This is a genomic window from Comamonas testosteroni (genome assembly GCF_030505195.1).
In the GTDB taxonomy this organism is placed as follows: domain Bacteria; phylum Pseudomonadota; class Gammaproteobacteria; order Burkholderiales; family Burkholderiaceae_C; genus Comamonas; species Comamonas testosteroni_G.
In genome coordinates this window covers 3,786,295-3,839,102 of the sequence record NZ_CP129672.1, presented here as the reverse complement: position 1 = coordinate 3,839,102, position 52,808 = coordinate 3,786,295, and the positions used below count along the sequence as shown (strand labels likewise).

Here is a 52,808-nt window from a genome sequence, read left to right as displayed (position 1 = left end):
AAGGACTCGCCTCCGATGTGCTGCCAGGTCACATAGGGCTGCTCGGTGCCATAGGGAGCGGTACCGACATGCACGCGCGGGCATTCGGCGCGCAGCAATGCCATCAGGTCGGTTTCAAGCGCCATAGTAGGCCCCTCGTTCAAAGATTCGCCGGCGCAACTCATCCTCGGCAGCCCGGATCGCATCCGGCAGCGCACTGCCTGCACTCCGCACAAAGGCTTTGCCTGGCACTTGTTTCGGCGTGGGCAGAGTCACGTAATAGGCGTCCTTTTCAGCCTGGCTTGCACGCCGGCCCGGAGGGTTTTTTCCGTCCATCCCAGGCCTCACCATGGGTCGCACTCGGCCCTGGTTGTCCTGGTAGTAGCGATAGCGCTGCAGGTAGCCGAACTCCACCAGATGCCCGTGAGGCGCCTTGATGTGGTTCCAACTGACGTGATATTGGGCACGCTGGCCAGCGGCAGAGTGCTCGGGGCTGAATGCTTGGTAGATGGACCGCTCAAGGTTGCCCGTCTCCCGGCCTAAGGCCTGCACGTTAAGTCGCACCCGGTCATACAGCACCTGCGTGGCAGCCTGAGCCGCTGGGCGCAGAGCCTCGGCCGCAGCCTCCTCGAGTTCTCCCAGAAACGCATTCAGCCCTGACAGGTCAGCATCGATCCCGAATGATTGATTGCCCTTCAGCACCCGCCGGCGGCCATTGGAGCCCTTGCGAGAGAGGGTGCGCGTGGCCATGCCTACTCCTGATAGCGCACGACAGCAGCGCCAGCACGGCGGGCCTCGCGCACCTTGGCTGCATCCACCTCCAGCCAGGTGGCATTGGCTTCGACCACAGCAGCGGGCAGGCCTTCGATGATGACGCCGCCGGCATGTGCAACGGGACCAAAGCGACCGGGTCCCACAGTCAGCGCCGCCATGCTCTTGGGCTCGGTAACCTTCTTGGGCGTTGTGATGGTTGTCATGTCTTCTGCACTCCTTGTATGCGCCGGCACACCAGATCTATGTACTCACGGGACTCGCCGGGCAGCACGTCGTCAATTTCGTACACATGGCCATCGAACAGCACCCGCATGCCGGCGTTCACATCGGTGCGCCGGCGAATGCGGATAGATGCGCGGGAAATAGACACATCGGCATCGGCCTTGATGGTGCTCATGCCGGAGCGGTGGCGCACATTGGCGGCCAGGCGCTGCGCGGTGATGTTTTCCCAAACATTGACGGGAGAGCCCCAGCCGTCCTCAGCCTGGATGCGCCGTTGGATAGTGATGTAGTCGCGCAGAGATCCGGCACGGAACGTATTCATAGACCTGGGCTCCGACGATGGGGGCGCAACAGATCGCGCGACCCGTTGGGCATGGAGAAAGACTGCGCGCCCGCCACCACATCCTCGCGGTTGGCAAAGAGGTGGCCGCAGATCAGAAGCATGGCGGCCTTGATGGCAAATGAAGCCACCATGGGATCCTCGCCAGCAGCGCCGGCAGCGATTGCCGCATCAAGCTCATCCTGGTCGGCGTACACCTTGCGGCCAAGATAGTCCTGCGCGGCATCAATGGCCGCACCCAGATAGAGCTCGACCATGACCGCGTCTGCATCCGGATCAGCACGGCAGTGCTTGATGGCCTGCTCGGTGGTCAAGATGGGCATGATCAGGCCTTTTTGGCCGGCTCCTTCTTGGCATCAGCCGCGCCCAGCTCCAGCGCCGCTGCCTCGAGCTCGGGCGGGATTTCATCGCCTGGCGCGAACTCCGTGGGGTAAATGTCGCCGTCCTTGACGCCCTTGAATGGCTTGGTTGCTTTCATCATCTTCTCCTGAATGGAGAAGGGGCCTAAGCCCCTTCTTGGTTAAGCCGCCACCTTCAGAGCGCGCAAGCACTCGGGGTTCTGCACGCCGCCGCCCACGCGCTTGGTCGTGTAGAACAGCACATAGGGCTTTTTGGTAAAGGGGTCGCGCAGCACGCGCACGCCCATACGGTCGATGATCAGATAGCCGCGCTTGAAGTCGCCGAACAGGATGGGCAGCGAGTTTGCTGCCACATCTGGCATGTTTTCGTCTTCAGCCAGGCCGTAGCCGTGGAAGGTGGCGGGCTGACCGGCCTGCGCAGAGGGTTGCCACAGGTAATTGCCCTGACCGTCCTTGAGCTTGCGCAGCTTGGCGATGGTCAGGTTGTTGGTCAGGAAGCGCGCGTTCTGGCGGTACTTCTTGGGCAGGTCATAGATCAGATCCAGCACCGCATCGGAGCCAATGTCAGCAGCAGCACCGCTGTTGGTCACAGGAATGGCTCCGAAGGGGTGTTTGGCGGCATTGGCTCCGCCAGTGACATAGGTGAGGATGCCCGCAGGCTTCTTCACGCCATCGCCGCTAATGAAGGCCTCGCCCTCCTGTTCGGCAAACTCAGCCTGCACTTCGCTGGCCAGCCACGCCTCGATGTTGATTTCGCCATCGTCCAGCATTTGCTGCGTGGCAGCGGGGTTGGCATAAATTTCTCCATGCCCGAAGCCCAAGGACTTCAAGGTAGGTGTGTCGGTTTCTGGGCGCTGATCAGTTTCACCCACCCAGCCAGAGCCTGTGCCGCCCATGTTGAACAGCTTGGTCCAGCCCGCCTTGCTGGTGGTCTGAATCTGGGCCAGCTCGCGCATGGGCGATTCGTCGCGCAACTTGTCGGTGATGGTGCGATCCCATTCCACAGGGGTTAGGAAACCACCATCTTCAGCCGTCCCCTTGTTCAGGGCAGCCTGCACATCACCCTTGCGCATGTGCGCGTTGAACGACTCGGTGTATTCCTTGTCGCGCAGAGCTGCACCAGGGCCGCCCATCTGGCCGGCGGCGATCTTGGTATGCGCGTCTTCGACCTCCTTTTGCAGGCCGCTCAGAGCGGAGTTGATCTTTTCCAGCTTGGCTTCCTGGTCGGCGCCGGAGCGGCCCGCCTTGATTTCATCGAGCTGTTTGGCGTGCTCGGCCTTGAACTGCGCAAAGGCAGTCTGGAGACCTTCCACCAGCGCCTTGACCTCGGCGCCGCTAGGCGCTTCGGCGTACACGCCCATGATGCCGCGACGCACACGATTTTGCTTTGCCATGATTTGGCCCTTTCAGAAACGAGAAAACCGCCCTGAGGCGGTCTGTAGGTTGGGTGAGTTGCTGCTTACGCGCGAAGCGTTTCCAACAGCGATTGCAGCGAGGCTGCGACTTCAGGGCCAGCGCTCGGCGTGGCGGTTTCGGCAGCGCCCGGCATGCCAGAAAACAGGGCTTTGAATGTGTCCCGGCGAGAGTGACGGGAGATGCCCGCCTTTGCCATGGAGGCTTCAATCAGCGCCAGCGGCTTGCTTTTGGTGCTGGCCTGGGTGGATTTGGTGATCTCGGACGATGGGAGCAATCCGGTGGCAAATCCGTCATCGACCGCCTGCTGGGCGCCAATCCAGGTCTCCTTGTCCATCATGGTGGCCGCCTCGGCCGTGCTCATGCCCGTCTGGTGAGCGTACAGCGCCGCCATGGCGGCATCGAAAGGCTCCAGCAACTTGGCCGAGTCCATCATGTCGTGACGGTTGCCCACGGCCACGGCCCAAGCGTTGTGGATCATGAAGAACGCGCCATCGCCGATCAGGATCTCATCGCCCGCCATGGCAATGACGGATGCGACAGAAGCCGCCACACCCAGAACCCGCACAGTGACCTTGCCCTGGTGCTCGCGCAGCAGGTTATAGATGGCCATGCCTTCGAAGAAGTCGCCGCCGGGGCTGTTGATGTTGACCACCACGTCCTTGGCTCCGATGGAGCGCAGGGCTGCGCTGATGCGCTTGGAAGTGATGCCCGTGCCCTCCCAGTTCTCCCCGATGGAGTCATAGATGGAGATGCTGACCTCGGCATCGTCGCCAGCCTTCGCGCACACAGCGGGCTCCCAACGATCCACAGCATCAGGCCGCAGGTCAAAACCAGCCTTGGCCAGGCGGTGATCAGCCCGGATTTCAGGCAGCTTTTTGAGGCTCATTGCTTGCTTTCTTCCCCGAGGGATCGCCCAGGGTGTTGAACTTCGGGTCTGGATCTGCCGGATATTCGGCAAGATCGCGGATTTCATTGGCGGTGTGCCACGGCTGGTGGCCGCCGGAGCCGAGCGCCTTGGCGAAATACTCGGACTGGTCCTTGAGCGTGCCGCGAAGCAGCGCGCGCTCGTTGGTCTTGAAATAGAGCGTCTCGCGCTCACGATCGGTGAGCAGAGAGCGGGCCAGCGCCTGCTCCCAGCACACGAACCGCGGCGACATGGTGAACTGCACGAAGAAGATGGCCAACTGCTCGATGCCCGAGCCCCAGCTGGTGTCATCCATCATCAGCAGGGGGCGCGGAACGCCGTAAAGGCGGGCAACCTCCTCGATCTGGTGATTGCGGTTCTCGATCTGCTGACCGTCCTTGGCCGTGGATGTGAACGGATTGGCCTTGGCCCCCTCTTCCAGCACCATCCACTTGGCCATGTTCTCAGCGCCGCTGTATTCGTCTGCTAGAGACTCCTTCATGCGATCAAAAGCTTTATCCGACAGTGCATTTGCCACTTCGATCGCGCCACCGGCCATCACGCCAGTCTTGAACACGTTGCCCGCGGCTCGCTGAGCCGATGCGGCCAGATCAAACACCTCTTCGGATAACTGCCGCTTGGACAGGCCCAGCACGCCATCGAATGAGATCTCGCGGATGTGCAGGATTTCCTCCTGATCTAGCGTGATCTGGCCGCCGTTTTCCGTGGTGCAGGTGTACTGCATGCGGTAATTGCTGCCCAGCTTGGCCTGCACGCGCCCTTTCTCAAAAGGAATCAGATGAATAGGTCGAGTGCCCGACCTGATGATGCGTGCGTAGGCGTTGCCCTCGGTCTCCAGCAGCAGCTGCATCTGGCTCTTGAACTCCATGGGCGTCTGCCAGGGGTTCGGCTTGACCCGGATCAGCTTGTGCGCCTGGTGCTCCCGCATGACCTTCTTGTCAGAACCTGCCTCATAGAGGCTTATCGGAAGCATGCCCAGGCCATTGCTGATGAGCGAAAGGCTGCGTAGCGCGGCCATGTTGCGGACCATCCGGTTTGCAGAGGTTCTCTGCCCATTGCGAATGAAGTCCAGCAGCGCCGGATCATCCAAGCCCTGAAAGGTAATCCCCTCAGCACTGGCACGCGGGCGCGACTTGGCCTCGGGACTGCGCCCGAGCAGCTTGTCGAGTAATTTCATGTAGTCGTGCCCTATAGGAAGCGCATGCCGCGCGTCTCGTATACAGAGGGCCCCTTGGCCTCTGGGTTGGTTGCCATCAAAGTGACTGCATTCAATGACGCCATGAGCGGGTCGATCTTTGCCGTGCCGCTGGCCTGCTTGGTGATCAGGAAAGCATTGCCTGTTGGCACCACCTTCGCATTGCCCACACACCAAGCCATGAGAGGCTGACCCGCATGGACTAGGCTGCCGTCCTGCAAGCCGCGCTCTGCCACAGCCATGGAGCCAGTGAGACGCCACCCTTGAGAAATGCCGATGATCAGATCGACGGGTATCCCGGCATCCACCAGCGCTTGGAAAACCACCTTATGCGTTCGCTCGGGGTCCAGTCCGATCTTGGCCAGCAACCCGGATTCAAAGATGAGCTTGCAGATGGCCGCCAACTCCTCCAAGTCCTGTCCGGGCCGATCTACGATCACCAAGTCACCGTCCTGCTCGAAATCCCGATACTTGGATTCCTCCGACTGTCGACGTTCGATGCCGATGGGATGAATCCAGGCCTTGTTCCACAGAACGCAGTTATTCGTCCCTCTGATGCGTCCCTCTACGGCCAGGCCCAACAAGTCATCAAGGCCGCCGCCGTCAGCACCAACTACGACCACCTCGCATTCGCGCAGGATGAAATCTAGCGTGACGCGCTTATCTGCCCGGCGCTCCCAATAAACAGCGCCAGCCCATGGATCGCCAGCCATATGCATGCCAACCTGCACATTCAGGTGTTTGGCTCGCACATCGCGGATTGCGTGCTCTCCAGTTTCAGAAGCCTCAAGCAGCTTCTGGGCGATCACATCTGCGTCAACCGAGATGCCCCAGTTCGGGTTCGTGATGTAGGCGTTATCCAGGTTCTCGTAGGCCTTGGACTTGAGCATGTGCTCCGGAAACTCGTAGATCACCGGAAGAAACCGCTGATCCTTCACCTCTCCGTTGCGCACCTTTCGGGCATACGTCAGCTTGTCCTTGAACACGCCAGATGGTGGGTTCTCAGATTGCGTGGTGCAGTAGAAGACAAAGCCCTCGGGCCGCGATGTAATGCCACCGGTGGCTTCAGTCAGCATCGCAGCGGCCTTGGCACTCTTTCCGAACTCATGGAGCTCATCGACAAAAACGCCGGTGGCTTTCTTGCCGGTCACCGTGGCCGAGTCGGCAGCCACAACCTTGAGCGTTGCCCGCGAAAGTCGACAGGTCACCGTCTTGACATGCTGCTGCTCCTGAAATCGGTCTGTGAGCTCCTCGTCCGCCAGGATCATCTCGCGGATAGGCTTGTAGGCGTTCTCGGCAGCCTCCTTGGTTGGCGCCAAAATCAGAAACTCCGCAGCGGGCCGGGTGTTCAGGATCAATGCAGTTAGCATCACACCCGCCGCGATCATCGACTTCCCGTTCTTTTTCGAGACCATGAGGAAGTAATTAGTGATCAGACGACGCCGACGCTCTGGGTCATACGCTCCAAAAAGCGCCTTCACCAAGTCCATCACCCAGGGCAAGCAAGCCTCCTCCATGGTAGGACTACCATCGGCATCCATCATGCGCAGGGCGCCAAACACATCCATGGCATCCGCAGCCACATCCGGGAATAGCGGACTCACCGGCACCAGAGACTGGCGCGCAACAATTCGGCGCTCCCAGTCCGGGCAGCTTGTTGTCCAGGTCTTCACCTTCATTTAACTGCCCTCAGTCCAAAGCGCCCTCCACCTGCAGCCTTTGCAGCCTCCGCCTTCTGCTCCTTCTTGCCCGCCTCACCCTTTTTGGGATGGCAGTACGGCGCCGCCAGCGTGGCGGCCTGCATCCGGCGGCCGCGTTCCTCGGTGTGATCGCGCATCACCTCCAGCAGGTAATCAAGCGGCATGAGCTCGCTCAGATCTGGCGGCGGCTCGGGTTCGGCAGGCGGCTGCTTTCCGAAGGGCCACTTCGGATCGTCCTTGTAGCCGTTGGCATCTACCGCGGGCGGTTCAGTCTTGGCTGCCGGCTTCTTGGGCGGCTTGACCGCCTCGGGCTGTTTCTTTGGGCGGCCAGCCCCGGGCCGCGCGCCACCTCTTGGCATAAGCGGCTCCTTTGAATTCTTTGATTTCTTTGAATTCCACCCCCGGATTTATTCATACAGGGGGAAATTTTCTGCGCGTGCGGAACAGTGCGGTCTAGAGGCCGAGCGCCCCCAGGCTTTAGCCTCCCCCTCCCCCTTCGATGCCATCAGGCCGCGCCAGACGAGCTCAGGCAGCACCAACGCCGAGCCGGGACAGCTCCAACGCCTGCAGCAGCTTCCGCACCTGCTGGATGCTCTGCTGGCATTCGATGATCGCGCCGTCAGAGGTCTTGATGTGACAACGGATGCCATGCCACTGACTCGATGCACCTGCCTCCTCCACCCTAACGATCCCATCCGGGTTCAGCAGGTGAGTCCTCCCGTTTCGGTCTGTGACTTCGATCATGTCTGCTGCTCCTGTGCTTCGACCATCAGCGCCACGGGCGACATGTGGCCACCAGCCACCCACAGCATGACCGGTTGGCCCGCCTTGATCGCCTCAACCTCAGCAGGCGTTGGCAACCAGAATGAGACCACTGCGGGCACACCATCCCAATCGGTACGTGTCACAGGTAGCGCATTGCAAGGCAACGTCTTCTGATCCCAGCCAGCTGGCGCGCCAAGCACAGCATTGTTTGATGGGTGCTGCATGCGGTCCATGGTTCACATCCTTTGCTCTTCGCGCTGCTTGTCGCGGGAATGATGGGTAGCACAAAGGCTTTGCCAGTTGCTGCGCCGCCAGAACAGTGACTGATCACCTCGATGCGGGACGATGTGGTCAACGACCGTGGCCGCTGTCACCTGGTCGTCAGCCTTGCACCTCACACAGAGTGGATGCTCACGCAGGTACTGAGCCCGGGCCTGCTGCCACTTGTAGCCATAGCCGCGCTGTGCGGCTGTCTGGTCACTGGTGCGCCAGCTGCCGGCCTGGATGGTCTGTACACGCCTGGTGTCCAGCATTGGCACACTGCTCTTGAGGGTCTGCAGCTTTGCCATTACGCAGCCTCAGCTGTCTGCCGACCGTAGCAGTGGAACAGGCAGGGCATGCGCTCCATCCCCTGGATGGCATAGACAGAACGGAAACGAATGCGCCGACCCGCTACGCGCCCCTGGGCATCAAGGCGCATCGGGTTGTCATGAACCTTGATCCAGCCGCCTGAGGTGCTGACCTCGGACACGCGCGAGAAGCGCTCGCCGGTGTCCACATCGACCACGACCGCGCCGCGCGCGTTCTTTGCTGTGTAAAGCATGGCTATCACCCTATTCCGATCTGGCCGCCGCCTGGTTGCTCGATGGTCTTACGGGCTTCCAGCGCCAGCACTTCCATACCGTGCATGCAAGCGAGGACTGCCAGATCGCGGCAGGAGCAGTTATCGCCCTCAAAGCCTTCGACCAGAACATGGCCGCCCTCGATCACGATACGGCCCACCTTAGTCAGCCGTGAATGAGTTGCATCAAGGGACATGTGAGCCTTCCAAATGGGTGCTGCCACCGAGTGATCCGCCCCTACTGCAATGTGCGTGATCGTCGGGCGTGCTCGGTGGCAGCGAACCGGGAATAAAAAAGCCGCCGAGGCGAACCAGGGCGGCAGCAACCAGCTTTCGGCTGGCAGGAGACAAACGAAAAAGCCCCAGCGGCTAAGGCTTGGGGCTTTGGTCACGCCGCTGGCTACCGTAAGGCAACCAGGGCACACGACTCAGTGTCGCGGAGAATTGGCGCGATTGTGGCATCCTTTGTCAAGTAGCGCAAGCGGTAGATGCTCCAGAAGTGGCGCAGGCCTTGAATCCGGCTGCCGTCCCATACATCGCGCTTGAGACGCAGGCGGCGGCGCGCGGCCATGGGATGCTCTTGCTGCGGCACGTAGATCGCAAACAGCACACGGCGAAACTGCATCGGCACGGACTGCAGCGCCAGTTGGACATGTCGCGCGCTCCAGTCCGGCATGAGGGGAACAAGAGGCTGGTCATCGCTGCGGGCCTGGGGTGGAGGCCGGTACTTCCCCTCCGCGCTTGCGCAGCGCTGCTTCTTGTACCGATCCTGAGCCCATCGCCCGTACCTCTCCAGCAGATCCTCGGCCTGCTGCAAATCCTGGGGCACATTCAAATTCAAGTCTCTACGCATCAGCCCCTCTCTTTCGTTGATTACTTCAATTGCCTAGCAAGCGCCGCACAGTCACGTTCAGTGCGTCTAGCTCGCTCATCTTTTTGATTGCCCACATCCGACGCTGACCGTGCCAGCCCATCAACGGCCCGCGGTGGCAGCTCTCGCACAAGGCCACGACCGTGTATTGCTGGCGCTGCTCGATGTGGTGCGCCTCGCTGGGCCCGGCCTGATCGCAGACACTGCAGGGCAGTTCCTTGACCGCAGCCAGGTGAGCGCGCTCTTTGCCATTCAGACGATTCAGCATCCCGCGACCTCCCCGAAGTCCTGCACCTCCAGCCCTAAGTCCAGCGCCAGCCCATGCTCAATGCGGGCGCCACGCGATGCGCGCCATCCGGGCAGCATGTAGAGGCAGTCGCAAGCCGCGATCTGGCACAGGGACATGCGCATGTAGCCCTGCCAGCTGCCGCAGGCCGGCGCAGGGTTCTCTGCCGGGTTTTCAACGTGATGCCCCTGGGCGCGCAGCACAGCAGCTGCAGCATGAAAGGCTGGGTAATTGAACTCTGGCAGGCCACTCATGGGGCCGGCGAGATAGATGCGCTTCACTGCCATGAGGGCCCCCAGTCGTCGACCAGCACGGTATCGCCATACTCGTCCATCACGTAGATACGGCGCGATCCCACCTCCATGGGGTTGCCGCAGCGGTTTTCCATGGTGACGCGATGTATGTACCGACCGTCGCACATGCGGTCCAGGTGCGGCTTCAGCAGCCGGGTGATCGTGGATGTGCTGGGCGGCTTGCGCTGGCCAGCGAGCGGCACGACCTTGCCAAAGAATGCGGGGTTCAATGCCTTGGTCATTTTTTGACCACCTTCACTTCCAGGCCCAGCAAAGCCTTCATCAGGTGGCGCTTGATCTTGAATTCAGGGGTCTCCACGCCCTTCACATCCTCGATCACCTCAATGCCCTTCTCCTGGTACACGAAGTCAGCGATGTAGCGGATGGCGGGCCGGGCGCGCGCAGCGCCAGCAAACTTGACCGAAGGGACCATCTCGAACACCACCTGGCGGCGCAGATCGCTGATGTGGCCGCCGCGCTGCAGCATCTGCAGGTGCGACCAACGGTGCAGCTCAGCCAAGCTATCGAACTTGGTGCCATCCGCCGCAACGATCTTCTTATTGCCGTACTTGGAGCCTGACGCATTCGGAACCAGCTTCAGCATGTGCCCTGTCAACTTCATCGGATTGCTCATGCCTGCACCTTTCCACGATGGCTTTCCCAGTCGAAGGGGATGGCCTCCCCGCCGTCTTCACGCAGACGGTCAAAGATGCGATCGCCCAGGTAGGCCTTAACACCCTCAACGTCGAAGTTGGACAGCAACAGGGTTGGCCTGCGCTTCTCATAGCGTTCGTTGAGAACATCGAACAGGATCAGCTTTTCGGCCTCGCTACCGAACTGCACACCCACCTCATCAAGGATCAGCAGGTCAGGAAAAACCAGGGCGGCCACAGCCTGTGCCTCGGTCTTGTCAGCGCCGCGGCTCCATGTGTCCTTAACGCTGCGCACCGCCCGCATCACCGTGGTGAAAAGCACCGGGCGCCCATCACGACGCATCAGGCGCAGCGCGATACCGGCAGCCAAATGCGTTTTTCCTGTTCCCACATTGCCGACAAACAAGGCGCTGCGACCTGTCTTGATCACCTCCGCAAAGCCATCTGCATAGGCTGTAGCAAAAGCAAGTGCGTGCTCCTGCTCAGGCGTGGTGGCCACAAAGTTATTCAAAGTGCGATCCGTGAAGCGCGGAGGAATGCAGGACTCTCCCAGCCGCTGCTCCCAAGCGGACTTGCGCGCCTGGTGTTCCCGAGCCTCCTGCTCCGCCTTCTCCTTGGCTGCAGCGTCTGCGGTGCAGCCTGGGCACTTCGACCAGATGCGGCCGATGAAGTTGATGGACTCAAAGGCGCCGTGGGTCTCGCAGACCTGCTGGCGGGGCTCGGCGCGCGGCGTGCTGGCAAGGGTTGAAATGCTGGTGGTCATCACAGTTTCCCCCCGGTGTATGCGCGGCCAGACAGGCCATCGGCTGCAGGCGGGCGGCGTGCCAATGCAGGACGGCCAGGATTCAGCTGGCGCTGGGAGAACTTGGCAGAGTTGCGCAGCCAGGTACGGAATGCGGCTTGCCAGTCCTTGAAGGTCGAGCCGTTGGCCATGTGATGGTCCTCAAACGCCTCCAGCTCAGCAGTGACAACCAGGCCCAGCTCGCCAGCGAGTCGGTCAGCGGTTTCGTTCGGCGCGAAGCTGTCAGGCAATGAAGTTGCGCGGGCCATTTGGGATTTCGATGCGTCAGCATCAACGATTCCTGATGGTTCATTGATGGTTCTATGACGGTTATTTGCGGGTGCAACCCGTTGCACCGTTTTCTGCTGTGGATTGCGCCCTTTAGTGCTGTCGTTTGCACCCTTTGCGTCGTCAGTTGCACCCTTTTCCAACGGCGCAATTTCTGCACCCTTTATCCAGTCGATGGAAATGCGGTACTCCGAGTGCATGCTGCGCCCGCCATTGCCGGCATTGACCAAGATCAGCCAGCCAGATTCCTGCATGCGGCGCAGTTGGTACTGCACTGAGCGCTCGGACTGACGGGTCTTTTCGGCCAAGGCCTTGATGCTCGGATACACGCGAGTGCCGTCATCGCTGGCATGATCAGCCAGCGCCAGCGCCAAGAGCATTTCGCCGCCGCCGTTGGGGTATCGCTCAAACACAGCGTTCATCACCTTGACGCTCATGCCGGCACCTCGCTGCTCATCTTCTCGCGCACCTGGTGCTGGCACCACAGGCCTGCAATCCACTCCACCCCCTTGGCGGTGAACTTGTAGTGAACGAAGGCGTGCGAAGTCTCGCCGTGCTCTGCTGTGCCAGTCTTGGCCTCAAAGCGGCCGTTGTGCATGTGCTCTGCGCGCGGCGTGAGCGGGCCCTGTGGCGTGGTGCGGTACATCAGCCCACGCTTCAACAGGAAATCAGTGAAGGCATTCAGCTTGGCGCCGAGGAGCTTGCACACTTCGCGCACGCCCATGCTGCCGGTGCCGGGCTGGACGTAGCGCTCCACAAACTCCACCTTGGGGGCAGCCAGCGCCAGCTGTGCAACAGCCTTCTGCTCGCATTCCTTGGCGTCAGCCCAGGCGCGCGCGGCCGCCACAGGATCTGCAAAGTTGGGCAGTGCTGGTGTCTGTTGAGCCTCCAGCTCCTGCCAGCGGGCGATCACGCGGCGGCGCAGCCACACGTTGTAGCCAGTCAGCAGGGTGAAGGTCAGTTCGCGACCGATGTGAAATGCCGTGGTGTAACCGCGCCCATCCTGCTCTTCACGGACATGATCCAACTCTGGATCATCTTGGAGGTGGGAAAGCATGCGGCGGATGTCGCGGTTCACATGGCTCAGATCCTTGTCGAGCAACTCCGCAATCTCGCGGCTGCTCATGGTCAGGCCCGGGAGTGTGGTGATGGAACTCATCAAGAACCCTTCCGCTCTGCGGCTGGCTTGCCGGCATCGTTCACAGCGCGGGCAGCCTGGCGCAGCTTGCGCAGCACCTCCTCGGCCTCTGCAATCTCGCGCTCAATCTGCGCCAGCTCGTTATCGGTGATCACGCCGTCTTGCATGGCCTCGATCACGGCGCTGGTGACATGAGAGGTTTCCAGCACCAGCTTCGAGACCTTGGCAACGGGGCTGGCAACCTCGCTGACGGCCTCTGTCACCAACTCAAAGCGACCGCCGCACTCTTGGGCCACAAGAGAGGCGTAGTCATAGCAGTGCGGGCGGCCCTCTTCGCAGGCAATGCGGGCAATGGTCAGGGCATCTACCGCGCCGAGCTTGTGAGAGGCCGCGCCGGACAGCTCTTTGCGCAGAACCTCACCAGTCTTGCCAATACGAACGGCCACCACCTCGCGGCCGCCAGGATAGTTGTCTACGCCACGGCGCAGGGCATCAAGTGTGCTCATGTCCGGTTCTCCAGGAAAAGGACGTTGCGGGCTGGGCCGCGGGGAAAGACACTGGCTGCATGGAAATAAATGCACGCCAAGAAATGAGGAGAAGCGCCTGTCATCGGGCCTGGGCTGGCTTGGCGTGCGCAAAGGGTGCTGCAGCCAACGCAGCCGCCTCTCTATCCCTGGCGCGACCACGCTTCACAGTGGCGAACAGTCGAGATGCGCGCCACTCGCGCCGCGCTTTCATGCGCTTGACGGATTCAGGGATGGGGCCGCCGAAGCGATACCGATCAGTCATGGGCAGCCTCCTTAGAAGTGGACGACTGCGCCAGCTCGGGCCAGATCTGGAGCCAATCGTTAGGGCGCAAGTCGCGCCGAGTGACGGCTCCTTTTGTTGCGCGCTCGATGGCGACGCACCGCTCTACTGGCACCGGGCGATCACCATTTGCCCACTGTGAAATCAGTACAGGCGATACCCCAATTTCTCGACCAAGCAATGAAGCAGAGCCGCGTCCAGCAGTGGATAGGTGATTCTTTAAAAGCATGCCTTACTTTAGCGAAACGCAAAACAATGGTCAATAGCGTTACGCGCATATACGACTTTAGCGAATTGCTATTGAATAAAAGAAATGACAGACATAGATGAGATCCGGCGCGCCAACCTGCGCCTCATAGAGCAAGAAAGCGGAAGCCCGACCGACGCTGCCAAAAAGATCGGGATGTCCCTTGCTCAGTTCTCAAACCTGCGCGACGGAGCGAAAGATTCGCAGACAGGCAAAGCACGCGGAATGCGCAAAGAAACAGCTAGACGGATCGAGGAGGCTGTAGGGAAGCCGTCTGGATGGCTCGATCAGGTGCACGACCAAGAGGGCAATGATTCTCAGGCCACAACCGTCAACATTGCATCGTCCCCATACGAGGCGCCATCTGATTCTGGCGAAGGGCGCGATCTGATCATCACTCAGTACGACGTAGGCGGCGCGATGGGCAATGGTGGAAAGCTGATCCTTGAGGCAGAACAGCCTGGTGTGATCAAGAGCTGGCGGGTCGACCAAGATTGGCTGCGCCTCAATGTACCGACCTACACCAGCGTCAGCAATCTATGCATCGTCACTGGGTTCGGCCCGTCAATGAAGCCGATCTTCAACCCTGGCGATCCTTTGCTTATGGATCGCGGTGTGAATCATGTGGATCACGAAGGCATCTACTTCTTCCGTCTAGGAGACGAAGGGTTCATCAAGATCATCCAGCGCGTACCCAACTTCGATAAGCCAGGGTTTGTGCTGCGGATCATCTCGAAGAACAAAGAAGATTTCCCACCATACGACATTTCATCGAAGCACCCCGACTTCCATGTGATTGGGAAAATTTTGACCGTGTGGCGTAGCGAGCAGTATTGATAGAAAAAAGGAGTGAGGGATTATGAAATTCATGGGTGTTATGTCGATCATTGGCTCAATCCTGGGCGGCATTGTTCTCCTGTTCGGCTTCATGGGTGCAAAGAGTGCACCCCAGGAAGCAGCTTCGGCAGCTTTAGCCGTCGCTCTGGCAGTGATTCCTTACGTGTTCTTTCGCGCCCTTCAGCTCTCCAAGCAATCAGAGGATACGCAGGCGATGCGTGAAGCTCTTGAGGCGATCAACCGACGAGACGAGGCGAACCGAGGTCGCTGACGCAACGCCAGGCTCAGAAGGGCTAGATTCGATGGTGTTTTGAGGGGCACCATCACAGAACGAACAACATGGGACAACACAAAAGAATGGGAGGATTCATACAATGGCAGACATGACAGCAACCGCAGAGTTTTCCATCAAATACGATGGCCCAGCCTTGGCATCCCATCAGATGGATGTGAGGGAGCTCGCCCCGGCCCTGCTCGCCTTGTCCACGCTTCTTGAAGAAGCAAACCGAGTTGTCTATCCGGAATCTCCGCCAGTGCGTGTCAATGTGCGCGGAAGCTTTCAAAGCGGCTCATTCAAGATAGATCTATCTGTACTGCAAACCGTACGTGAGCAGCTTGTAGCAATCTTCACAGGTCCAGACGCAACCGCGGCAGCCAATCTGTTCGGGATCATCGGCGGCATCGGGTTGGTCGGTGGCGCAGCTGCTGGCGGATTGATTGGTTTAATCAAATTCTTAAAAGGTCGCAAGCCCACCAGCATTCGGTTTGAGAATGATCAAGCCATTTTTGAGATTATTGTGGAAGAAAGGACAGAGGTCTTTGTAACTGACCTTGTCGCCACGCGCCTCTATCAAAGCAAGATTGTTCGGCAGTCGTTGGCCCGGGTGGTTAAGCCGCTTGAGCAAGCGGGAGTAGATGTTTTCATGGCAGGTCACAACGAACACATAGAAGTGACTGTACTCAAGGAAGACGTCCCAGCTTTTTTGGCGGCTGGCAACGACGCAGAGGTCGTGTCTGACACGATCAACGAGGGAAATTTGCTGCAACTAGAGTCGCCTGTGTTCAAGGATGGCAATAAGTGGCGATTTACAGATGGGACGAACACTTTCTACGCTGAGATAGCCGATGAGGATTTTCTGGCAAAGGTAGAGACCGGTGAAGCACGCTTCGGAAAGGGTGACGTACTCATTGTGGACTTGCGAAAGATTCAATCTATCGCCGACTCAGGACTGAAAACTGAGTACATAGTGGCCCGCGTGCGCGAGCACCGCGCGCCTTTGCAAGGCAAGCTGTTTGACGTCCCTCCCCCACCGCTGCAAAACAATCCCAAGCCAAGGATGTAGTCCCGTACCTGATCCTCTAGACAAGCCCGCCATCGGCGGGCTTTTTTTCGTCTGTGTGGTGTGTGGTCATGGATGAAGTCCATGGCATATATTTTCGCGTAACGCTATTGACCATTGTTTTGCGTTTCGCTAAAGTACACCCATCGCAGCAACAAAACGCAGCGATGGGTGCCAAGCGATCGAGCCGCGTGCCACGGGTCTTTAAAAAGCCAAAGAGTAAATGGCCGGCCGCAGTGATCAACAGCGCCTGGCGCGGGTTAAACCCGTCCCCAAGCCGAGCGAGTCGGTACACGGGGCAAGCAGTCCGGGCATGTGGGTTCACTCCTGCATGTTCACGCCGAGAGGGGACTGCACGCGGAAAGAAGTGCAACGCGTGAGACCAGAGCACTGCTGATTCGATGCCAGCGAAAGCATCCCAACCAGGCAGCCGCGCGCTGCGAAGGAGAACACATGCGAGATGAATAGGCCGGACGACCCGGCCCACCACTCAAAACACTCGCCACCCCTGGGCGATACCAGGGCCATCCGGCGTGACCACTCGAGCAGGTACGGCAGTTCAGGAATGGGCCTGGGCTGGCGGCAATTAGGAACGCGGCGCTTGCGTCGTGGCGACAGTGGTCACGCCAGATGGCGCAGCAACTTTTTATTAACCCAAGTGCGCATTTCTGCTGCCTGACCCTCATCGGGCAGCGGAAAGCTGCGTCATCTACCTTTTCAGCCGGGTCTGGGGCTTCTCCTCCGCCGTCCCTCTCTGAACTATTCCCCAGGCGCGACCCGAAAGGTCGCCGGCTCTTTATTCAAGCCCGCAGCAACCGCTCGCGGGCTTTTTCTTTGCCCTCAGGAGATTCCATGCATTCAGCACCAACCGCCACCCCAACCACTAAGCTGCTGCTCGCGGCGCAATGGGCTCTCACCGGCTTCGGCCTCTTCTGCCTGGTCGGCGCGGCCGTGGTGATGGCCCTCACGCCTGAAGCATGGCCCCTCTAAGCAGCAAGCGCTTAATTGAACAGGAGATCCTCATGCTGAAGACGATTGTTGACTCCCTGCTGATCATCGTTGGCGCCCTACTTCTCGCAGCCTGGCTGTCCGAGCCTGATGCCCAAGCCGATGAACCCCAATCCATCACCCAAAGCCTGCGCGATGAGTTCGCCTGTCCTGGCATGCATGCCGAGTGGCTGGACGACAAGACTGTGCAATGCCTGAAAGAGCTGCCGTGACTGAAGCGCCCACCTCCACCCAATCCGCCACCGCACCGGTGGCTTTCTCTTTTCTGGAGTCCTGATGTTCAAGAACATGATCATTTACCGCATTGCCTCAAGCTGGCAAAGCGATCTGCAGGCGCTGGAAGATGCCCTGCAAAAGACAGTCTTTGAGGAGTGCGGCGCCACACAAGAGCGCTCCGTGGGCTGGGTGCCGCCGCGCGGCGAGGCTCATGGCACCCTGGTCGAGTCCGTGGCCGGTCAATGGGTCATGCGCTTCATGACCGAGGCCAAGGTGCTGCCGGCCAGTGTGCTCAATCGCAAGGTCAATGAAAAGGCCGAGCACATCGAAAAGACCGAAGGCCGCAAGCCCGGCAAGAAGGAAAAGCGCGATCTCAAGGACGAGGCCAGGCTGGACCTGCTGCCCATGGCCTTCACCAGGCAGGGCAGCATGTGGGTCTGGATCGATCCTCAGGCCCGCACCTTGGTGCTGGACACTAGCGCCCAGGGCCGCGCCGACGAGGTGGTAACGCTGCTGGTCGAAGGCCTGCCCGGCTTATCTCTGGCCCTTCTGGACACCCAGACCAGCCCACAGGCCGCCATGGCGCATTGGCTGATGACACAGGAGCCGCCCACCGGCTTCACCGCCGACCGCGAGACGGAGCTGAAAGCCTGCGACGAATCAAAGGCTGTGGTGCGCTACGCCCGCCACCCGCTGGATATTGATGAGGTCCGCAAGCACATCGAGCAAGGCAAGCTGCCCACCAAGCTGGCGATGACCTGGGACGATCGTGTGAGCTTTGTGCTGACCGAAGGCCTGCAGATCAAGAACATCGTGCTGCTGGATGCGGTCATGGACGGCAACAGCAAGGACGATGGCGGATTTGATACCGATGTGGCGATTGCCACGGGCGAGCTGTCGCGCCTGATTCCCGACCTGATTGAGGCCCTGGGAGGCGAGGGCCGCACCGGCCTGTGCGACCTGCCCACCTCGCTGGCTTCCAGCGCCAGCCAATGAGCACCTATTCATAGATTTGCATGAACCGGGCCACACGCCCACATCAATGAATCGTCTGCCCGCCACTGCGCGGGCTTTTTTTCGTCAAAAGGAGAACTCCGTGCAGATTCACACACAGAACGTCATCATCCTTCCGCCGGCCGCAACTGCTGATGCCATGGCAAACATGGAGCGACTCATGCAGAGCATTGGCCGAGCCGAAGCCCCAGCAGTCACAGCTCAGCCAGGCTGCAAACCCCAGATTGGCGACTACTGGCCCAACCAAGGTGGCTTCTACGCCGGCGACATGCGCGGTGATGACGGAACGATCTATGGATTGATCGTTGCCGATTGCGGAGATGCCAAAGACTCCGGCTCTGCCAAGTGGGGCCCGGATGGCGAGCGAGACCTGTCCCACTGGGACGGCCTGGACAACACTCTCCGCCTAGTCAACGAATGTCCCGCCGCAAAGCTGGCGACCGCGCACTCAGCTGACGATCACAAGGATTTCTACCTCCCTGCCCGCCGTGAACTGCAGCTGGCAGCCGCCAATGTGCCCCACCTCTTCGGTGATGAAAGCTGGTACTGGAGTAGCACTCACTACGGCCAGAGCACCGCCTGGGCCGTCGATTGTGAGTTCGGCTTCACGAACGGCACCTACCGGCGCCACGAGTTCCGAGTTCGTCCCGTCCGCAGATTCATCTACTGAGCCCTTCAACCATTTCTTCTCAAACCAACCACGGAGCCATCAATGAGCACCACACCCGCAATCAACCAGCCATGGCCCGAACAGGGCGGAATCTTCATCGGCAGCCGCCTCATCGACGGCCTGGAGCACCACGTCGTCATCCCCGGAGGGATTGAGTTTGACCATGCCGATATTCCATTCAGCCGAGTGGAACAGGTCGTGGCCGAAGGCGATGAGCTGAACGGCTTCAGCGACTGGCGCGCACCTGACAAGGAAGATCTGATGCTGGCCTATATCAATAGCCGTAAGTTCTTCGATACCGATGGCTGGTACTGGTCGCGCACTCCGGATGGCGAGCACTGGGCCTGGGCCGTCGATTTTGAGTACGCGAACACGAGCAACTACTACCGGAACTACGAGTTCCGAGTTCGTCCCGTCCGCAGATTCCACCGAGACATACTATGGATACTGGCTATTCGCTCGAGAAGCTGGTGCAGGCTTACTTTGACTGCCGCCAGCACAAACGCACTACGGCCAGCGCACTGCTTTTCGAGCAGGCACTGGAATCCAATCTCATGCAACTGCATGAAGAGCTGCAGGATGGCAGCTACCGGCCCGGTCCATCCATCTGCTTTGCGATCAGCCGGCCACGGCCGCGCGAAGTCTGGGCTGCCCAATTTGGAGACCGCATCGTGCACCATCTGCTCTACAACCAGATTGCCGATCGGTTCCACCGCCGCTTTATCGCGGACTCCTGTGCAGGCATCCCGGGACGCGGAACGCTGTACGCAGCCCAGCGCCTGGAGGCCAAGGTGCGCAGCCAGACGCAGAACTGGTCGGTGCCCGGGCATTACCTGAAGATTGATCTGGCCAATTTCTTTGTCTCGATCGACAAGCGAGTTGTCTGGCCCTTGCTGGTCCAGCGGATCCCGGAGCGCTGGTGGCGCGGCTTGACCAAGATCATTCTCTTCAATGACCCACGCGTTGACTTTGAGCAGCGCGGCTGCGCTGAGACCCTGGCCGCAGTACCGGCGCACAAACGCCTCGCCAATGCGAAGCCCTACTGCGGGCTACCCATCGGCAACCTGAGCAGCCAGTTCTTTGCCAATGTCCTGCTCAATGAGCTGGACCAGCATGTCAAGCACGGTATCAAGGCCAGGCGCTACACCCGCTATGTCGATGACATGGTGCTGCTGCACGAGTCACCCCAGTGGCTCAATGGGGCATTGGCCAGCATCAATGCATTCCTTCCTAGCCTGGGTCTGCAGCTGAATCCACGCAAGACCGTGCTGCAACCGATCAGCCGCGGTATCGATTACGTGGGCCAGACGATCCACCCCTGGCGGCGAACAACGCGGCCACGAACGCTACAGCAAGCGCTGACGCGCATCGAGGTCATGCCAGCCGATGAGGTTTACGCCAGCGGCAACAGCTATCTCGGCCTGGTGCGCCAGTCCAGCGCAAGCCACAACGAACAGGCGCTCATCTGCAGAGCGCTACTTAGACGCGGGCATGCCATTGAGGGATTGCACCTCAGTAAGGCATTTCGCAAACACCACTGATCACAGCCCGCCACTGAGCGGGATTTTTGCTTTCTGGAGCCCTATGCTTACCCCTCAATTCGTGCTGCCCGTCCACACTGAGCTGGTCGTGGATCTGTTTGCTGGCGGCGGTGGAGCCTCCACCGGTATCGAGCAGGCCATCGGTCGCCATGTCGATATCGCCGTCAACCACGACCCCGAAGCCGTCAGCCTGCACACTGCTAACCATCCGCAAACGCGCCACTTCTGCAGCGATGTGTTTGAGGTGGACCCGCTGGCAGTCACTGACGGGCAGCCGGTCGGCCTGCTCTGGGCCAGTCCGGATTGCAAGCACTTCAGCAAGGCCAAGGGCGGCAAGCCTGTCAGCAAGAAGATTCGCGGCCTGGCCTGGGTGGTGATCAAGTGGGCCAAGTTGACCCGCCCTCGCGTCATTTGCCTGGAGAACGTCGAGGAATTCCAGACCTGGGGGCCGCTGGGCGTGGACTCGCGGCCGTGCCCAGAACGCAAGGGCCAGACCTTCCAGCGCTGGGTGAGCCAGCTGCGCAACCTGGGCTACAAGGTCGAATGGAAGGAGCTGCGCGCCTGCGACTTCGGAGCCCCGACCATTCGCAAGCGTCTATTCCTGGTGGCCCGCCGCGATGGCCTGCCCATCAGCTGGCCGCAGCCCACCCACGCCCAGCCCGACGAGAGCGGCAAGGTTGCCAAGGGATTCAAGCCCTGGCGCACTGCGGCCGAGTGCATCGACTGGAGCATTGCCGCGCCGTCCATCTTCGAGCGCGAGCGCCCGCTGGCGGATGCCACCTGCAGGCGCATTGCCAAGGGCATCGACCGCTATGTGGTCAAGACAGCCAAGCCTTTCATCGTGGGAGACAGCGCGCCATTCCTGACCGAGCACGCCAACGCCAGCACACAGCGCACCTTCCGGGCTGACGAACCACTGCGCACCCAAATGGCCCAGATCAAGGGCGGGCACTTTGCCCTCGCCGTGCCGACGCTGGTGCAAACCGGCTATGGAGAGCGCGCCGGCCAGGCGCCGCGCGTGCCCGGCCTGGATAAGCCACTGGGCACCGTGGTGGGCAGCCCAAAGCATGCCTTGGTGCAGGCCTTCCTGGCCAAGCATTACACAGGCGTGGTCGGCACCGAGCTGGATCATCCCACCGGCACCGTCACCACCAGCGATCACCACAGCTTGGTGACTGCTCACCTGACCAAGTTTCGCGCGGGCAGTGTCGGCTCAGCAGCAGACGAGCCTCTGCATACCGTAACCGCCGGCGGAACACCCGCCCGGCCCAGCACCGGCAACACCATGGGCCTGGTCACTGCCAACCTGGTGCACCTGGGCCACGGCGAAGGCAAGGACGGGACAAAGCGATTCAGCCACGGTATCCGCGATGTGGCCGCGCCGCTCAACACCGTCACCGCCCAGGGCGCGACCGCAGGCCTGGTCACCAGCCACATGGTCAAGCTGCGCAATAACCAGTTCGGCCAGTCGCATGAGGAGCCATTCCCGACGCTGACTGCGGGCGGCGGCCATGCCGGGGAAGTCCGAGCCTTCCTCGTGAAGTATTACAGCGAGGGCGGCCAGGACGCGAGCTGCGCAGATCCCATGCACACGATCCCCACGAAGGATCGCATGGGCCTGGTCATGGTCCACGGTGAGCCCTACGCTATCGTGGACATTGGCCTGCGCATGCTCACACCGCGCGAGCTTTACCGAGCACAGGGCTTCCCCGAGAGCTACATCATCGACCGCGGCGCCGCCGGTGAGGCCATCACCAAGACCGCCCAGGTCCGTATGTGCGGCAACAGCGTATGCCCGCCCCTCTCGCGCGCCATCGTGGCCGCGAACTACAGCGAAGCAGGCCAGCTCCGAAAAGTCGCCTGACCACCAACACCCCAGCCCGCAGCCGCGGGCTTTTCTCATTCTGGGAGCCACCTATATGCAAGACAAGATCACCCTGGCCATCGACGCACTGGCATCTGCAGCGTTCGTTGAGGGAGGTGTATCGCCTGAGAACACTCAGGCAGCCCGCGACCTGACCGAGCAGCGCAAACGAGAACTGCTGGCCGCCATCGGCGCGCCTTGCCTGCACCAGATTCAGGAGCCGTCCTCTGCAGAGCAAGCCGCACAAAACCCTGACGATGCCGCTGTCGACGCCATGGCCGCGCTCATGAAGGTAAAGCTGGCCAAGCAGCGCGACAAGGGCTACAGCGGATGGGATACCGACTGCACCCGAGAGCGCCTGTCAGAGCTGCTGCGCGGTCACGTTGACAAGGGCGACCCGGTGGACGTGGCGAACTTCTGCGCATTCCTGTCAGCGCGCGGCGAAGGCATTGCACCCCAGGCAGCGCCCGCAGCCGTGGCAGTACCTGATTTCGAAAATTGGATCAAACGTGAATATCCATGGCTCGGACCCATAGGCGATGGGGTGCACATAGCCCGCGAGGCATGGAGCGCCGCGCTTGCCGCCACCCCGGCAGCAGCTGCGCCAGTGGTGCTGCCTGAGCCTGATGCAGCCATCAGCGAAATTATGGAGCTGGTAGAGAAGGCATCCGTCCAAAGGGCCTCGATGGCAGTCCTGATTTATACGGAACAACCGAAGGAGTTTTCGGACAAAGCCGCCGCTCAAGAGCGGGACACTGTGAAGTTGATCAAAACCAAGCTGCGCGCCCTGCTGGCTGGAGCATCTGCACCGGCTGCGCATAGCCGCGACGCCGTAACTCCCAACGGCGACAAGTGGAAGCTGGTGGACGGCGACATGCGTGAAGCTGGGGATGGATTGATTACCTACCACGCGGCTGCCTACAGCGAAGGTTTGGCCGATGCTTCCCAGGCGCAGGCAGACGCGCGGGAGGCGCAGCTACTTGCGTTCGCGGTTTCTGAGATTCGTCGTGACGAGATGGAGCATGAGCCTGTTCTGTACGTCAGCAAGGGGCAGCTCGGCAACTTCCGCGACCCGGACGGACCTGACTCGACTGCACATGGTCGATACCTGCCTGCGCGAGTTACGCCCAGCGGAAAGTTCACCACTCCATTGTTTGCGGCCCCCCAGGCGCTCGCAGACGCGCGGGATGCGGATGTACTGGAGTGGCTACTGCCGAATCTGCACCCCGCAAACTTCGGTCTTGAGTTCGACAACGACAAGCTGGATGAGAACTGGAATGCAGAGTTCAAGCGCGCAATTCTTGCGGCAGCAGATGAGTCCACCGCCATCGCCGCCCAGGCAGCCCAGCAGGGAGGTGACAAGCAATGAGCAAGGCAGAACGACTGGGGCACGCGAATGCCCTGATCAAAGTCATTAGCAGCCATGGCCGACGCTTTTTCTACAACGCCGAGGCGGGAACTACTGGGAGCCTGGAGCTTGATGCACGCGGCCGTGTCTGGTGGATTGACGACTATCGCGGCGCCCGCATCTATACGGCGTACCAAGGACGCTGGCGAGGTTTCAGCCATGGCGGCACGATGCGCGACCTCATATGCGCCCTGCGCGAATACATCCAGCGCGGCGAGCTTCTGCACCCCGAATACATCGCCCCCGCCATGAGCTACGGGGATATGTGGGGGTACGGAGCCGAAGCAGCCAAGGCCATTCGCGCCGAGGCACACAAGCTGCCGATGTTCGCGGCAGCCCAGCAGACACAAGGGGGCGAGCATGTCTGAAAAGAGCTTGGCTGATCGCGCTGTTGACGCCCTCGCCCATGTGGGGCGCATGACAGACAGCGTTACCAATGACCATCCGGAGCGCCACGCAATCCGGGAAATGAAGCAGGTTGCTGAATCCATCCTGGAGGAGGCATTTCGACAAGCGCGGCGGCTGGCATTCGCCGCCGAGGAGCTGCAGGAGTCCATGCGCAAGGGAGTAAAGCATGAAGGTTGAAGTCGGAACCGTCACCATCTTGCGCATCACGGAGGTGTCGGGCCTTGACCCGATCCGGGTCATGCTGGATGACATTGCCCCCGGCCGGGGGCGAATCAACATCGAGTCCTATGGCAAGGCCTGGGCCAGCTACTGGGGCGCCATGGGGAAGGAGTCCATCGCGCAGTTCTTCGTCACCTGCGACAACCACTACCTGATAAAGAACCTCGCACCAGAGTTGCGTGGCGGGAAGTTCTGCGGCCACACGCTCGAGAAGGACGCCCGCAAAAAGGTGCTGACTCAACGCAAGAAGCGTCTACTCACAAATGACGAGGCACGCGATCTATACGAGCGCGCAGGTGATCTGCACCTCTGCGAAACCCTCAATGAGAGCTGGCATGCCGACACCGAGCTATTGCAGGAACTCTATGGGCAGGACGAATGGTGGTACCCCGTGGGGCATGCAGCCAGCATCGACAACCCGGAATACATCGGCCTGGCGCGCATCTGCAACGCAGTGCGAGAAGCCTTGAAGACCCAGGCAGCCGCCAAGGAAGGAGCGCAGCTGGGATGAGCAAGCGAGCCAGCGACAGAGGCGACAAGCGCGACAGATGGCGCGAACCTATCAACCACCCCGAGCCCCGCTGATGCGGGGTTCTGCTTTTGGGAGACCTCATGGCAACCAGCGCCAGCACCGTGGGCCTGCCAGAAGACAAGGCCTACATAGCCCACCACTTCAACTGCCCTACCTGCTGCGCTGCCGGCTTATCCGGCGGCAAGCAGGAACGGTGCACCGACGGCCTGCTGCTCTGGGAGGCCTACAACCAGGCAGTGCGCCCGAAGCAAGACAAACAGTCCCGCAAGCGGCTTTATTAAAGATTGGATGAATATGAGCAAGCAGATCACACTTATGGCGTGGGCAGCAGTGAGGTTTGACCCACCGCCCAGTCTTTGGACGCTCAGAAGGATGGCGAGAGAGGGCCGGATTGAGCCGGCACCCGTGAAAGTCGGTAAATCGTATTTCGTGCCCGAAGACGCGCTGCCTGTTGATCCCAACCGCAAGCCGTCCTTACTGGAACGTATTAAGAAGGGACACTGACATGGCTGCACGCCCGAGAGAAAGAGTCCGCAGGGACTGGCCTGCTGGCCTGCGCGAGCCACGTCCTGGCTATTTCACTTGGCGCAATCCTGAAAACGGGAAGGAGCTCGCAATTGGGCGCGTTCCGCTGGCTCAAGCCAAGCGCCAAGTGCTTGAGGCGCTGGATTACTTGGTCGCAAGCAGTCCTACCCTTTTAGAGCGAATTACGGGCAAGGACAAGAGCATTGCGGAATTGCTCGAGCAAATGCCGGTCAGCGAAAAGTACAACACTGCAAAAAGCAATCGCTCACTCGACAAGAAGATCAATGGGGCACTGGGTGGCATTACCTGCATGGGGCTGACCGTCGCGCACTGCGCCAAATTCATTGAGGACGAGATAGCCGCAGGGAAAGCGCGCAGTGCGCAGGCGTTGCGCTCAAGACTCATGACGGTGTGCAATCGCGGGCAGCAGCTGGGCTGGCTGGATTTCAACCCTGTCGAGCCGACCAAAAAGCCTCAAGCTAAAACGATGCGTCAGCGCCTTACCCTGGAGCAATTCAAGAGCATTCTTGCGGCCGCCCCACAGGTCGCGGAATGGCTGCCCGGCGCAATGCTGGTCGCCCTTCTTTCCGGCATGGATCGCGACACCCTTGCAGGGCTCGAGCGCAAAGCCATCGGCTCAGAGGCTCTGACCATTCATCGAGCCAAAACTGGCGTGTGGGTCGAAATTCCGCTGCGCCTGCGCATGGATGAAATGGCAATGACGCTATCTGAGGCTCTGGCTGCTTGCAGGTCGAATGTCGTGAGCCGGTATGTGGTCCATCATCGACGCACCTATCGTGCAGAGGTGAAGGCGGGGAGTGCCGTCCATGTAAACCGCATCACCAAGGCCTTCAAAGAGGCGCGCGAGCTCGCGGGAATCACGGGCGACGACGCGCCAACGTTTCACGAAATCCGTTCACTCGCAAAGCGCACCTACATGGCCCAAGGCAATGTGGACACCAAGGCTTTGCTGGGCCACACATCGGAAAAGACGGCTGCGATTTATGCTGATCCGCGCGGCGCAGAGCCTATCCGCGTCAAGGTCTCATAAGGGCAGTTATCCACAGACAATATTAGGGAACAAATTAGGTGACAAATAGGGTACAACCTCCTGCAACCCTCGAAAACACTACGTTTCGCGTGCTCATGGTCTGCACCGGCAATATCTGCCGCAGTCCCACTGCCCACGGTGTGCTGGAAAAAATGGTCGCGGATGCGGGTCTGCAGCATCTGGTGCAGGTGGACTCCGCCGGCACGCACGGCTATCACGTTGGCGAGGCTCCCGATGCCCGCAGCCAGCAACATGCGCTTCGCCGGGGCTATGACCTCAGCCGTCAGCGTGCGCGGCAGCTGACAAAGCAGGATTTTGACGCTTTCGATCTGGTGCTGGTGATGGACAGCGCCAATGAAGTCGCTGCGCGCCGCATCGCCACGCCCGCCCAGCAGCAGCGCATGAAGCGGCTGACCGACTACTGCCAGCGCTTTGACGAGCCTGAAGTGCCCGACCCCTACTATGGCGGCGAGCGAGGCTTTGAGCATGTGCTCGATCTGATCGAGGACGCCTGCCAGAACCTGCTGCATACCATCGCAAAGAAAAATTCACGCTAAAAGGAGCATTCCATGGATTTGCCGAAATTTCGTCTCAGCCCCAATGCCTATGCGCTGGATCTGTTTGTAGCCGAAAGCGGTATCTGCTCCTGCTGCGGCCAAGCGCGTGAGCTCAAGTACAACAGCTCGTTTTACAGCCTCGAAGAGCCGGACTATCTCTGCCCCTGGTGCATTGCCGACGGCAGTGCGGCCAGGCACTATGAGGGCGAATTCAACGACTACCTGGGCATTGAAGGCGTGAGCGCCGATCCCGACGAACCGGACAGCATCGTCATGGATCGCGTGCTGCTGCTGGAAGTCTGCGAACGCACGCCCAGCTATCACAGCTGGCAGCAGGAGCAATGGCTGGTGCATTGCGATGAGCCCTGCGCCTTTGTGGGCTACACCGACCATACCGAAATCAAGCAGCTGGAGCAGGAGTTGCAAGCCGATATTGCCAACATGCCAGAGCACTATCTGCAGGCCATCAGCAAGACCGGTGATCCGGTGGGCGGCTACCTGTTTCGCTGCGTGAAGTGCGGCACGCACCGGCTGCACACCGATTGCAGCTAAAGCATGGGCACAGATAGCCTGCAGGTCGAATGCAGCCACCATATCGACGCCAGTGAGCCCGATGCCGAGGGCTTTTACGAGCACTACTACGAATACGACATCTACCGCTTTACGTTGGGCGGCCTGAGCCTGGTGGTGCGCAGCTACAGCGACACCAGCGCGCAGGCCAGCGTGCTGCGACTGGAAGAAGCTGGCAAGTCACGCCCGCTGCAGCCTGAGGATCTGAAAAGGCCTCTTGTCCAACAGACGCGGGAGCATCTCCAAAGCCTGGGCAAACAGGATCTGCGCTGGTTCAACCCAAAATATGCGCGATACGATCCGCTTTGAGCAAGCCGCTGAAGCACTCAGGCCATGAAGACGCACATTCACCATTTCGTGTGCCCATGGCCTGCCGGAAAAAGCGGGTCCCTACAGACCTGCAGCCACACTCCAGACAGATCTAGCTGCTGCATGTACAAGGCTCCAGGCCCATATATGCCGATGGACTTGCACAAACCAGGATGCTCCAAGAGGGTTTGCCTGAGGCAAAGCGCTTGCTTGAGTCTCGTTTGCGCAAGTCGCGACTTGCGAGCTCAGCCTTGCGTTCGGGCTGGCAGCACCGTACCCCGGCATTCGCCGAAGCCGATGCGGCGCGCGCCTGCACCTTCGCAGTAGGCGCGCAGCACGACGGTATCGCCGTCTTCCAGAAAGCCCCGCGTTTCGCCGTTCGACAGCGTGATGCGGTTCTTGCCGCCCGTGGTCAACTCCAGCAAAGAGCCGCTCTGCGCCAGGGTCGGCCCCGACAGCGTGCCCGATCCCAGCAGGTCACCCGCGCGCAGCGCGCAGCCGTTGACGGTGTGGTGGGCCACGAGCTGCGCCACGGTCCAGTACGCGGCCTCGGCGAAGTTGGAGCGGCTGATCACATCACCCGCATGTCCCTCTCGGGCCATGCGCGCCGTCTGCAGCACCACTTCCATCTGGATAGCGATGGCGCCGCACGTGCGGTTGTCGGCAGAGTCCAGGTATGGGAGCGGATCGGGGTCGCCTTCAGGACGGCCGAACGGCCGGCGAAATGGCTCCAGTGCCTCCATCGTCACCATCCAGGGCGAGACCGTGCTGGCGAAGTTCTTGGACAGGAAAGGACCCAGCGGCTGGTATTCCCAGGCCTGGATGTCGCGTGCGCTCCAGTCGTTGAACAGCGTGATGCCGAAGACATGTTGCTCGGCCTCTCTCATGGACACGGGCACGCCCAGGACGTTGGGCTGGCCAATGAAAATGCCCAGCTCCAGCTCGATGTCCAGCCGCGCACAGGGTGCCAGCACGGGCTGAGCCGCATCGGGCGCCTTGGACTGCCCCATGGGTCGATGGAAGGACGATCCGCTGGCCTGCAGCGTGGAGGCACGGCCGTGATAGCCGATGGGCACCCATTTGTAATTGGGCAGCAGCGGGTTGTCGGGGCGGAACTGGCGGCCGATTTCGGAGGCGTGGTGGATGCCGACGTAGAAGTCGGTGTAGTCACCCACCTCGCAGGGCAGGCCCAGCTCCACTGCAGACTGGGGCAGCAGCGCTGGCGCCCATGCCGACTGCTTGGTACTGCCCTCGCGCAAGCCTTCGGAAAGCGCCTGGCGCAGGGCCTGGCGCTCTTGCCGCGTGGCCTGCATCAAGCGGTGCATGTCCGCATGGTCGATCAGGCCGGCAGTGCGCAGATCCAGCACCTGGTTGCCGATGGCGACGCCGATACGCCAGCCGCTGTCGCCCAGCGTGCGAAAGCGGCCAAAGGGCAGGTTCTGGATGGGGAAGTCGCAACCCGCAGCGTTGGCCGAGACCACCCAGCTCTGGAGCTGGGGGTTCAAGGTCTCATTCAGGACCGCGCTCATTGCTGGAACTCCCTCTCGTGCAGGAAAGCCGCATGCTTGGGCGCACGCTTGGTCTTGCTCCAGTCTTCGAGCATGTCCCATTTCACGGCATCAAGCCTCTTGATCATGGCTTCCTCGTCCGGATCGGGGCACGCCAGTTCGATGCGGTGACCATTGGGGTCGAAGAAGTAGATGGAGTGGAATGCACCGTGGTCGGTCACGCCCAGCACGTCAACGCCATTGGCCTCCAGGTGAGCCTTGAACTCCAGCAGCTCGGCCCGATCCTTCACGCGGAAGGCGATGTGCTGCACCCAGGCCGGCGTGTTCGGGTCGCGACCCATGGGCGGCTGGGTGGGCAGCTCGAAAAAGGCCAGCACATTGCCGTTGCCAGCGTCCATGAAGATGTGCATATACGGGTCGGGCGCCTTGGTCGATGGCACCTGGTCCTCGGCAATGGCCAGCACGAAGTCCATCTTCAGCATCTGGTTGTACCAGAGCACGGTTTCCTTGGCGTCCCTGCAGCGGTAGGCCACGTGATGGATGCGGTCGATCTTCATGGTGCTCATTCCTTGGCGGTATCGAGCACGCCGCGGTTGATCTGGTCGCGTTCCATGGACTCGAACAGCGCCTTGAAATTACCCTCGCCGAAGCCTTCGCGGTAGTTGCCCTTGCGCTCGATGAATTCGAAGAACACGGGGCCCAACAGCGGCTCGGAGAAGATCTGCAACAGCAGGCGTGGCTGGCCGCCTTCGGTGGTTCCATCCAGCAAGATGCCACGCGACTGCAGCTCGCCCACCGGCTGGCCGTGGCCGGGCAGGCGCTTGGCGAGGTTCTCGTAATAGATGTCGTTGGGCGCAGTCAGCAGCGGAATGCCGGCCATCTGCAGGCTGTCGATGGCCGTGGGTAGGTCTTCGCACAACAGCGCGATGTGCTGTATGCCCTCGCCGTTGAACTTCATCAGGAATTCCTCGATCTGGCCACCGCCCTGCTTGGCTTCTTCGTTCAGAGGAATGCGGATCAGGCCGTCAGGCGCAGTCATGGCCTTGGAGGTCAGGCCCGTGTACTCGCCCTGGATGTCGAAGTAGCGGATTTCCTGGAAGTTGAACAGCTTGTTGTAGAAGTCGGCCCAGTAGGCCATGCGGCCACGGTAGACGTTGTGCGTGAGGTGATCGACGAGCTGGAAGCCGTGACCCTTGGGATTGCGGTCCACCCCGGGCAGAAACTCGAAATCGATGTCGTAGATGGACTTGCCGTCTTCGTAGCGGTCGATCAGGTACAGCGGCGCACCACCGATGCCCTTGATGGCGGGCAGGCGCAGTTCCATGGGGCCGGTGGGAATGTCCACGGGCTGCGCGCCCAGCTCCAGCGCGCGCTTGTAGGCCTTGTGCGCATCCTTGACGCGGAAAGCCAGGCCGCAGGCACTGGGGCCGTGCTCGGCCGTGAAATAGGCGGCCTGACTCTTGGGCTCGCGGTTGATGATGAAATTGATGCCACCCTGGCGATACAGCACCACGTCCTTGGAGCGATGCTTGGCCACCAGCGTGAAGCCCAGCTTCTCGAACAACGGCTCCAGCACGCCGTCGGCAGGCGAGGCGAACTCGACGAACTCAAAGCCGCACAGGCCCATGGGGTTTTCGAACAAATCGGTCATGACGAGGTTTCCTGCAAAAAAGAAGTTGATGATGGCGCGATCAGGCGGTTTTATCCAGCGCCTGGACTTCGATCTCAACGCCAACGCCAAAAACCAGTTGGGCCTGTACCAGGCTGCGCACCGGGTAACTGCCTTCCTTGAAATAGCTGGCGTAGACCTTGTTGAAGGCATCGAAATGAGCCAGGTCGCTGAGCCAGATATTGGCCTTCACCACGTCGTCCAGGGAGCTGCCCACTGCCTCCAGCCGCGCCGCGATGGCCTTGAGCACGGCATGTGTCTGTTCTTCGATGGGGCCGGTAAGCGGGCGCTTGTCCTCACCGAAGGGGATCTGCCCCGACAGCATCAGAAAGCCGCCTGCGCGGACTGCGGAAGAGAAGGGCATGCCGCCGGGCGCGGGATAGAAGGTTGCAGTGGAGTTCATCGAAGTGCTCTCAAGGTTCAGGGGTTACAACGGGCTGGCGCAAAGGTCTGCGCCAGTCTTCATTCAATCAAACCGCAGTCTGCACCAGCCGAACGGGCTGGCGAAAAACCATGCGGTACATGGCATAGACCGCCAGCACCCACACCGGAATGGCATAGGCTGAGGCACGTGCTTCGGGCGTGAGCAGCATGACGACCACCACCAGCACCATGGCCACCAGACAGATGTAGTTGGTCAGCGGGAACAGCGGTGCCTTGAAACTGCGCGGCGTGCCCTTGGCATCATGCAGCTTGCGGTAGTTCAGGTGCGAAATGATGATGATGGTCCAGATGATCACCAACGCCGCCGTGATCAACGAGATCAGCAGCTCGATCACGCCGGCAGGCGCCACATAGTTCAGCACCACGCAGAAAGCCGTGACGATGCCGGGGTAGACGATGGCCTTCACGGGCACACCGCGTTTGTTGACTTCAGCCAGCGACTTGGGGGCATTGCCTTCCTGGGCCATGCCGTACAACAGACGGCTGGAGCTGTAGACCATGCTGTTGTAGACCGACAGCGTAGCGGTGAGGATCACGAAATTCAGCATATGCGCGGCCAGGTGCTCGCCCATGCCCGAGAACACCAACACAAAGGGACTGCTGCTGTAGGTGCCGCCACCGGCCTTGAGCTGGGCCACCAGATCAGTCCAGGGCGTCAACGACAGCAGCACAGCCATCGAGCCCACATAAAACAGCAGCACGCGCACCATGAGCTGGTTGATCGCCTTGGGGATGACCTTGCGCGGCTCTTCGGTTTCTGCAGCGGCAAAGCCCAGCATTTCCACGCCGCCGAAGGCGAACATGATGAAAGCAAAGGCCATGAACAGCCCCTTGAAGCCGTTCGGCAGGAAACCGCCTTGCGTCCACAGGTTGCTGATCGTCTGCGTGGGGTTGTGCGTGGTGGACAACAGGTAGACGCCGGTGGCGATCATCGCCACCACAGCCACGATCTTGATCAGCGCGAACCAGAACTCAAACTCGCCATAAGCCTTGACGTTGATGAAGTTCACGCCGTTGATAAGCACAAAGCAAACGGCTGCCGTCACCCAGACCGGGATATCGGGCCACCAGAACTGGATGAACTTGCCCACTGCGGTCAGCTCCAGCATGCCCACCAGCACATAGAGGGCCACGCAGTTCCAGCCCGACAGGAAACCGGCAAAGCGCCCCACGTAGCGGTTGGCGAAATAGCTGAACGAACCGGCAGAGGGCTCCTCGACCAGCATCTCGCCCAAGAAACGCATGATGAAGAAGATCAGCAGGCCGCCGATGGTATAGCCCAGCAACACGCCAGGGCCGGCCAGCTCGATGATGCCGGCCGAGCCCAGAAACAGCCCGGTGCCTATGGTGCCGCCCAGCGCAATCAACTGGATATGGCGGTTCTTGAGCTTGCGCTCCAGATGCCCGTTGGAAGAAGGGGTATGCATGGTTTGTCTCCTGTTATCTATATCTACCTATGCGGATCCGACAGGTGCTTACTGCTCGGCCCGGCCACGCCACATATCCCAGGCCAGCGTGAGTCCCACGCCGACATCGCGCAGCGGGCGCGGCGGGATGTAGTTGGCAGTGCCCTCGACGAGGAAGTCGTCGATCAGCGGGTTCTTGCGGCCCAGCGCCAGGTCGGCGATCAGCACGCCGGCGGCGGTGTGGCGCACGATGCCCGAGCCGTTGCAGCAGGACGCTGCCCAGGCGTTGTCGCCAATCCGGCCGAAGGCGGGCGCATGGTTGTGCGAGACCGCCAGCCAACCCATCCAGAAATGCTCGAGCTCGATGGCCCCGAGCTGTGGAAAGCGGCGGCGCAGCAGCGCCTGGTTCATAGCCCTGGCCTTGGCGCGGCGCCCGTCAGTGGTGCGCAGGCTGGGTGAATACTCGAACCCCTGGCGGATCATCAGCCGCCGGTCATGCGTCAGACGTACCGTGGAGCCCGCCACGCCGTGCGCGGGCGTCACGCCCCAGGCGGCATCGGTTCCCAGCTGGGCGATCTGGGCATCGCTGAGCGGGTGAGTCAGGCTGGCGAACAGCAAAATGGGTACCTGGCGCTCCTGGTAGACGCCAAATGACTGCGAGAACGCATTGACGGCCAGAATGACCTTGCGCGCACGGATGCTGCCCTGGGCCGTGCGGACAAAGGGAGCCGCGCCTTCGAGCTTCGCCTCGATGACCGGCGAGTTCTCGAACAGCTGCACCTGGGACGGCAGGCTGTCGGCCAGACCACGCACCAGCGCCGCGGGATTCATGAGGCGCGTGCCCGGCGTGTAGACGGCTGCCGCGTAGTAATTGGAGCCTATGCGTTGGCGCAGCGCATCACGATCCAGATATTCATGGGGCTCCTGCCAGGCATCCAGATTGCGTGCATAGGGCTTGAGCGACTTCTGCGCCACCTCCTCCGTCACTGCCACGTGGTAGCGGCCGCGCTTTTGCCAGCCGCAGGAGATGCTGTGCTCAGTCACTGCCCGCTCCAGCGCATCCACGGCAAAGCGGTTGACGCGGATCACGCTGCGGCCCGCCTCCACGGCGGCGTCCGATGGCGCCGAGCTGTGCGGAAGATCGATTGCGAAGCCGGAGTTTCGGCCCGAGGCATTCTCCCCCACCACGCCCGCATCCACCACGGCGATGGAAGCATCAGGTTGCTGTTGTGCCAGCTGGCGTGCTGCCGCCAGCCCCGCATAGCCGGCGCCCACGATGACCCAGTCCACCGCCACATCGCCCTGCAGCGGCGCCTTCGGCTGACGAGTTCCCAGCAGCGCGCTCCATCCATTGGTGCGGTCGTCGGCGGGAAGGCGGTAAACAGAGCGTGACATGGCGGTTTCCAATAACAGCCCTCGGAAGCTGACTAGCTCTCCAAGGTCGCTGATGAACAACAATGGAGGCGGAGTCTAAAACATAAAACATTAAACGTTTAATCTTTATTCATCATGGATTACCCGAGGGTGAATTTACCCAGACAGGCCCATCCAGCCATCAGTGCCGGAGCGTGTAGCATCTGGTGTGGTGCGTCATCGACGCCTTATGAATCACACACGCAGCCCATGAATCAAACAGGAAGCAAAACCGCCCCCCGCCGTACCCAGGCAGAACGCAGTCAGACCACTCAGCGCAAGATCATCAAATCCGCCATACGGCTGCTACAGAAAGTTGGGTTTCAGCAAACCAATCTGCAGGAAATTGCGCGTGGCGCCAAAGTCACGCTGGGGGCGGTGCAGCACCAGTTCGGCAGCCGCCAGGCGCTGATGGAGCAGGTGGTCGATGAAATCATGGCGCCGCTGGCGGCTGCGGGCGCAGGCTGGCCCGAAGATGCCGCGCAGCTGCCGCTGGAGCCGCGCGCTCGCGAATTCGTGCGCAGGGCCTGGCAAAGCCTTTATGCCCAACCCAGCTATGTGGCGACCTGGAGCATGTTTTTCGGCTGCAAGAGCACGCCGCTATTCGAGCGCATCAACGCGCACCGCTCCCAATATGACCCCGCCTCCTTCGAACACTTCGTGAAGGTTTTCCCGGAAATCGCCGAGCGCCACCCTCAGCCCAGCCACTTTGCATCTGTGGTGTTTGCCGCGCTGCGAGGCCTGGCCGTCATGCGCCTGTTCGAGATTGACGATGCAGCAGCCGAACATCAGTTGGAGGTGGTCTCCCAGATGATCGTGAACGCAGGCACGATCAAACAGGCTTGATCCGCAGGCAGCAGCGGCTTGGGCACCCTGAACAAGCCAGGCCTATATTCAGTCAAAGCGGCTTGACGCGATTTCTGCGCCAGCGCTTCATGCTGTCAAATAGGAAGACCGGCCTCAGGCTGTTGACCGACGCCCCCAGTTCATCACGGCTGTACCCAGCACGGCCATGGCGCCGCCGAGCACCATGGGGCCTTCAATGCTCTCGCCCAGCAACAGGGCTGAAAGCAGAACGCCGATCACCGGCACCAGCGTGATATAGCCCGAGGCGGCACCCGCGCCCAGCGATTTGACGCCCGCAAAGTACCAGGCATAGGCCAGGGCCGTGGAGCCATAGGCCATGAAGACCATGGCAGTCCAGGCCGTGCCACTGGCCTGAAATGCCGAAACCAGCCCCTGCGGGCCCTCCAGCACCAGGCTGGCGGCCACAAGCAGCAAGGCACCGAAAATGGAAGTAACGGTGGTCGCAGCCAGCGCATTCACGCCTGCCAGCATGGCGCGGCCAATCAGTGTGTAGCAAACCCAGCAGGCCACGCAGCCCAGAATCAGCATCTCGCCCACCCCTACCGTTCCGTTGAGCAATTGCATGGGATCGCCATGCGAGATGACCACCACGGCACCGCAGGCCGCCAGCAACATGCCCAGCGCAATGGTGGCGTTGATGCGTTCCTTGAAAAGCCACACGGCGAACGCCAGCGTGACCACCGGATTGAGCGTGATGAGCAGCGCCGCCTTGCCCGCGGGCAGATGCTGCAGACCCGTGAGGAAAAAGCTGGCGTAGCCGAACACCCCGGTCGCGCCTGCCGCAAACATGCCCAGCCAGGTCTTGGCAGACCAGTGCCTCAGAGCACCCAGCCCGCCCGAGAAATACAGCCAGGGCAGCAACAGGGTCGCGGCCAGCAAAAAGCGCAGCGCCGATGCGGCCAACGGCGGCATATTGAGCGCCAGAATGCGGCCTGCCGGCCAGGAAGCGCCCCACATCAGGGCCATGCCCAGCAGGCGCAGATGTGCGCTCATCAAAGAGCTCTTGACGGATTCGGAAGTCATGAAGATGGTCAATAAAAAAAGCCGCGGCCATTCGATTGCGGGCAGCGGCTCAGATCAGGGATCTGAAGACCCAATATACCCGCAACGGGCGCAGAGGCTGCTCTTTTTCAGTGCGCAGCGCTATGTCTGCACATGGCCCAGCATTGCCGCATGCTTGTGCAGCGCGTCGCGCACCAGAGGCCGCAGCTGCGCGGCCTCGGAAGGCTCGTTCAAGGCCGCCAGAATCCGAAGCCGCATGCGCGGCTCCCAGAACTTCTGGATATGCTGGGCAACACCGTCGAGCGCCTCGTCATGTTCGGGCATGGACTCGAAGAACTCGGCTATGCGATTGGCCATGCGGATCAGGTTGTTCACGTCCATCACTGGCCTCCCATCTCCAGCTGAGCTGCGGCCAGATGACCGAGCTGCTGGTCGTTGAAACGCTTGTAGCCTTGCTGCCAGCTTGAAGGCTGCGCCACGGGCAGTACCTGCACGGCCGTCACCTTGTACTCGGGGCAGTTGGTGGCCCAGTCCGAGCTGTCGGTGGTGATGACATTGGCACCCGATTCCGGGAAGTGGAAGGTCGTGTAGACCACGCCGGGCTGTATGCGCTCGGTCACCGTGGCGCGCAATACCGTCTGGCCGGCACGGCTTTCAATGCCCACCCAGTCACCATCGCGTATACCGCGATCCTCGGCATCATGGGGGTGGATTTCCAGCCTGTCCTCGCCATGCCACTGGCTGTTGGGCGTGCGCCGCGTCTGCGCGCCCACGTTGTACTGCGAGAGAATGCGCCCGGTGGTCAGCAGCAGCGGAAAGCGCTGCGTGACCTTTTCATCCGTGGCCACATACTGGGTGATGATGAAACGGCCCTTGCCACGCACAAATTTTTCCTTGTGCATGATGGCCGTTCCCGCCTCTTCGGTGCCTTCATTGCAGGGCCACTGCACGCTGCCCAGGCGCTCGATCTTCTCGTAGCTCACGCCTGCAAAAGTGGGGGTCAGCTGCGCAATCTCGGCCATGATCTCGCGCGGATGGCCATAGTTCATGGGATAGCCAAGCGCTTTGGACAGCAGCTGCGTCACCTCCCAGTCGGCATAGCCGGCCAGCGGCTGCATGAGCTGGGTCACACGCGAGATGCGGCGCTCGGCATTGGTGAACGTGCCGTCCTTTTCCATGAAGGACGAGCCGGGCAGGAACACATGGGCGTACTTGGCGGTTTCGTTGAGGAAGATGTCCTGCACCACCACGCATTCCATGGCCGACAGCGCTGCCGTCACATGCTGGGTGTTGGGGTCGGACTGCACGATGTCCTCGCCCTCGCAGTACAGGCCCATGAAGCTGCCTTCCAGCGCGGCCTCGAACATATTGGGAATGCGCAAGCCCGGCTCGGGACTGAGCTTCACGCCCCAGGCACCTTCAAACTCGGCGCGCGTGATGCTGTCCGAGATATGGCGATAGCCCGGCAGCTCGTGTGGAAAGCTGCCCATGTCACAGGAGCCCTGGACATTGTTCTGGCCGCGCAGCGGGTTCACGCCCACACCTTCGCGACCCACATTGCCCGTGGCCATGGCCAGATTGGCAATGCCCATGACCATGGTCGAGCCCTGGGCATGTTCGGTCACGCCCAGGCCGTAGTAGATGGCCGAGTTGACCTGCTTTCCTTGGGGATGATCTGCACTGCCCAAGGCATACAACCGCGCCGCACCGCGCACCAGCTCGGGAGCCACGCCGGTGATGTCGGCAGTGGCCTCGGGCGAGTTCTCCGGCCTGGCAACGAACTCCTTCCATTGCGCAAAGGACTTGGCGTCACAGCGCTCGTCAATATAGGCATCGGCCAGCCAGCCCTCGGTGACGATCACATGAGCCAGCGCCGTGATCATGGCCACATTGGTGCCGGGCCTCAGCTGCAGGTGGTAGTCGGCCTTGACATGGGGCGAGTTGACGAGCTCGATCTCGCGCGGGTCGATCACGATGAGTCTGGCACCCGCGCGCAGGCGCTTTTTCATGCGTGAACCAAACACCGGATGCGCCGCCGTGGGATTGGCGCCTATGACCATGATCACATCGGACTGTTCCACTGACTTGAAGGTCTGGGTGCCTGCCGACGTGCCATAGGTCTGGCCCAGACCATAGCCCGTGGGCGAGTGACAGACACGCGCACAGGTATCGACATTGTTATTGCCGAATGCGGCCCGGATCAGCTTCTGCACCAGATAGGTCTCCTCGTTGGTGCAGCGCGATGAGGTGATGCCACCAATCGAGTCCCTGCCGTGCTTGGCCTGGATGCGGCGGAACTCGCTGGCCGCATGGCCAATGGCCTCTTCCCAGCTGACTTCACGCCAGGGATCGCTGATCTTGGCGCGAATCATGGGCTTTGTGATGCGATCCTTGTGCGTGGCATAGCCCCAGGCAAAACGCCCCTTGACGCAGGCATGGCCTTCGTTGGCCTTGCCGTCCTTCCAGGGCACCATGCGCACCACCTGCTCGCCCTTCATCTCGGCCTTGAAGCCGCAGCCCACGCCGCAGTAGGCGCAGGTGGTGATCTCGCTGTGCTCGCTCTGGCCCAGCTCGACTACGGTCTTTTCCTGCAAGGTGGCCGTGGGGCAGGCCTGCACGCAGGCGCCGCAGCTCACGCAGTCGCTGGCCATGAAGCCGTCGCCCTGGCCTGCCGTGATGCGAGACTCGAAACCGCGTCCGCTGATCGTCAGCGCAAACGTGCCCTGCGTTTCCTCGCAGGCGCGCACGCAGCGATTGCAGACAATGCACTTGCTGGGGTCGTAGTTGAAATAGGGATTGGAGGTATCGACCTCCGCCCTGGCTTCGCCCTTGAAGTGGTTGGCTCCATCCATGCCATAGCGCACCTCGCGCAGACCGACCACTCCGGCCATGTCCTGCAGCTCGCAGTCGCCGTTGGACGAGCAGGTCAGGCAATCGAGCGGGTGGTCGGAGATATAGAGCTCCATCACGCCCTTGCGCAGCTCCTGCAGCTGCGGGCTCTGGGTGCGCACCTTCATGCCCGCTTCGGCAGGCGTGGTGCAGGACGCAGGAAAGCCCTTGCGCCCCTCGATCTGCACCAGACACAGCCGGCAGGAACCAAAGGGCTCCAGCGAATCCGTGGCACAGAGCTTGGGCACCTTGATGCCGCCATCGACGGCTGCGCGCATCAGCGATGTGCCCTTGGGCACGGTGACCTCGCGGCCGTCGATATGCAGCGTGACCCGTTCCTCGGACAGGCTGGCAGGCGTTCCGCAATCAGTGTTCTTCAGATGTTCCAGCATGGCTCTCTCCTCAGGCGGGGTTCACGGTCTGCACGGGCTCGATACCGAAGTCCTGCGGATAGTGCTGCAGCGCAGAGCGCACCGGATAGGGGGTCATGCCCCCCATGGCGCACAGGCTGCTGTGCTGCATGGTGTCGCACAGGCTCTCGAGCAGCGCCACATTGGCTGCATGCTCGGCGCCGCCTTGACGTGTGATGCGATCGATCACCTCCACCCCTCGCGTGGAGCCGATGCGACAGGGCGTGCATTTGCCGCAGGACTCGATGGCGCAGAACTCCATGGCATAGCGCGCCAGTTGTGCCATATCGGCCTGATCGTCATGCACGACCAGCCCGCCATGGCCAACCACGTTGCCTTTTGCGGCATAGGCTTCGTAGTCCAGCGGATCATCCCAGTCCCCGGGCGCCACGTAGCTGCCCAGCGGGCCGCCCACCTGAATCGCCTTGACGGGCCGGCCCGTGGCCGTGCCGCCGCCAAAGTCCTGCACCAGCTCGCGCAGCGTAAGACCGAAGGCTTTTTCCACCAGGCCGCCTTGCGCAATATTGCCTGCCAGCTGGAACGGCAGTGTGCCGCGCGAGCGGCCCATGCCGTAGCCCTGGTAGAAGGCCGCGCCCCTGGCCAGGATGATGGGCACGGTCGCCAGCGTGATCACATTGTTGATGACCGTGGGCTTGCCGAACAGGCCTTCGATCGCAGGCAACGGAGGCTTGGCACGCACAATGCCGCGCTTGCCTTCGATGCTCTCGAGCATGGCGGTCTCCTCGCCGCAGACATAGCTGCCCGCACCCTTGCGCACCTGCAGATAGAACGCCTTGCCGCTGCCGGCCACATTGCCGCCCAGCCAACCCGCAGCACTGGCACGTGCAATCGCCTCGTTCAGCACCGCAATCGCATGCGGATATTCGCTGCGCACATAGATATAGCCCTGCGTTGCGCCGACGGCCAGACCAGCGATCGCCATGCCCTCGATCAGACAGAACGGGTCGCCCTCCATCAGCAGACGGTCGGCAAACGTGCCCGAATCGCCTTCGTCGGCATTGCAGGCAATGTATTTCTGCGACCCTGCTCCCACATTCTCTGCAGCCGCCACGGTCTTCCATTTGATCCCCGCCGGAAATGCCGCCCCGCCGCGACCGCGCAGGCCGGAGTCCAGCACCTGCTGGACGATGGCTTCGGGGGCCATGGCCGCAGCAGCCCTGAGGCCTTTCCAGCCGCCATGGGCCTCGTAGTCCCGCAGGCTCAGCGGATCGATGATGCCCACGCGCGCAAAAGTCAGACGCTCCTGCCGTGCCAGATAAGGCATCTGCTCGGTCAGCCCATGGCATAGCGCATGGGGCTGGCCCTGCAGCATGCCGGCGTCCAGCAGACCTGCAACGTCAGCCGCCTGGACCGGGCCGTAGGCCACACGGCCCTGCGCAGTCTCGACTTCGACCAGGGTCTCCAGCCACAGCAAGCCGCGCGAGCCGTTGCGTACCAGCTCCACCGCCAGGCCTCGCGCCGCGCACTCGCGCTGCAGCGCGTCGGCCACCGCATCCGCGCCCACGGCCAGGGCTGCGGCATCGCGCGGCACATAGATGCGCGCGGCATCGACAGCTTCATTTTCGATAGCTGGTTTCGATTCACCTGCCTTGGTTTCAAGCTGTTTTTGCTGAATTTCCTCCATCAGGGCATCGAACCGGTCCGCAGTCATCTGCGCATGGACTTCGCTCTCGTCGACCATCACGGCCGGCGACTGGGCGCACAGCCCCAGGCAGTAAACCGGCTCAAGCGTCACGCTGCCATCGGCGCTCGTGCCATGGGACTGGCAGCCCAGTGTCGCTTGCGCATGGGCGAACAGTGCATCGCCGCCACGCGACTTGCAGGCTTCGGCCCGGCAGACCTGGATCAGCGTCCTGCCATGGGGCTGCTCGCGCAAATGCGGGTAATAACTGACAACACCATGGACCTCGGCACGCGAAAGATTCAGGGCCTGGGCAATGACGGGCACGGCAGCACGCGGGATAAAGCCCAGCGTATTTTGCAGAGCGTGCAGCAGCTCGATCAGAGAGCCAGGGCGCGATGCATGCTCGGCAATGGCGTGCTCGAGGGCTTCGCGTTCATGGCCACCGAGTGCGGAACCGGCACTGGCGGCTGCGTCGAAGGTGATGGGAATGATCTTCCCTTGAATGGCTGGCATGGGTATCCCAACTGGCTTTCATTGTGGAAGCGGTGCGGTCTGTTGCGCAGACGCTTTGTCTCACCTTCCATTTCAAGCCCTGAGCGGTACGCCGTCAAATTCATATTCCTGATTGCACCATTCAATGCGCGAATGAGCTGGCAGCCTGCGCCGATATGCCTGCAGGCCCTGATGCTCTCCTTTGCCGCATGTGCTGCTTTGACGCGGTTTTGCAGCGTCTGTCCATGTGCCTGACTTGTCGCAGATCACGGTAATTGGCGTGATTTTTGGTAAGCTCACACGAACCATGATTCAGCAGCCGCCATCAGCCATGACGCCACAGGATGGCTATCACTTTTCGGACCAGATCGGCCACCTGCTGCGACGCGTCTATCAAAGGCATGCCGCGCTTTTTCAGCAGTACATTCCCGACTCTCAGCTCACGGCGGCGCAATTCGTGGTGCTGTGCTCCGTGCGTGACAACAAAGGCAGCTCGCTGGCCGACATCGTCAAGGCCACGGTGATCGATCAGGCCACCATACGCGGCGTGGTGGACCGGCTCAAGCAGCGCGAACTGGTGCAGGTGGAGCATGACCGCATGGACCGGCGCAAGGTCGTCATCAACCTCACCGAAGCCGGTCAGGATCTGGTGCACGACATGGAGCCCTTTGCCAAGCAGATCACCGAAAGCACCTACGGCAAGCTCAATCCTGCGGAGCGTCTGGCGCTGGATTTCCTGCTCAGAAAGATGCTGGAAGGCAGCGACTGCGACTGAGCCGTTGCAGCCCTCCAAAAAACCAAAGGCCAGAAGGAGCAATCCTTCTGGCCTTTTTGCTGAGCCGACCTCTCCGTCAGCTCAGGCCGTCATCAATCCAGCGCCCGGTTGCGCGATTCCACATCCACCGCCCAGATCGACAGCGCACCACCGACCAGCATCGCCGACAGCACGGCCAGGGCCAGGGTGAAGTGGGTGGCCATGATGGGTGCGATGATGGCCGGGGCGAACAGGCCGCCGAAGCGCGCCACGGCGCCTGCCATGCCCATGCCGCTGGCGCGCAGGTCGGTCGGGTAGACCTCGGGCGTGAAGGCATACAACGCGCCCCAGGTACCCAGCAGCGAGAAGCTCATCAGCAGCGTCGATCCGATCACCACGAAGGGCGAGGAGCCCAGGCTGTAGAGCATGCAGCCGACGGCGCTGAGCAGCAGGAAGCCGATCAGCGTGGGCTTGCGGCCCCAGCGCTCCACGCCGTAGGCCGACAGCGCAAATCCGGGCAGTTGCACCAGCGCCAGCACCACCAGGAAGACCTGGCCGCGCATGAAGGCGAAGCCCTCGCTGCTGAGCTTGACGGGCAGGTAGACAAAGACGCCGTAGTAGGCGATGGAGATCAGCGCCCAGGCCAGGAACAGCGAGAGGCTGCGGCGGCGCAGGTCGCCGTTGAACAGCGCGAGGATGGATTTGCGCTCCTGCTTTTCAGGCTGCAGGGGGGGGATTTCCACGGTGGTTCCGTTGACCTTGGCCACCCGCTGCAGCACCTTGCGCGCCTCCTCGGACTTGCCGTTACGGTTCAGGTACATGGGCGACTCGGGGATGTAGAAGCGCAGCACCACACCGATCAGCGCCGGCAGTCCGGTCACGAAAAAGATCACGCGCCAGGCATCCTCGCCCCAATAAACGGCTACCAGCGCCAGGATGGCCAGGAAGATGGTGCCCACGGCCCAGAACGACTCCAGCAGCACCAGCCAGCGGCCACGGCGGTCGCTGGGCAGGAACTCGGCCATCATGGTGTAGTCCACGGGCAGCGTGCCGCCCACGCCGATGCCGGTGATGAAGCGCAGCACCAGCAGCCAGGCGAACTCGGGCGCAAAGGCCGAAGCCACGCCGGCGAAGGCGTCGATCACCACGGCCATCATCAGCACCGGGCGGCGGCCTATGCGGTCTGCCAGTCTGCCGAAGACGAAGGCACCGATCAGCATGCCGATGAAGAAGAAGGTGCCGGTCTGCAGCGCCTCGGGCACGGTCTTGCCGAAAGTCTTGGCAATGGACGGCGCACTGAAACCAATGGACAGCACCTGCATGGCATCCGCCAGCCAGACCAGGCCGAAGATCACGAACAGCCGGTACTGAAACTTGCCCACACCCGCAGTCTGGATGCCTTTTTCCACTGAAATATATGTAGATGACATGCAGGGACTCCTTTTTTAGCCATCGCAATTGTTGAATCTGTCTTTCTCGCAAGCACCGCCATTCGGCCCGGGCCTATCCGTACAGTGCTTTCCACCCATCACACATCCAGAACGAACCACTCCCTCGGCGCCATTTCCATGGACCGATGAAAAAGATTCCAGATGTCGGTATCTGCATCCAGGCGATGGGCACATTCCATACGGTCGGCATATCGATAGCTCCGTCCGTGGCTGTCCATCCCCTGTCCCCAGCATCAGATGTCCGGACCCGGACCCTGGAGAGATTCCAGGGCAAGAGATCCATATCCGCGGCATCGCCCGTGCCGCCGCCCATTGCCGCGCCTAGGGCGCATGCGCCTGCACCTGAGCGCGCAGCCGCTTAATCGTCTTCGTATCGTCTGGCCAAGCTTTTTCCTCCGGTGCAAATCGTTGACGCAAATATCCGAGCAGGTCCGCAATCTGTTTGTCGTCCAGGCTGTCCCTGAAGCCGGGCATATAGCCCAGCGCATCGTCGGCGGGTGTCTGGATGCCGTTCAGGATGACCTGGACCAGGTTGTCCGGGCTTGCGGCATGCAGGTTGGTGTTCAGGGCCAGCAGAGGCTTGACGCCGAACAGCGTGGGCCCGCTGCCCGCCTCATGGCAGACCGCGCAGGCGTTCTGGTAGATGCGTTCGCCGTTGACCTGGCGCTCCATCGCCGGCGCAGGCATGGCCACCGATGCGGCCGCAGTCGCAGTCAGAGGAGCCAGGGGCGCGGCATGTGCCGGCGCCGGCTGCGCATCCAGTGCATCCTGGCCCGGCAGTTCCGTCAGATACCTGGCCATGGCGCGCACATCGGCTTCAGGCAACTGGGCCAGGCCGTGGATGACGGGCGCCATGGGCCCCGCCGCCACGCCATGGCGGGCCGAGAAGCCGGTGCGCAGGTACTGGTAAAGCTCCTCGCGGCTCCAGGGCAGCTTGCCGCCGGCCAGCTGGTTGAGCGCGGGGGCGCTCCAGCCTTCGGCCTCGCCACCGCCCAGATAGTGGATGCCGCTCTTTTCGGCACCCAGTGCGTTGCGCGGCGAGTGGCAGGCCGCGCAGTGGCCCGCGCCCTCGACCAGATAGGCACCCCGGTTCCATTCGGCACTGCGCGCGGGGTCGGCCTTGAAGGGCGTGGCGTCGTGGAACAGCACGTTCCAGCCGGCCATGGCCGGGCGCAGGTTGTAGGGAAAGGCCAGTTGCGTCTCGGGGGCCTTGGCCTTCACGGCGGGCTGGGACATCAGGTAGCCATAGAGGGCCTGCAGATCGCCATCGCTGAGTTTGGCGAAGGCCGTGTACGGGAAGGCCGGATACAGCTGGCGGCCATCCTGGTGGATGCCGTGGCGCATGGCGCGCTCGAAGGCCGCATAAGACCAGCGCCCGATGCCGGTTTCCTTGTCGGGCGTGATGTTGGTGGAGTAGATGGTGCCGAACGGCGTCTCCAGCCCCAAGCCTCCCGCATTGGAGGCACCGCCCGGCGCCGTGTGGCAGACCACGCAGTCACCCGCAGCCGCCACCAGGCGGCCGCGCTCCAGGGCCTGCGGCGAGTACAGGGAGACGTCCGGCCCATCAGTCAGCGGCAGGGCCGGCTTCAGCGGCCAGGCCATGGCGGCCATGCCGGCAAGGCCCGCGGCGCCTGCAGCCAGCCAGCCCCAGCCACGACCGGCCCTTGCAGCGGATGGCTTTCCAGCGCCCTCGCCGGCCAAGGCCAGGCGCAGTTGTTCGGGCTGGAAGGGCACTTCGCGCAGGCGCACGCCCGTTGCATGGTGAATGGCGTTGGCAATGGCGGCGGCGGCGGGCAGCGTGGCCACGCCGTCCAGCGCCAGATCGCCCTGGCGGATGGGCCCTACATCGCCGCGTGCATGCTGCGCCAGCTCGGAACCAGGCCTGGCGATCACATCGAAACCGGCAGCGGAAGCGACGGAGCCAGCCCAGTCGTCAAAAGCGGCGGCCGTGCCCAGCAGCCGGCGCGCATCGGCCAGCAACGGCGAATCCTGCTGCAAGATCTCGGGCCGCGTGCTGGCAGCCCGGGCCGCTTGCAGACTACGACTGTCATGGCCAGCCACAACACGGGTGACCTCGATCTCGCCGGTGAGCGGATGCACGGCCACCTCGGCCACCCAGGCGCTCCAGGCATGCAGGTCGGTGCCCTGCGCATCCAGAGTCTGCAACTGGGCAGTGGCAAAGCCCCGGCCCAGCAGGCGGCCATCGGCGTCTTGCGGAATGGCATCTTGCGGTGACGTCTGTGCACGCTCGGCCACCTGCTGCGCGAGATCGCGCACCGGGCCTTCGGGCAGGTGCTGCAGGCGCCATTGAAGAGGGTCTTGCCCCAGGCCCAGGGCCTGCTCATGCCAGTGGCTTTCATGGGCAAAGACCTGGGCGGCATTCAGATCGTCGACACCGGCATGCCGCAGGCTGGCCGCAACTTTGCACTCGCGCACTTCGCCGGCACCGAGCACGGTGGCCAGGGCCGCAGCGCGCGTCAGGCCGGGCTGACTCAGCAGGCGCGCCATGCTGGGACGCACGGCCCAGGGGGTGTCCGACAGCAGCTCGGGCCGCAGCGATGCATTGCCGGCATGGGCCTGCACCGCCGCACCCGCTTCAAGCGCCTGCGAAGGCTGCGCATCCATGCGCAGCACCAGCTCGCGGCTGTCGCCCATGCCCGCAGCCCCGGCCTCGCAGGCCACGCTGACGGGCCGGCCCACGGCATGGGACAGCAGGGCCGCATCAGCGGCCGCATCCATGAGGTCCAGTGGATGCACGCCGCCAGAGCCCATGGCCGGCACGCTGAACAGCCGCAGCGCGGATTCCTGGCACTGCAGCAGCGCGGCCAGTTCACGGCCGATCATCTGGCGTACGTCGACTTCGCAAGGCGGCAGCCAGAGGCTGGCATGGCCGTCCAGGCACCACGCAGCCACGCGTGCCGTGCCGCAACCGGCACCCGCACCGGCCATGCGCCAGACATAGCGGCCGGTATCGATCGACTCGTGGGATTCCTGCGATCCGGGGGAGTGAGAGACTGGGCGATGCGGCAAGGCCGCCTGCCCGTCCTGCCAGACAGGCACCAGACTGGCAAGCGCCTGCCGCGCATGGACGGGCGCCACGGCCACCACGCCCAGAAAATGTTCGCGCTGCACGGCGGCCACCACGCCGGCCATGGCCTGCGCCTGGTCCAGCCGCGCATGGGCGGGCACGCTGCCCCGGTAGCGCAGCCCGTCCCAGGCCGCGACGGGTGGGCGCAGCGCCAGGCCGTGCAGCAGCTCGGAAGGCAGAGCGGGGATGTTGTCGCCCGTGTTCATGGCTGGACCTCGCCCGTGCTGGAAGATGGAACGCCGGAGGGTGCCTGCAGCGTGGCGCGTTGCGCACGCAGCTGCACGGCGCGCAGGGCCGCCTGCATGATTTCCACATGCGTGCCGCAGCGGCACAGGTTGTGGTGCAGCTCGTTGCGCAGCTCCTGCTCCGTGGGGTTCGGGTTGCGACGCAGCAGGGCCTCCACCGTCATGATCATGCCGTTGAGACAGTAGCCGCACTGGGCCGCCTGGCAGTCAATGAAGGCCTGCTGCGTGGGGCCCGGGCACTGGCGCGATCCCAGGCCTTCCAGCGTCGTCACTTCTCGGCCCACAGCCGCCTTCACGGGAATCACGCAGGAACGCGCGGCCACGCCATCGATCAGCACCGTGCAGGCACCGCACTCACCCAGGCCGCAGCCGTATTTGGGCCCGTTCAGCTCCAGGTCATTGCGCAGCACATGCAGCAGCGCCGTCCCTGGCGCGGCCGGCACCTCGCATGCGTGTGCATTGACCTGCAGGACTATGAGGTGGGAGTGGCTACTTGAATGAACTGGGATTCCCATGGGGCGAGGCTCTTGCAACTGCGGTTCAGGATGTCGGCGTTCTGCTGCCGGACGGGAGAGGAGTATTGCTCCCCTGTCCGGCAGGGCAGCGAGTATCAGGCAGCGGCCTTGACCCTGGGCTCGACCAGGGGCACGTTGAACACGTCGTAGCCGAAGCACCAGGACGGATCCTCGTTGGTGCGCAGCCAGGTGTTGTCGTGCGAGATGCGCTGCACCTTGCTGGCGCGCTCGGCACGGTTGGCCTCGTACAGCGCGAAGGCCAGCTCATGGTTGTGCGCGCCAACTTCCTTGAGGCAGCGCGCCAGCATGGCGCCGTCCTCGATGGCCATGGCCGCGCCCTGGGCCATGTGGGGCTTCATGGGGTGGCAGGCATCGCCCAGCAGCACCAGGCGGCCACGGCTCCACAGCGGCAGCGGATCGCGCTCCAGCAGCGACCACTTGGTCACTTCCACGGTGGCGTCGATCAGCGCCTGCACCGTAGGGTGCCAGCCCGAGAAGGCCTCGCGCATCTCTTCCTTGCTGCTGGGCAGCCAGCGGTCGTCGAGGTCCCACTTCTCGACGGGCACGCCGGTCACGTAGTACAGCTCGTCGGCCTTGCCGGTGACGAAGTAGGTCATCATGTGGCGGTCTTCGCTCCACCACTTCACGCAGGCGTCGAAGGGCAGCATGCCGGCCTTGACCTCGGGCGTGGGGAATACGGCGCGGTGGGCCAGGTAGCCGGCGTACTTGGGCAGCTCGGGGCCCAGCAACTCTTCGCGGATGCGGGAGTTCACGCCATCGGCACCGATGACGATGTCGGCCTCTTCGGTCGTGCCATCGGCAAAGTGCATGAGCACCACATTGCCCCGATCCTCCACCTTGGTCAGGAACTTGCCGTAGGCCATCACGCTGTCGGGCAGGGCCTCGACCAGCAGCGCATGAAAGTCGCCGCGGTGCACGGTGAGATAGCTGGCACCGTATTCCTTGACGGCGTAGTCGCCCAGCGGGATCTGGGCCAGCACGTCGCCCGTCTGCCAGTGGCGGCTGTACCAGTAGTCGGGATGCGAGCCCTGCTCGTTGAGCGCGTCCTCGATGCCGATGCGGCGCAGGATCTTCATCACATTGGGACCGACATGGATGCCGGCCCCCAGGCGAGAGAAGCTGGGCGCCTGCTCATAGACACGGACATTGAAGCCTTCCTGGAGCAGCAGCTTGGCAGCAGCGGCCCCGCCGAGACCGGCACCGACAACGGCGATTCGAGGGGATTGAGACACAGTTTTTCTCCTTGCAGGAATGTTGAAAGCCAGACGGGGCAACCGTTGCTTCGGCGCGTCCATGAATGCTTGAGAGCAGGAAGCGTGCCAGGCAACAAAACGCTTAATTCAGGTGTATGCACTTAAATTTTTGAAATTACGCATGCACCATGTGGCGGCAGAATAAATTGAAATTCCCCATTTTTGGTGCAATTTCCGCACCAAATAAGTACAAACACCGAGTAAAACGTCATTTGCAAGACGGCATATCTTTTGCAAGAATAAAGCGTACACACTCAGTTGATTCTGATCAGAAACCCTCAAAACTCTGCAAAGGCAAGTCATGACCCCAACGTTCCGCATCGGCCAGATCGTCCCCAGCTCCAACACCACCATGGAGACCGAAGTGCCGGCCATGCTGCAGGCCCACTCCACACTGCGCCCGCAGGACCGCTTCACCTTCCACTCCAGCCGCATGCGCATGAAGAAGGTGCAAAAGGAAGAGCTGGCCGCCATGGACGCCGAAAGCGACCGCTGCGCGCTGGAACTGAGCGACGCGCGGGTGGATGTGCTGGGCTATGCCTGCCTGGTGGCCATCATGGCCATGGGCAAGGGCTACCACCGCGTCTCGCAGCAGCGCCTGACCGAGCGCACGGCCAGCAATGGCGCCACCGCCCCCGTGATCACCAGCGCCGGCGCGCTGGTGGAAGCGCTCAAGGTCATGGGTGCCAAGAAGATTGCCCTGGTGGCGCCCTACATGATTCCGCTGACCCAGCTGGTCATGGACTACGTGGCCGCCGAAGGCTTCGAGATCGTGGACTGGCGCGCGCTGGAGATCCCCGACAACCTGGATGTGGGCCGCCACGATCCTGCCAAGCTGCCCGGCATCGTGGCCGGCATGAACTACGCCGACGCCGACGTGATCGTGCTGTCGGCCTGCGTGCAGATGCCCTCGCTGCCGGCCGTGGCCCAGGTCGAGGCCGAAACCGGCAAGCCCGTGCTGACCGCCTCCATCGCCACCACCTACGCCATCCTCAAGGAGCTGGGCCTGGATCCCGTGGTGCCGGGCGCAGGTGCGCTGCTGTCGGGCGCCTATCCCTACGATACGGCGGCCAAGGCCTGAGGAGAAACCGCATGACCAGCACGTTTCTCTACGGCGGCAACGTCCACGCCAACGGCATACGCCAGCACTATCTGCGCTACGGCGGCACCAAAGGCGAGCGCGCGCAGCGCGACGCCGTCATCCTGATCCCCGGCATCACGAGCCCGGCCGTGACCTGGGGCTTTGTGGCCGAACACCTGGGCCGTCAGTTCGACACCTATGTGCTGGACGTGCGCGGGCGCGGCCTGTCGTCCTCGGGCCCGGGCCTGGACTATGGACTCGATGCCCAGGCGGCCGACGTGACCGCCTTCGCCCAGGCACTGGGCCTTTCGCGCTGGGCGCTGGTCGGCCACTCCATGGGCGCACGCATTGCCGTGCGCGCCGCGCGCAGCCAGCCGGCGGGACTCACCCGCCTGGTCATCGTCGATCCACCGGTCTCCGGCCCGGGCCGCCGCGCCTACCCGGCCGCCCTGCCCTGGTATGTGGACTCCATCCGCCAGGCCACGCTGGGCATGGATGCCGAAGCCATGCGCGCCTTCTGCCCCACCTGGACCGAAGAGCAGCGCCAGTTGCGCGCCCAGTGGCTGCACACCTGCCACGAGCCGGCCATCGTGCAGAGCTTCGAGGACTTCGGCCGTGACGACATCCATGCCGACCTGCCCCGCATCCTGCACCCGCTGCTGCTGGTCACGGCCGAGCGCGGCGACGTGGTGCGCAGCGAGGACGTGGCCGAGTGGCAAAGCCTGGCCCCCCAGACCGCGCATGTGCGCGTGCCCAATGCCGGCCACATGATTCCCTGGGACAACGAGGCCGGCTTCTACGCCGCCCTGGGCGATTTCCTCGGAGCAAGCATATGCCCCCCCTGAGCGGCTGCGCCGCTTCCCCCAGGGGACGACACCCTCGCTGCGGGGCGGCCCTTGCTTGGTGTCTCTGGCGAAATTCACGCGCCCACCACCCATATCCCAGTCAATCAAGGAGCCGACCATGTCCGTCAGCGATATCGATCTGATCCACGCCTGGAAGCAGGTGCTCACGCTGTCCCGGCTCGAAGCCGGCCAGACCGTCACCGTGCTCACGGGCGCCGACACGCACCCGCAGACACTGCGCTGCGCCATTGCCGCCTCCAGCGACATGGGGGCGCGCGTCAATCGCCTGGACCTGCCGCCCGTCAACGCCGAAAAATCACTGAGCCGCGACTCGCTGGCCTACCTGGGCACGACGTCGCTGACCGGCAACCCCGCCGCCATCGCCGCGCTCAAGGCCAGCGATCTGGTGCTGGATCTGATGACGCTGCTGTTCTCGCCCGAGCAGCACGAGATCCTGCAGACCGGCACCAAGATCCTGCTGGCCGTGGAGCCGCCCGAGGTGCTGTGCCGCCTGGTGCCCACCGAGGGCGACCGTGCGCGCGTGCAGGCGGCATCCCGGCTCATCGAAGCCGCCAGCCAGATGCACATCACCTCGGCCGCGGGCACCGACCTGCGCTGCCGGCTGGGCAGCTTTCCGGCCATCAGCGAATACGGCTTCGTGGACCAGCCCGGCCGCTGGGACCACTGGCCCAGCGGCTTCGTGCTGACCTGGCCCGACGAGGGCGAGAGCAACGGCCGCGTGGTCCTGGACCGGGGCGACATCCTGCTGCCCATGAAGGACTACGTGACCGAGCCCATCGAACTCGTCATCGAAAAGGGCTACGTCACGCGCATCAGCGGCGGCCTGCAGGCCGACATCCTCAAGGAATACATGGCTTCCTACGAGGACCCTGAAGCCTACGCCGTCTCCCACATCGGCTGGGGCCTGCAGCCACGCGCTCACTGGTCCATGCTGGCCCACTACGACAAGGAAACCCACATCGGCATGGATGCGCGTGCCTTCGAGGGCAACTTCCTGTGGTCCATGGGACCCAACAACGAGGCCGGCGGCAGCCGCACCACGGCCTGCCACATCGACATCCCCATGCGCCACTGCTCGGTGGCGCTGGATGGCAAGCCCACGGTCATCAACGGCGTGGTGCAGGACGATCAAGGACTGGCGCGCGCCGCCAAAAGGTCCAAGCCAGGAAAGGACATTGCATGACAACCACCACCTTGCCGAACACCGGCCCCCAGAGCATCCCCACCGAGGGCGTGCAGGGCGACATCTCCGCTGACATCTCGGTTTATGCGCGCCAGGGTTTCGGCACGCCGCTGCCGCTGAAGGCACCGTTCGGCCTGCTCATCATCGACTTCGTCAACGGCTTTGCCGACCCGGCCGTCTTCGGCGGCGGCAACATCCCCGAAGCCATAGTCCAGACACAGCACCTGCTGGCCCATGCACGCGCGCGCGGCTGGCCCGTGGCGCACAGCCGCATCGTGTTCTCGGACGACGATGCCGACCACAACATCTTCTGCCTGAAGGTGCCCGGCATGCTGACCCTGAAGGAAGACAGCCACCACAGCGCCATCGTGCCCGAGCTGACCCCGGCCGCCGGCGAATATGTGGTGCGCAAGAGCACGCCCTCGGCCTTCTTCGGCACCATGCTTGCACCCTGGCTGGCCCAGCGCGGCGTGCAGACCCTGGTGGTGGCCGGCTGCGTGACCAGCGGCTGCGTACGCGCCAGCGTGGTCGATGCCATGCAGTCGGGATTTCGCCCGCTGGTGGTGGCCGACTGCTGCGGCGACCGGGCTCTGGGCCCGCACGAGGCCAACCTGTTCGACATGGCGCAAAAGTATGCGGCGGTGATGCCGCTGAGCC

67 protein-coding genes and 1 pseudogene (2 of these 68 only partly in view) are annotated in these 52,808 nt (G+C 62.3%); 26 read left to right on the top strand and 42 right to left on the bottom strand.

Annotation, left to right across the window (positions count from 1 at the left end; translation table 11 throughout):
* The 27 genes from gp17 to QYQ99_RS17650 form a co-directional block, all read right to left on the bottom strand.
* A protein-coding gene (gene gp17 / locus QYQ99_RS17780; RefSeq protein WP_302089366.1) for a tail completion protein gp17 crosses the window boundary here: on the bottom strand, positions 1-125 show its start. It extends 229 nt beyond the left edge of the window; 125 of the gene's 354 nt are visible here — the first part of the coding sequence; the start codon lies at positions 123-125; the stop codon falls past the left edge of the window.
* On the bottom strand, positions 115-729 hold the full coding sequence (locus QYQ99_RS17775; protein WP_302089365.1) for an HK97 gp10 family phage protein: 615 nt from the start codon (positions 727-729) through the stop codon (positions 115-117). The genes gp17 and QYQ99_RS17775 overlap by 11 nt, the downstream gene beginning before the upstream one ends.
* 2 nt (positions 730-731) lie before the next feature.
* On the bottom strand, positions 732-956 hold the full coding sequence (locus tag QYQ99_RS17770; protein WP_302089364.1) for a hypothetical protein: 225 nt from the start codon (positions 954-956) through the stop codon (positions 732-734).
* Positions 953-1,297 (bottom strand): phage head closure protein, encoded by a 345-nt coding sequence (locus tag QYQ99_RS17765; RefSeq protein ID WP_302089363.1) that lies wholly within the window; start codon positions 1,295-1,297, stop codon positions 953-955. Before QYQ99_RS17765 ends, QYQ99_RS17770 begins: the two co-directional genes overlap by 4 nt.
* Positions 1,294-1,638, bottom strand: a complete 345-nt coding sequence (locus tag QYQ99_RS17760; RefSeq protein WP_302089362.1) for a head-tail connector protein — start codon at positions 1,636-1,638, stop codon at positions 1,294-1,296. Before QYQ99_RS17760 ends, QYQ99_RS17765 begins: the two co-directional genes overlap by 4 nt.
* A gap of 2 nt (positions 1,639-1,640) precedes the next feature.
* Positions 1,641-1,796: a hypothetical protein gene (locus tag QYQ99_RS17755; protein WP_302089361.1), complete on the bottom strand. Its 156-nt coding sequence runs from the start codon at positions 1,794-1,796 to the stop codon at positions 1,641-1,643.
* Positions 1,797-1,835: 39 nt separating this feature from the next.
* A complete protein-coding gene (locus QYQ99_RS17750; protein ID WP_302089360.1) occupies positions 1,836-3,068 on the bottom strand; it encodes a phage major capsid protein in 1,233 nt (410 codons plus the stop codon).
* Between the two features lie 65 nt (positions 3,069-3,133).
* Complete coding sequence (locus QYQ99_RS17745; protein WP_302089359.1) at positions 3,134-3,976, bottom strand: head maturation protease, ClpP-related; 843 nt, start codon at positions 3,974-3,976, stop codon at positions 3,134-3,136.
* Entirely contained in the window at positions 3,954-5,192 is a 1,239-nt protein-coding gene (locus QYQ99_RS17740; RefSeq protein WP_302089358.1) for a phage portal protein, read from the bottom strand. Before QYQ99_RS17740 ends, QYQ99_RS17745 begins: the two co-directional genes overlap by 23 nt.
* An 11-nt stretch (positions 5,193-5,203) precedes the next feature.
* Positions 5,204-6,889, bottom strand: coding sequence for a terminase large subunit (locus QYQ99_RS17735; protein WP_302089357.1), 1,686 nt, complete (start codon positions 6,887-6,889; stop codon positions 5,204-5,206).
* A complete protein-coding gene (locus QYQ99_RS17730) occupies positions 6,886-7,269 on the bottom strand; it encodes a hypothetical protein (RefSeq protein WP_302089356.1) in 384 nt (127 codons plus the stop codon). The genes QYQ99_RS17735 and QYQ99_RS17730 overlap by 4 nt, the downstream gene beginning before the upstream one ends.
* A gap of 166 nt (positions 7,270-7,435) precedes the next feature.
* The gene (locus QYQ99_RS17725; RefSeq protein WP_302089355.1) at positions 7,436-7,654 is read right to left on the bottom strand and encodes a hypothetical protein; all 219 of its coding nucleotides are present in this window, start codon (positions 7,652-7,654) and stop codon (positions 7,436-7,438) included.
* Positions 7,651-7,908, bottom strand: a complete 258-nt coding sequence (locus QYQ99_RS17720; protein WP_302089354.1) for a hypothetical protein — start codon at positions 7,906-7,908, stop codon at positions 7,651-7,653. The genes QYQ99_RS17725 and QYQ99_RS17720 overlap by 4 nt, the downstream gene beginning before the upstream one ends.
* 3 nt (positions 7,909-7,911) lie before the next feature.
* Positions 7,912-8,208: an HNH endonuclease gene (locus tag QYQ99_RS17715; RefSeq protein ID WP_302089353.1), complete on the bottom strand. Its 297-nt coding sequence runs from the start codon at positions 8,206-8,208 to the stop codon at positions 7,912-7,914.
* Positions 8,209-8,243: 35 nt separating this feature from the next.
* On the bottom strand, positions 8,244-8,498 hold the full coding sequence (locus QYQ99_RS17710; protein WP_003061171.1) for a hypothetical protein: 255 nt from the start codon (positions 8,496-8,498) through the stop codon (positions 8,244-8,246).
* Positions 8,499-8,503: 5 nt separating this feature from the next.
* Complete coding sequence (locus tag QYQ99_RS17705) at positions 8,504-8,713, bottom strand: hypothetical protein (RefSeq protein ID WP_003061169.1); 210 nt, start codon at positions 8,711-8,713, stop codon at positions 8,504-8,506.
* A 203-nt stretch (positions 8,714-8,916) separates the two neighbouring features.
* Positions 8,917-9,369: a hypothetical protein gene (locus tag QYQ99_RS17700; RefSeq protein WP_302089352.1), complete on the bottom strand. Its 453-nt coding sequence runs from the start codon at positions 9,367-9,369 to the stop codon at positions 8,917-8,919.
* A gap of 25 nt (positions 9,370-9,394) precedes the next feature.
* Positions 9,395-9,655 carry a hypothetical protein gene (locus tag QYQ99_RS17695; RefSeq protein ID WP_302089351.1) on the bottom strand — a complete coding sequence of 87 codons (261 nt, stop codon included), beginning with the start codon at positions 9,653-9,655 and terminating at the stop codon, positions 9,395-9,397.
* Complete coding sequence (locus QYQ99_RS17690; RefSeq protein WP_302089350.1) at positions 9,649-9,960, bottom strand: DUF4406 domain-containing protein; 312 nt, start codon at positions 9,958-9,960, stop codon at positions 9,649-9,651. The genes QYQ99_RS17695 and QYQ99_RS17690 overlap by 7 nt, the downstream gene beginning before the upstream one ends.
* Complete coding sequence (locus tag QYQ99_RS17685) at positions 9,951-10,208, bottom strand: hypothetical protein (RefSeq protein WP_302089349.1); 258 nt, start codon at positions 10,206-10,208, stop codon at positions 9,951-9,953. Before QYQ99_RS17685 ends, QYQ99_RS17690 begins: the two co-directional genes overlap by 10 nt.
* Entirely contained in the window at positions 10,205-10,570 is a 366-nt protein-coding gene (locus QYQ99_RS17680) for a DUF1064 domain-containing protein (RefSeq protein ID WP_302089348.1), read from the bottom strand. Before QYQ99_RS17680 ends, QYQ99_RS17685 begins: the two co-directional genes overlap by 4 nt.
* A gap of 26 nt (positions 10,571-10,596) precedes the next feature.
* Positions 10,597-11,382 (bottom strand): ATP-binding protein, encoded by a 786-nt coding sequence (locus QYQ99_RS17675; RefSeq protein ID WP_302089347.1) that lies wholly within the window; start codon positions 11,380-11,382, stop codon positions 10,597-10,599.
* Positions 11,382-12,062, bottom strand: coding sequence for a helix-turn-helix domain-containing protein (locus tag QYQ99_RS17670; protein ID WP_302089346.1), 681 nt, complete (start codon positions 12,060-12,062; stop codon positions 11,382-11,384). Before QYQ99_RS17670 ends, QYQ99_RS17675 begins: the two co-directional genes overlap by 1 nt.
* A gap of 59 nt (positions 12,063-12,121) precedes the next feature.
* Positions 12,122-12,847: a phage antirepressor KilAC domain-containing protein gene (locus tag QYQ99_RS17665; protein ID WP_302089345.1), complete on the bottom strand. Its 726-nt coding sequence runs from the start codon at positions 12,845-12,847 to the stop codon at positions 12,122-12,124.
* Positions 12,847-13,332, bottom strand: a complete 486-nt coding sequence (locus QYQ99_RS17660) for a phage regulatory CII family protein (protein ID WP_302089344.1) — start codon at positions 13,330-13,332, stop codon at positions 12,847-12,849. Before QYQ99_RS17660 ends, QYQ99_RS17665 begins: the two co-directional genes overlap by 1 nt.
* A gap of 100 nt (positions 13,333-13,432) precedes the next feature.
* On the bottom strand, positions 13,433-13,615 hold the full coding sequence (locus tag QYQ99_RS17655; RefSeq protein ID WP_302089343.1) for a hypothetical protein: 183 nt from the start codon (positions 13,613-13,615) through the stop codon (positions 13,433-13,435).
* Positions 13,608-13,862, bottom strand: coding sequence for a transcriptional regulator (locus tag QYQ99_RS17650; protein WP_302089342.1), 255 nt, complete (start codon positions 13,860-13,862; stop codon positions 13,608-13,610). The genes QYQ99_RS17655 and QYQ99_RS17650 overlap by 8 nt, the downstream gene beginning before the upstream one ends.
* An 84-nt stretch (positions 13,863-13,946) precedes the next feature.
* Here QYQ99_RS17650 and QYQ99_RS17645 point away from each other — a divergent pair, with 84 nt between their 5' ends.
* From QYQ99_RS17645 to QYQ99_RS17615, 7 genes are all read left to right on the top strand, one after another.
* Positions 13,947-14,717 (top strand): S24 family peptidase, encoded by a 771-nt coding sequence (locus QYQ99_RS17645; RefSeq protein WP_302089341.1) that lies wholly within the window; start codon positions 13,947-13,949, stop codon positions 14,715-14,717.
* A 22-nt stretch (positions 14,718-14,739) separates the two neighbouring features.
* Positions 14,740-14,988 (top strand): hypothetical protein, encoded by a 249-nt coding sequence (locus QYQ99_RS17640; RefSeq protein ID WP_302089340.1) that lies wholly within the window; start codon positions 14,740-14,742, stop codon positions 14,986-14,988.
* Between the two features lie 103 nt (positions 14,989-15,091).
* Positions 15,092-16,060 carry a hypothetical protein gene (locus QYQ99_RS17635; protein ID WP_302089339.1) on the top strand — a complete coding sequence of 323 codons (969 nt, stop codon included), beginning with the start codon at positions 15,092-15,094 and terminating at the stop codon, positions 16,058-16,060.
* An 849-nt stretch (positions 16,061-16,909) separates the two neighbouring features.
* On the top strand, positions 16,910-17,047 hold the full coding sequence (locus QYQ99_RS17630) for a hypothetical protein (protein ID WP_167332961.1): 138 nt from the start codon (positions 16,910-16,912) through the stop codon (positions 17,045-17,047).
* A 32-nt stretch (positions 17,048-17,079) separates the two neighbouring features.
* Complete coding sequence (locus QYQ99_RS17625) at positions 17,080-17,277, top strand: hypothetical protein (protein ID WP_302089338.1); 198 nt, start codon at positions 17,080-17,082, stop codon at positions 17,275-17,277.
* Positions 17,278-17,341: 64 nt separating this feature from the next.
* Complete coding sequence (locus QYQ99_RS17620) at positions 17,342-18,277, top strand: recombination-associated protein RdgC (RefSeq protein ID WP_302089337.1); 936 nt, start codon at positions 17,342-17,344, stop codon at positions 18,275-18,277.
* A 100-nt stretch (positions 18,278-18,377) separates the two neighbouring features.
* A complete protein-coding gene (locus QYQ99_RS17615) occupies positions 18,378-18,965 on the top strand; it encodes a hypothetical protein (RefSeq protein WP_302089336.1) in 588 nt (195 codons plus the stop codon).
* 39 nt (positions 18,966-19,004) lie between these two features.
* On the opposite strand, the gene QYQ99_RS17610 is transcribed toward QYQ99_RS17615, so the two are convergent.
* The gene (locus QYQ99_RS17610) at positions 19,005-19,130 is read right to left on the bottom strand and encodes a hypothetical protein (protein ID WP_302089335.1); all 126 of its coding nucleotides are present in this window, start codon (positions 19,128-19,130) and stop codon (positions 19,005-19,007) included.
* Positions 19,131-19,151: 21 nt separating this feature from the next.
* Here QYQ99_RS17610 and QYQ99_RS28490 point away from each other — a divergent pair.
* The 13 genes and pseudogenes from QYQ99_RS28490 to QYQ99_RS17550 all read left to right on the top strand — a co-directional run.
* Positions 19,152-19,325: pseudogene (locus QYQ99_RS28490) on the top strand (hypothetical protein); the annotation flags it as partial.
* Between the two features lie 80 nt (positions 19,326-19,405).
* Positions 19,406-20,506 carry an RNA-directed DNA polymerase gene (locus QYQ99_RS17605; RefSeq protein ID WP_302089334.1) on the top strand — a complete coding sequence of 367 codons (1,101 nt, stop codon included), beginning with the start codon at positions 19,406-19,408 and terminating at the stop codon, positions 20,504-20,506.
* Between the two features lie 43 nt (positions 20,507-20,549).
* Entirely contained in the window at positions 20,550-22,370 is a 1,821-nt protein-coding gene (locus QYQ99_RS17600; protein ID WP_302089333.1) for a DNA cytosine methyltransferase, read from the top strand.
* Positions 22,371-22,425: 55 nt separating this feature from the next.
* Entirely contained in the window at positions 22,426-23,739 is a 1,314-nt protein-coding gene (locus QYQ99_RS17595; RefSeq protein WP_302089332.1) for a hypothetical protein, read from the top strand.
* On the top strand, positions 23,736-24,146 hold the full coding sequence (locus QYQ99_RS17590) for a hypothetical protein (RefSeq protein ID WP_302089331.1): 411 nt from the start codon (positions 23,736-23,738) through the stop codon (positions 24,144-24,146). The genes QYQ99_RS17595 and QYQ99_RS17590 overlap by 4 nt, the downstream gene beginning before the upstream one ends.
* Positions 24,139-24,363: a hypothetical protein gene (locus tag QYQ99_RS17585; protein ID WP_302089330.1), complete on the top strand. Its 225-nt coding sequence runs from the start codon at positions 24,139-24,141 to the stop codon at positions 24,361-24,363. Before QYQ99_RS17590 ends, QYQ99_RS17585 begins: the two co-directional genes overlap by 8 nt.
* Positions 24,353-24,916, top strand: coding sequence for a hypothetical protein (locus tag QYQ99_RS17580; RefSeq protein WP_302089329.1), 564 nt, complete (start codon positions 24,353-24,355; stop codon positions 24,914-24,916). The genes QYQ99_RS17585 and QYQ99_RS17580 overlap by 11 nt, the downstream gene beginning before the upstream one ends.
* Before the next feature lie 101 nt (positions 24,917-25,017).
* The gene (locus QYQ99_RS17575; RefSeq protein ID WP_302089328.1) at positions 25,018-25,218 is read left to right on the top strand and encodes a hypothetical protein; all 201 of its coding nucleotides are present in this window, start codon (positions 25,018-25,020) and stop codon (positions 25,216-25,218) included.
* A 13-nt stretch (positions 25,219-25,231) separates the two neighbouring features.
* Positions 25,232-25,441, top strand: coding sequence for an excisionase (locus tag QYQ99_RS17570; RefSeq protein WP_302089327.1), 210 nt, complete (start codon positions 25,232-25,234; stop codon positions 25,439-25,441).
* Position 25,442: 1 nt separating this feature from the next.
* A complete protein-coding gene (locus tag QYQ99_RS17565; protein WP_302089326.1) occupies positions 25,443-26,513 on the top strand; it encodes a tyrosine-type recombinase/integrase in 1,071 nt (356 codons plus the stop codon).
* Between the two features lie 95 nt (positions 26,514-26,608).
* Positions 26,609-27,070: a low molecular weight protein-tyrosine-phosphatase gene (locus QYQ99_RS17560; RefSeq protein ID WP_302093206.1), complete on the top strand. Its 462-nt coding sequence runs from the start codon at positions 26,609-26,611 to the stop codon at positions 27,068-27,070.
* Positions 27,071-27,082: 12 nt separating this feature from the next.
* Positions 27,083-27,622, top strand: a complete 540-nt coding sequence (locus QYQ99_RS17555; protein WP_302089325.1) for a CbrC family protein — start codon at positions 27,083-27,085, stop codon at positions 27,620-27,622.
* 3 nt (positions 27,623-27,625) lie between these two features.
* Entirely contained in the window at positions 27,626-27,949 is a 324-nt protein-coding gene (locus tag QYQ99_RS17550) for a hypothetical protein (protein ID WP_302089324.1), read from the top strand.
* A gap of 245 nt (positions 27,950-28,194) precedes the next feature.
* On the opposite strand, the gene fahA is transcribed toward QYQ99_RS17550, so the two are convergent.
* The 6 genes from fahA to QYQ99_RS17520 form a co-directional block, all read right to left on the bottom strand.
* On the bottom strand, positions 28,195-29,478 hold the full coding sequence (gene fahA, locus QYQ99_RS17545) for a fumarylacetoacetase (protein ID WP_302089323.1): 1,284 nt from the start codon (positions 29,476-29,478) through the stop codon (positions 28,195-28,197).
* A complete protein-coding gene (locus QYQ99_RS17540; RefSeq protein ID WP_302089322.1) occupies positions 29,475-30,014 on the bottom strand; it encodes a VOC family protein in 540 nt (179 codons plus the stop codon). Before QYQ99_RS17540 ends, fahA begins: the two co-directional genes overlap by 4 nt.
* A 5-nt stretch (positions 30,015-30,019) precedes the next feature.
* On the bottom strand, positions 30,020-31,108 hold the full coding sequence (hppD, locus tag QYQ99_RS17535; protein WP_302089321.1) for a 4-hydroxyphenylpyruvate dioxygenase: 1,089 nt from the start codon (positions 31,106-31,108) through the stop codon (positions 30,020-30,022).
* Positions 31,109-31,148: 40 nt separating this feature from the next.
* Positions 31,149-31,529: a RidA family protein gene (locus QYQ99_RS17530; RefSeq protein ID WP_182284261.1), complete on the bottom strand. Its 381-nt coding sequence runs from the start codon at positions 31,527-31,529 to the stop codon at positions 31,149-31,151.
* Between the two features lie 67 nt (positions 31,530-31,596).
* Complete coding sequence (locus tag QYQ99_RS17525; protein WP_302089320.1) at positions 31,597-32,997, bottom strand: amino acid permease; 1,401 nt, start codon at positions 32,995-32,997, stop codon at positions 31,597-31,599.
* Positions 32,998-33,045: 48 nt separating this feature from the next.
* Positions 33,046-34,371 carry an NAD(P)/FAD-dependent oxidoreductase gene (locus QYQ99_RS17520; protein WP_302089319.1) on the bottom strand — a complete coding sequence of 442 codons (1,326 nt, stop codon included), beginning with the start codon at positions 34,369-34,371 and terminating at the stop codon, positions 33,046-33,048.
* 228 nt (positions 34,372-34,599) lie between these two features.
* On the opposite strand from QYQ99_RS17520, the gene QYQ99_RS17515 reads away from it, so the two are divergent.
* Positions 34,600-35,235, top strand: a complete 636-nt coding sequence (locus tag QYQ99_RS17515) for a TetR/AcrR family transcriptional regulator (RefSeq protein WP_302089318.1) — start codon at positions 34,600-34,602, stop codon at positions 35,233-35,235.
* Between the two features lie 114 nt (positions 35,236-35,349).
* Here the strand turns inward: QYQ99_RS17515 and QYQ99_RS17510 are convergent, their stop codons facing one another.
* From QYQ99_RS17510 to QYQ99_RS17495, 4 genes are all read right to left on the bottom strand, one after another.
* Positions 35,350-36,279: a DMT family transporter gene (locus QYQ99_RS17510; protein ID WP_302089317.1), complete on the bottom strand. Its 930-nt coding sequence runs from the start codon at positions 36,277-36,279 to the stop codon at positions 35,350-35,352.
* 120 nt (positions 36,280-36,399) lie between these two features.
* Positions 36,400-36,639, bottom strand: coding sequence for a formate dehydrogenase subunit delta (locus tag QYQ99_RS17505; protein WP_302089316.1), 240 nt, complete (start codon positions 36,637-36,639; stop codon positions 36,400-36,402).
* Complete coding sequence (gene fdhF / locus QYQ99_RS17500; protein ID WP_302089315.1) at positions 36,639-39,539, bottom strand: formate dehydrogenase subunit alpha; 2,901 nt, start codon at positions 39,537-39,539, stop codon at positions 36,639-36,641. Before fdhF ends, QYQ99_RS17505 begins: the two co-directional genes overlap by 1 nt.
* A 10-nt stretch (positions 39,540-39,549) precedes the next feature.
* Positions 39,550-41,715 carry a formate dehydrogenase subunit gamma gene (locus QYQ99_RS17495; protein ID WP_302089314.1) on the bottom strand — a complete coding sequence of 722 codons (2,166 nt, stop codon included), beginning with the start codon at positions 41,713-41,715 and terminating at the stop codon, positions 39,550-39,552.
* Positions 41,716-42,025: 310 nt separating this feature from the next.
* Between QYQ99_RS17495 and QYQ99_RS17490 the strand changes: the two genes are divergently transcribed.
* Positions 42,026-42,469 (top strand): MarR family winged helix-turn-helix transcriptional regulator, encoded by a 444-nt coding sequence (locus QYQ99_RS17490; RefSeq protein ID WP_302089313.1) that lies wholly within the window; start codon positions 42,026-42,028, stop codon positions 42,467-42,469.
* A gap of 92 nt (positions 42,470-42,561) precedes the next feature.
* On the opposite strand, the gene QYQ99_RS17485 is transcribed toward QYQ99_RS17490, so the two are convergent.
* The 4 genes from QYQ99_RS17485 to QYQ99_RS17470 form a co-directional block, all read right to left on the bottom strand.
* Entirely contained in the window at positions 42,562-43,878 is a 1,317-nt protein-coding gene (locus tag QYQ99_RS17485; protein ID WP_302089312.1) for an MFS transporter, read from the bottom strand.
* Between the two features lie 342 nt (positions 43,879-44,220).
* Entirely contained in the window at positions 44,221-47,193 is a 2,973-nt protein-coding gene (locus QYQ99_RS17480) for a c-type cytochrome (protein WP_302089311.1), read from the bottom strand.
* Positions 47,190-47,747 (bottom strand): (2Fe-2S)-binding protein, encoded by a 558-nt coding sequence (locus QYQ99_RS17475; RefSeq protein ID WP_302089310.1) that lies wholly within the window; start codon positions 47,745-47,747, stop codon positions 47,190-47,192. The genes QYQ99_RS17480 and QYQ99_RS17475 overlap by 4 nt, the downstream gene beginning before the upstream one ends.
* 95 nt (positions 47,748-47,842) lie before the next feature.
* Positions 47,843-49,000, bottom strand: coding sequence for an FAD-dependent monooxygenase (locus QYQ99_RS17470; protein WP_302089309.1), 1,158 nt, complete (start codon positions 48,998-49,000; stop codon positions 47,843-47,845).
* 322 nt (positions 49,001-49,322) lie between these two features.
* On the opposite strand from QYQ99_RS17470, the gene QYQ99_RS17465 reads away from it, so the two are divergent.
* From QYQ99_RS17465 to QYQ99_RS17450, 4 genes are all read left to right on the top strand, one after another.
* Complete coding sequence (locus QYQ99_RS17465) at positions 49,323-50,102, top strand: maleate cis-trans isomerase family protein (protein ID WP_302089308.1); 780 nt, start codon at positions 49,323-49,325, stop codon at positions 50,100-50,102.
* A gap of 11 nt (positions 50,103-50,113) precedes the next feature.
* Positions 50,114-50,947: an alpha/beta fold hydrolase gene (locus tag QYQ99_RS17460; protein ID WP_302089307.1), complete on the top strand. Its 834-nt coding sequence runs from the start codon at positions 50,114-50,116 to the stop codon at positions 50,945-50,947.
* A 118-nt stretch (positions 50,948-51,065) separates the two neighbouring features.
* Complete coding sequence (locus tag QYQ99_RS17455; protein ID WP_302089306.1) at positions 51,066-52,151, top strand: 2,5-dihydroxypyridine 5,6-dioxygenase; 1,086 nt, start codon at positions 51,066-51,068, stop codon at positions 52,149-52,151.
* On the top strand, positions 52,148-52,808 hold the 5' portion of the coding sequence (locus QYQ99_RS17450) for an N-carbamoylsarcosine amidohydrolase (protein ID WP_302089305.1). Its footprint extends 38 nt past the window's final position; the window shows 661 of its 699 coding nt (coding positions 1-661); the start codon lies at positions 52,148-52,150; the stop codon falls past the right edge of the window. Before QYQ99_RS17455 ends, QYQ99_RS17450 begins: the two co-directional genes overlap by 4 nt.

Coding starts and splice junctions, on each gene's coding strand:
- QYQ99_RS17775 (WP_302089365.1), bottom strand. CDS start 729: ATGGCCACGCGCACCCTCTCTCGCAAGGGCTCCAATGGCCGCCGGCGG.
- QYQ99_RS17770 (WP_302089364.1), bottom strand. CDS start 956: ATGACAACCATCACAACGCCCAAGAAGGTTACCGAGCCCAAGAGCATG.
- QYQ99_RS17765 (WP_302089363.1), bottom strand. CDS start 1,297: ATGAATACGTTCCGTGCCGGATCTCTGCGCGACTACATCACTATCCAA.
- QYQ99_RS17760 (WP_302089362.1), bottom strand. CDS start 1,638: ATGCCCATCTTGACCACCGAGCAGGCCATCAAGCACTGCCGTGCTGAT.
- QYQ99_RS17755 (WP_302089361.1), bottom strand. CDS start 1,796: ATGATGAAAGCAACCAAGCCATTCAAGGGCGTCAAGGACGGCGACATT.
- QYQ99_RS17750 (WP_302089360.1), bottom strand. CDS start 3,068: ATGGCAAAGCAAAATCGTGTGCGTCGCGGCATCATGGGCGTGTACGCC.
- QYQ99_RS17745 (WP_302089359.1), bottom strand. CDS start 3,976: ATGAGCCTCAAAAAGCTGCCTGAAATCCGGGCTGATCACCGCCTGGCC.
- QYQ99_RS17740 (WP_302089358.1), bottom strand. CDS start 5,192: ATGAAATTACTCGACAAGCTGCTCGGGCGCAGTCCCGAGGCCAAGTCG.
- QYQ99_RS17735 (WP_302089357.1), bottom strand. CDS start 6,889: ATGAAGGTGAAGACCTGGACAACAAGCTGCCCGGACTGGGAGCGCCGA.
- QYQ99_RS17730 (WP_302089356.1), bottom strand. CDS start 7,269: ATGCCAAGAGGTGGCGCGCGGCCCGGGGCTGGCCGCCCAAAGAAACAG.
- QYQ99_RS17725 (WP_302089355.1), bottom strand. CDS start 7,654: ATGATCGAAGTCACAGACCGAAACGGGAGGACTCACCTGCTGAACCCG.
- QYQ99_RS17720 (WP_302089354.1), bottom strand. CDS start 7,908: ATGGACCGCATGCAGCACCCATCAAACAATGCTGTGCTTGGCGCGCCA.
- QYQ99_RS17715 (WP_302089353.1), bottom strand. CDS start 8,208: ATGCTGGACACCAGGCGTGTACAGACCATCCAGGCCGGCAGCTGGCGC.
- QYQ99_RS17710 (WP_003061171.1), bottom strand. CDS start 8,498: ATGCTTTACACAGCAAAGAACGCGCGCGGCGCGGTCGTGGTCGATGTG.
- QYQ99_RS17705 (WP_003061169.1), bottom strand. CDS start 8,713: ATGTCCCTTGATGCAACTCATTCACGGCTGACTAAGGTGGGCCGTATC.
- QYQ99_RS17700 (WP_302089352.1), bottom strand. CDS start 9,369: ATGCGTAGAGACTTGAATTTGAATGTGCCCCAGGATTTGCAGCAGGCC.
- QYQ99_RS17695 (WP_302089351.1), bottom strand. CDS start 9,655: ATGCTGAATCGTCTGAATGGCAAAGAGCGCGCTCACCTGGCTGCGGTC.
- QYQ99_RS17690 (WP_302089350.1), bottom strand. CDS start 9,960: ATGGCAGTGAAGCGCATCTATCTCGCCGGCCCCATGAGTGGCCTGCCA.
- QYQ99_RS17685 (WP_302089349.1), bottom strand. CDS start 10,208: ATGACCAAGGCATTGAACCCCGCATTCTTTGGCAAGGTCGTGCCGCTC.
- QYQ99_RS17680 (WP_302089348.1), bottom strand. CDS start 10,570: ATGCTGAAGCTGGTTCCGAATGCGTCAGGCTCCAAGTACGGCAATAAG.
- QYQ99_RS17675 (WP_302089347.1), bottom strand. CDS start 11,382: ATGACCACCAGCATTTCAACCCTTGCCAGCACGCCGCGCGCCGAGCCC.
- QYQ99_RS17665 (WP_302089345.1), bottom strand. CDS start 12,847: ATGAGTTCCATCACCACACTCCCGGGCCTGACCATGAGCAGCCGCGAG.
- QYQ99_RS17660 (WP_302089344.1), bottom strand. CDS start 13,332: ATGAGCACACTTGATGCCCTGCGCCGTGGCGTAGACAACTATCCTGGC.
- QYQ99_RS17655 (WP_302089343.1), bottom strand. CDS start 13,615: ATGACTGATCGGTATCGCTTCGGCGGCCCCATCCCTGAATCCGTCAAG.
- QYQ99_RS17650 (WP_302089342.1), bottom strand. CDS start 13,862: ATGCTTTTAAAGAATCACCTATCCACTGCTGGACGCGGCTCTGCTTCA.
- QYQ99_RS17645 (WP_302089341.1), top strand. CDS start 13,947: ATGACAGACATAGATGAGATCCGGCGCGCCAACCTGCGCCTCATAGAG.
- QYQ99_RS17640 (WP_302089340.1), top strand. CDS start 14,740: ATGAAATTCATGGGTGTTATGTCGATCATTGGCTCAATCCTGGGCGGC.
- QYQ99_RS17635 (WP_302089339.1), top strand. CDS start 15,092: ATGGCAGACATGACAGCAACCGCAGAGTTTTCCATCAAATACGATGGC.
- QYQ99_RS17630 (WP_167332961.1), top strand. CDS start 16,910: ATGCATTCAGCACCAACCGCCACCCCAACCACTAAGCTGCTGCTCGCG.
- QYQ99_RS17625 (WP_302089338.1), top strand. CDS start 17,080: ATGCTGAAGACGATTGTTGACTCCCTGCTGATCATCGTTGGCGCCCTA.
- QYQ99_RS17620 (WP_302089337.1), top strand. CDS start 17,342: ATGTTCAAGAACATGATCATTTACCGCATTGCCTCAAGCTGGCAAAGC.
- QYQ99_RS17610 (WP_302089335.1), bottom strand. CDS start 19,130: ATGGTCAAACTCAATCCCTCCGGGGATGACGACGTGGTGCTCCAGGCC.
- QYQ99_RS17605 (WP_302089334.1), top strand. CDS start 19,406: ATGGATACTGGCTATTCGCTCGAGAAGCTGGTGCAGGCTTACTTTGAC.
- QYQ99_RS17600 (WP_302089333.1), top strand. CDS start 20,550: ATGCTTACCCCTCAATTCGTGCTGCCCGTCCACACTGAGCTGGTCGTG.
- QYQ99_RS17595 (WP_302089332.1), top strand. CDS start 22,426: ATGCAAGACAAGATCACCCTGGCCATCGACGCACTGGCATCTGCAGCG.
- QYQ99_RS17590 (WP_302089331.1), top strand. CDS start 23,736: ATGAGCAAGGCAGAACGACTGGGGCACGCGAATGCCCTGATCAAAGTC.
- QYQ99_RS17585 (WP_302089330.1), top strand. CDS start 24,139: ATGTCTGAAAAGAGCTTGGCTGATCGCGCTGTTGACGCCCTCGCCCAT.
- QYQ99_RS17580 (WP_302089329.1), top strand. CDS start 24,353: ATGAAGGTTGAAGTCGGAACCGTCACCATCTTGCGCATCACGGAGGTG.
- QYQ99_RS17575 (WP_302089328.1), top strand. CDS start 25,018: ATGGCAACCAGCGCCAGCACCGTGGGCCTGCCAGAAGACAAGGCCTAC.
- QYQ99_RS17570 (WP_302089327.1), top strand. CDS start 25,232: ATGAGCAAGCAGATCACACTTATGGCGTGGGCAGCAGTGAGGTTTGAC.
- QYQ99_RS17565 (WP_302089326.1), top strand. CDS start 25,443: ATGGCTGCACGCCCGAGAGAAAGAGTCCGCAGGGACTGGCCTGCTGGC.
- QYQ99_RS17560 (WP_302093206.1), top strand. CDS start 26,609: ATGGTCTGCACCGGCAATATCTGCCGCAGTCCCACTGCCCACGGTGTG.
- QYQ99_RS17555 (WP_302089325.1), top strand. CDS start 27,083: ATGGATTTGCCGAAATTTCGTCTCAGCCCCAATGCCTATGCGCTGGAT.
- QYQ99_RS17550 (WP_302089324.1), top strand. CDS start 27,626: ATGGGCACAGATAGCCTGCAGGTCGAATGCAGCCACCATATCGACGCC.
- fahA (WP_302089323.1), bottom strand. CDS start 29,478: ATGAGCGCGGTCCTGAATGAGACCTTGAACCCCCAGCTCCAGAGCTGG.
- QYQ99_RS17540 (WP_302089322.1), bottom strand. CDS start 30,014: ATGAAGATCGACCGCATCCATCACGTGGCCTACCGCTGCAGGGACGCC.
- hppD (WP_302089321.1), bottom strand. CDS start 31,108: ATGACCGATTTGTTCGAAAACCCCATGGGCCTGTGCGGCTTTGAGTTC.
- QYQ99_RS17530 (WP_182284261.1), bottom strand. CDS start 31,529: ATGAACTCCACTGCAACCTTCTATCCCGCGCCCGGCGGCATGCCCTTC.
- QYQ99_RS17525 (WP_302089320.1), bottom strand. CDS start 32,997: ATGCATACCCCTTCTTCCAACGGGCATCTGGAGCGCAAGCTCAAGAAC.
- QYQ99_RS17520 (WP_302089319.1), bottom strand. CDS start 34,371: ATGTCACGCTCTGTTTACCGCCTTCCCGCCGACGACCGCACCAATGGA.
- QYQ99_RS17515 (WP_302089318.1), top strand. CDS start 34,600: ATGAATCAAACAGGAAGCAAAACCGCCCCCCGCCGTACCCAGGCAGAA.
- QYQ99_RS17510 (WP_302089317.1), bottom strand. CDS start 36,279: ATGACTTCCGAATCCGTCAAGAGCTCTTTGATGAGCGCACATCTGCGC.
- QYQ99_RS17505 (WP_302089316.1), bottom strand. CDS start 36,639: ATGGACGTGAACAACCTGATCCGCATGGCCAATCGCATAGCCGAGTTC.
- fdhF (WP_302089315.1), bottom strand. CDS start 39,539: ATGCTGGAACATCTGAAGAACACTGATTGCGGAACGCCTGCCAGCCTG.
- QYQ99_RS17495 (WP_302089314.1), bottom strand. CDS start 41,715: ATGCCAGCCATTCAAGGGAAGATCATTCCCATCACCTTCGACGCAGCC.
- QYQ99_RS17490 (WP_302089313.1), top strand. CDS start 42,026: ATGACGCCACAGGATGGCTATCACTTTTCGGACCAGATCGGCCACCTG.
- QYQ99_RS17485 (WP_302089312.1), bottom strand. CDS start 43,878: ATGTCATCTACATATATTTCAGTGGAAAAAGGCATCCAGACTGCGGGT.
- QYQ99_RS17480 (WP_302089311.1), bottom strand. CDS start 47,193: ATGAACACGGGCGACAACATCCCCGCTCTGCCTTCCGAGCTGCTGCAC.
- QYQ99_RS17475 (WP_302089310.1), bottom strand. CDS start 47,747: ATGGGAATCCCAGTTCATTCAAGTAGCCACTCCCACCTCATAGTCCTG.
- QYQ99_RS17465 (WP_302089308.1), top strand. CDS start 49,323: ATGACCCCAACGTTCCGCATCGGCCAGATCGTCCCCAGCTCCAACACC.
- QYQ99_RS17460 (WP_302089307.1), top strand. CDS start 50,114: ATGACCAGCACGTTTCTCTACGGCGGCAACGTCCACGCCAACGGCATA.
- QYQ99_RS17455 (WP_302089306.1), top strand. CDS start 51,066: ATGTCCGTCAGCGATATCGATCTGATCCACGCCTGGAAGCAGGTGCTC.